This window comes from Massilia sp. 05N420, from assembly GCF_056397205.1.
This window is the reverse complement of sequence record NZ_JBFTMX010000040.1, coordinates 1-51,660: the sequence shown is the minus strand read 5'-3', so window position 1 is coordinate 51,660 and position 51,660 is coordinate 1. Positions and strand designations below refer to the sequence as shown.

Genomic DNA, 51,660 nt, shown 5'->3' with positions numbered 1-51,660 from the left:
ATTGGGGAGGTCGACCAGCGGAACCCATCAGGGACAGGGCTCAAGCCAACACAAAGTCCGAATGTACGGTTGTAACCTTACCTGTTACCTACAGCGATTGAAGAAGTCCTTGCAAACAGGGGGCGTCCATGTACGCGAACAGCGCCAATTGATTGGCCGGCCTGGGGGCGACAAAGCCTTGCTGTATCATTCGGCTTCTGAAAACGAAGCCTTCATATGCTCATCATCACCATCAAACAAGGCAAGGAAACAGGCCTGCTGTCCGGCGATCCGTGGATTTACCTTTCGGCCATCGACAAGGTCGAGGGGCGGCCCCAGGAACGCAACAAGGCCGGCGCCACGGCGCTCGTGCAGTCGTCGTCGCGCCGGTTTCTGGCGCGCGCGGCGTACAACGCCAGGTCGCAGATCGCAGCCCGTGTCTGGACCCTGCGCGAGGACGAGCCGGTCGACCACGCAATGATCAAGCGTCGGGTGCAGGCCGCGGTCGCGCGGCGCGCCGCTGCCGTGCAGGGCGCCGATCCACAAGCCTTGGCGCTGGTGATCGATGGCGAAAAAGACGGCTTGCCGGGCCTGCTGGTGCACAGCTATGGCGGGACCGGCGGTTACCTGGTATGCCAGTTCAATGCTGCCGGTGTCGACTTGTGGAAGGTGACCATCGTGCAGGCGCTGCTGGCCGCCACGGGTTGTCTCAACGTATTCGAACGCAGCGACGAGCTGTTGCGCAAGGGCGAAGGGCTGCCCGTGATATGGCGTGCGCTGGCCGGCGACGAGCCGCCCCAGCGCCTGATGGTACGCGATGGCAAGCGCCTGCTGCCGACCGATATCCGCACCGGCTTCGTGTATCCGCGCTGAGATTCGTGCGTGAATTCATAAGGCGCGTAAAATCGTCCTGCGTGTGAAACTACTTCATTGTTTTTCTGATGATCCACGGCAGGTAAGCCGGCCGCCTCGACGACCGGCGCAAGATTCGAAACAAGTCGCCTGAGACAGCCTGCCACGACCCGACTGCGATGAAGCATGGAAAAGTGGGAGTCATATGATGGAATATGTGGAAGTGGTCGAGCCCTTGCTGCTCTCCAAAATGCCGGCCGGAAAATCGAATATCCGTCTCCATGCGGGTCGGGCTGGTGAAACACGATGTGCGTCGTCGAACCGGTTTCACGAAGTCGATGAAACAAGTCCGAAGCACAAGAATGAATTGCTGGATGAAGGACTGGAAGAATCGTTTCCGGCAAGCGATCCGCCTGCCATCAGCATCACACGGATCGTCAAGGACATGGAAGGCTGCTGAGTAAGAAGAGCGCCGGAGTACGTGGCAGGCCGGGTTTCAGGCGACGTAAAAGAAAACGGCGATGTAGTGGCAAATGCTGCCGCCGAGGACGAACAAGTGCCAGATGCCGTGGCCATGGCGCACTTTGTGGTCGGTAGCGTAAAAGACGATGCCGATTGTGTAAAACAAGCCTCCACCTGCCAGCCAGGCAAAGCCCTGCCAGCCCAGGACTCTAATCAGGGGCATGATGCCAAACGCAGCAAGCCAGCCCATCATCAAATAGATGACTAGCGACAGAATACGCGCGCCCTTGGCATACCAGATTTCCTGGACAATACCGAATACAGCCAATCCCCAGACCACGCCGAACATCGACCAACCGTAGATTCCACGCAGCGTGACTAAAGTGAATGGCGTATAGCTGCCTGCGATTAAGAGATAGATGGCGCAATGGTCCATCTTTCGCAGTACGTTCTTGGCTGCGCCCCGAGTGCTGTGATACAGGGTGGACGTCAGGTACAGGATCAGCAGCATCGCCGCGTAGATGCTGAAGCTGGCGATTTTCCAGGGATCGCCGCCACGCGCCGCCACGACGATCAACAGCGCGCCGCTGGCCGCAGCCAGGACCGCGCCAATGGTATGCGTGACACTGTTGAGGCGTTCGCCGTAATACATAAGTCAGCACTCGCGAAATTCCTGCCGGCCAGCAGCGAAATAGTGATGATCCGACCAGGCGGTCGCTGATTCGTCACTGTGCCGAAGTTCAGCTCTTCGCACAGTATCGCATGCAGTAAAACTGAAACGCCTGGATTGTCGCGCGTGGCTAGGTTTGTTCTACAACAGTGGTTTTTGAAGCCGGCAGCGCGTTCCAAAAGATAAACCTTGCCAAAACCTGAAGAGAATAGTACTGTATAAACATACAGTATTTCTTCGCATCACCCTATGATCAACTGCTCAGATTCCACCTCAGCAGCGCCGGAATCCTTGCATCCGTCGCTCTGGCGCGCCTCGCAGCTGGCGCGTTCTTCAAGCCGCTGCGTGGATACCGGCCACGCGGCCCTGTCGGCGCAGCTGCCGGGCGGCGGCTGGCCGGCCGGCGCCCTGGTCGACCTGCTGCTGCAGCAGCCCGGCATCGGCGAGATGCGCCTGCTGCGTCCGGCCCTGGCGGAGGTGGCGGCGCGCCGCATCGTGCTGCTGCAGCCGCCCCATCCGCCGCAGGCACTGGCCCTGGCCGCGCTGGGCGTGCCGCCTTCGCAGCTGATCTGGCTGCGCACCAGCCGCATGGCCGATGCGCTATGGGCGGCCGAACAGGTGCTGCGCAGCGGCAGTTGCGGCGCGCTGCTGTTCTGGCCGGGCTTCGAGCGGCAGAGCCAGGTGCGCGGCGACAGCCTGCGCCGCCTGCACCTGGCGGCGCAGGGCGGCGAGACCCTGTTCTTCATGATGCGCCCGCTGGCCTCCCGGCAGGATGCCTCGCCCGCGCCGCTGCGCCTGGCGCTGCGGCCCCAGGCCGGCGGCCTCGAGATCGACTTCGTCAAGCGCCGGGGACCGCAGCGCGATGCGCCGCTGTTCCTGCCGCTTTCCTCCCATCTGGTACAAACTCAACCGCAACGTCATGCGCCTGTGGATCGGCCTGTCCCTGCCCCGGCTGCCGCTCGAGGTCTTCAGCCCCAGCTGGTGCACTGACGCCGGCAGCGTCGTGCTCGAGCAGGAGCGCGTGCTGGCGCTGTCCGCCACGGCGCGCGCCGCCGGCGTCCAGCCCGGCATGCGCCGTGGCGGCGTGCTGATGCTGATGCCCGATGCCAGGGTCCACGAGCGCTCGCCGCCGCGTGAAGCCGAGGCCCTGTATGCGGTGGCGCTGGCGATGCTGCAGTACACGCCGCAGGTGGCCGAGGCCGAGGAGGGGACCTTGCTGATGGACGTCGGCGCCAGCCTGCGCCTGTTCGGCGGCGTGCGCGCACTGTGCCGGCGCGTGCGCGCGGACGTGCGCGCGCTGGGCTTCACGGCCTCGCTCGCCTGCGCCCCGACCGCGCGCGGCGCCTGGCTGCTGGCGCGCGCCGGCGGTCACAGGAGCATGCGGCGCACGCTCAAGATGCCGACCCTGGTGCGCCRCCTCGACCTGCTGGACCTGCTGCTGGCGCCGCCGGCGCGGCCCTTCGCGGCCTGGTTCGAAGGCATCGGCTGCGCCAGCCTGGGCGAGCTGCGGCGCCTGCCGCGTCCCGGCCTGCAGCGGCGCTGCGGGCGCGCATTGCTCGACCTGCTGGACGCCGCCTACGGCCTGAGTCCGGAACTGTACGAGTGGATCGCCGCCCCCGAAACCTTTGCCGCGCGTATCGAACTGTTCGACCGCATCGACGATGCCGAGCTGCTGCTGGCGGGCGCCCGCCGCCTGCTGCTGCAGCTGACCGGCTGGCTGTGCGCGCGCCAGCTGGCGGTCGAGCGCATCGTGCTCAGGCTCGAACACGAGCGCGGCAGGGAAGCGCGGCCGCCGACCTGCGTCGAGGTGGCGCTGGCCGAGCCGGCCTGGCGCGACGAGCATCTGGTGCGCCTGCTGAAGGAACGCCTGGCCAAGCTGGTGCTGGAGGCGCCGGTGATCGGCCTCGGCCTGGAGGCGAAGCAGCTGCAGCCGATGGCGCCCTTGAGCGACTCCCTGTTCCCGGAGCCGGGCGGCAGCGAGGAAGACCGCATGCGCATGCTGGAGCTGCTGGTGGCGCGCCTGGGCGCGGACAACGTGCTGCAGGCGCGGCCGATGGCCGATTACCGTCCGGAGCAGGCGAATGTCTGGGTGCCGGTGCAGCAGAAGGTCAGCGACCGCGCGCGCAATGCGCAGATGCCGCCCGACGTGATGAGCCTGCCGCGTCCGACCTGGCTGCTGGCCAAGCCGATCGCGCTGCTGATGCGCGAACACCGGCCCTTCTATGGATCGCCGCTGCGCATGGCCTCGAACCCGGAGCGGATCGAGGCAGGCTGGTGGAATGGACCCGAGACCCGCGACTACTTCATCGCCGAGGGGCAGGATCACGCTCTGTACTGGGTGTACCGGGAAAGGATCGGGGCAGACGAGTCCGAGCCGCGCTGGTTCCTGCACGGCCTGTTCGGATAAGTCCGCGGTGGCAGTCCAAAAATGCTAGGTGAAGCAAGGGCCGCGGGTGTATTGTTATTTTCCCCGCCAGCTTCGTGCGCGACGACTTCCTGTGAGGACATCGTGGACTCATCATCTGTTCTGCCACCGGCCGCGGCCGCTGTCGGCATCTGCTTCGACGGACGGACGTACCACTACCGGGAGTACAGCTACGACCGGCTCGAGGACGCGTTCGGCTACGCAAAGCTGGACCGGGCCAGGCCCGGTTTCCGCGAAGACCAGACGCCGCGCCACTGGAAGCAATGGGTCGGACCGACGCCGCAAGATCGGCTGCAAATGGCGGCGCATGGCATCGTGTACGAGCGCGGCCACTACTTGTACGGTCCTTACCGCTACGATCTGCTGTCTGCCGCACTCGAGTATGCAAAGCACGAACCGGGACTCGTACGGACGGAAGGCAGGCAGGAAAGCTAGAAGCGCCGCTGCCTGACCGTGGCCGGAAGGCGCGCCCGGAGCCTGCTTTTTCCGGCAACCAATACACAAAAATACTCCTGCACGTTTTCGGCACACGCGTCGAAAAGAGCGCATAGTGTGTCTTCTGCACGCGGTCTTCAGGATCGCGATCCTTCCAGGCAGTCTGTGCTGCCCTGTCCACGAATCTCCCAGGCGCATCGGCCCATCCCATCCGGGATGTTCCGTACTCCATGTATGTTTTTCTAAAGGTACTCCATGTATCCATTCCCGCAATCCGTCAATCCCGCCCTCCGCTTGCACATCGATGCCCAGGTCGCATTCTTCAACGAGCTGTCCCAGGCCATGTCGCGCTCTTTCCAGCAGATCGGCCAACTGAACATGCAGCTGACCCAGTCTCTGTTCGAGCAAGCCACCAAGGCCGGCCAGCATTTGCTGACGACCGAGCATCCGACCGAAGCGATGTCGTTGGCGGCAGCGCGCGCCCAGCCGGCCACCGAAACGCTGCGCGTCTACCAGCAGCATCTTTCCCAGATCGCTTCCGCCACCCAGGTCGACCTGACCCAAGTCTCCGAACGGCATGTGCCGGAGACGTCGCGTACCGCCCGCGCGCTGGCGGACGACGTGACGCGTGCCGCCGTCGAAGAAACGAGCAAGAGCATGCGCCAGCAAGAAGAAGCCGCGAAAGACTTTCGCGACCTCTTCAAGCAGGAAGGCAAGCGCGGTGAAAGGGCTGGCGCTCAGTTCCAGGGCAATCTGCAAAGCGGCGGGCGCGATGCCGGTGTCCGCGTAGAGGCCGAGGGACCGGCCGGCAAAGTCAGCGCTCAGGGCAATATGCAGGGCAACCAGGCGCACGAATCCGTCAACAAGAATCCCGCCAAGCCGCGCTGACCTCCTTTTCCGGCCCTGCTTTTGCAGGGCCATCCCTCGCGGCGTCGATGACCACGCAGTCTCGCCGCCGCTTTTCATTTCTACAGGAGACTCGTATCAGCTCACCCAGGAATCAGCCCATGTTCAATACAGTATTCGACGCTTGGCCACCGTTCGCCATTTTCTCGGGGAACGGTCATGCGGCCCCGTCCCCGCCGGCCGGAGAATTCGCGTCCGGATACCACGAGGAGGAAGGGCAAACCCTCCGCTACCGACTGTTTATTCCCAGCGACGCGCGCAGCGAGCCGATGCCGCTGGTCGTGATGCTGCACGGCTGTGGGCAGGACGCCGTCGACTTCGCCCGCGGCACGGGCATGAACACGCTGGCCGAGGAATACGGTTGCCTGGTCCTGTATCCCGAGCAGTCCTGCAGCGCGCACTGGAACAGGTGCTGGAACTGGTACGATCAGGACCACCAGCGGCGCGGCGAAGGCGAGCCGGCGCTGATCGCAGGACTCACCCGGCGCATCATGGTCGAGCATGCGGTCGATGCCAGGCGCGTCGCGGTCGCCGGACTGTCATCGGGGGGCGCGATGGCTGTGATCCTGGGACGCACTTATCCCGATCTGTTCAGCGCGGTCGGCTGCCACTCCGGCCTGGCGCACGGCAGCGCGACCAGCGGCATCGGCGCGATGCTGGCCATGCGCGACGGTCACGATCCGGCCGCGCTGGCGCCGACCGTCCCGCACGCCAATCCGCCGGTGATCGTCTTTCACGGCGATGCCGACGCCACGGTGAATCGAAAGAACAGCAACGGCGTGGTGCGACAATCCGTCGACAGCGATCCGGCGCACAGGCGGGGCAAGCATGCCGACATCGCGATCGTGGAAGAAACCGGCTGCAGCGGCGGACGCAAGTTCACTCGCCAGATTCACCGCAAAAAAAACGGTAGCGTGCTGGCTGAGCAATGGACCGTGCACGGTACCGGTCACGTCTGGTCGGGCGGCAACCCGCATGGCAGCTACACCGATATCCAGGGCCCCAACGCCAGCGAGGAAATGCTGCGCTTCTTCATGAATCATCCGGCGGCTGCCTAGCGCAGCGAGGCGGACCGCAGCAGCCCGGCGAAGCGCTCGCCGATGAGCCGGTGGCTGGCCGCATCCGGATGCAGTYCGTCCGGCAGCGGCAGCCGCAGGTTGTCGTTCGGGCCGTACAGCTCGAGGCCATCGACGTAATGAAGATTCGGATCGCCGGCGCGGCGCTGCCCGACGATCGCGCGCAGCTGCTCGCGGATGACGCCGAGGGTCAGCTTGCCCTGCCGGCCCTCGTCGGCGCTGCCGCCCGCCTTGAACAGCAGGCGGCCTTCGGCCAGCGCATCCATGTCGTACACCGATGGCCCTGGCAGGGTTTCGTGGATGGGGCAGAAGATCGGCGAAACTACCAGCAGCGGCGTGTCCGGATGGCCTTCGCGTATCGTGTCGAGGAAGCCGTGCATGGCCGGGCCGAAGGCGCGCAGGCGCATCAGGTCCTTGTTGACCAGGTTGATGCCGATCTTGAGGCTGATGACGTCGGCCGGCAGCTCGCGGATGGCGCGGGCAACGAAAGGATCCAGCAGGGCATTGCCGCTGTAGCCGAGATTCAGCAGGTCGAAGCCGGTGCGCACGGCGGCGACCGCAGGCCAGGTGCCGGAAGGGTGGGTGGTATTCGAACCCTGGCTGATCGAGCTGCCGTGATGCACCCAGCGGCGCCTGCCCACGGCCGGCACCGGATCCAGCGGCGCATCGGAACGCAGCGATACCAGCTCGGTCATCTCGTCGTGCGGCAGCCAGATCTCGATCGTCTTCTGCCCGGGAGGCAGGCCGCCGAAAAGCAGGGTCCGCGCCTCGCCGCCGGTGACGGTCGTCGCGCCGGTGCTCATGTCGATGTGCAGGATCCGGCCGCCCTGCACGCTGCCCTGGCGCGCCAGCTGGCCGCCGATGAACAGGTCGAAGATGCCGTCCGGGCGCGGGCCCAGGCCGCTGTAGACGCGCTTGGTCGCGAGCACGTCCAGCTCCACCGCGGTGGCCGCGGTCTGGAACACCAGGCGCACGCCGGACGGCTGCGATTCCGCCATCGCCAGCTGCGCGTCCGGGCATTGCGCGCGCGCCCAGGCGGGCAGGCGGTGCGGCAGGATGCCGGCTTCGGTCTGCTCGATGTCGAGCGCGCCGTGGATGAAGTCGCGGGTCAGCGGGGTGCGGATCGGAAGAGTGGTTTCATGCATGAGCTGCATTCTACGCCGTATTCGGCGCCGCACTTCGCACGCTTACATGAGCGTGATGCCGAAGCGCCTGACGAACATCGCAAACAGCGCGAAGCAGACGATCGTGAGCACCACGCAGACCGCGAGCGTGGGCCAGAACCCCAGCCTGGCGAGCAGCGCGGGAAACGCCAGGAACATGGGCAGGGTCGGCACCACGTACCAGAAGGTGTACCAGGCATGGTTGGCGACCTTCGATGCCGGCTGCTTTTCCACGTGCAGCCAGATCAGGGTCAGCACCGTCACCATCGGCAGGGCGGCAATCAGGGCGCCCAGCTTGTCGCTGCGCTTTGCGAATTCCGATACCGCGACGACCACGGCGGCCGTGACCAGGTATTTCGTGACGATCCAGATCATGCGGGCATCTTCTCCCCGGCGCGCAAGGTCAGCACCCGCACGCCTTGCCGCGTCACGGCCACCGTATGCTCGAACTGCGCGGACAGCTTGCCGTCGCGCGTGACGACGGTCCAGCCATCGTCCTCGGTGAACACGTCGTCGCGGCCCTGGTTCAGCATCGGCTCGATGGTGAACACCATGCCTTCGCGCAGCATCAGGCCGGTTTGCGGCTTCCCCCAATGCAGCACCTGGGGCGGCTCATGCATTTCGCGGCCGATCCCGTGGCCGCAATATTCCCTGACCACCGAGTAGCCGTTGCGGCGCGCGTGGCGCTCGATCGCATGGCCGACGTCGCCGAGGCGGGCGCCCGGACGCACGGCCCTGATCCCCTTCCACATCGCCTCGTATGTCACCTGCACCAGCCGCCTGGCCGCCGGCGCCACCTCGCCGACCAGGTAGGTCTTGCTGGAATCGGCGATGTAGCCGTCCTTCTCCAGCGTGATATCGAAATTCACGATATCCCCGCTTTGCAGGATCTCGGCGGGCGAGGGCACGCCGTGGCACACCACGTTGTTGCGCGAGGAGTTCAGGGCGTAGGCATAGCCGTACTGGCCCTTGCTGGCCGGGCGCGCCGCGAGCGTCTCGACGATGAAGCGCTCGGCCAGGTCGTTGACTTCCATCGTCGACATGCCGATCAGGTCCAGCTTGTCCAGGTGGCCGAACACTTCCGCCAGCAGCTTGCCCGCCGCCGCCATCAGGACGATTTCTTCGGGGCGCTTGGTCATGACACGGCCATTCTGGGCGCCATGGCCTCGACTCCCGCTTCGCGCAACTCCCGCACCACGATCTCGTTGAAGCTCTGGGTCGGGTGCATTTCGCACAGCATGCCGATCTTGATCCAGAATGCTGCCTGCGCATTGATCGAGCGGCACGAGACCGAGGTGGCCTTGCGTATCTGGTCGTGCAGCTCGTCGTCGATGTTTACGATGCCCATTGTATGTTCCATATATAGTTCATATACGAAGTATATACAAATACTCAGGCGYGTTGCAAGCATGGCCAATCCCGTGCACAGTGGCGCCATCTTCAGCAAGGACAGGAAGGTATGCTTACCGAACGTATGGATTTTCAGGGGCCGCACGGCAAGATCTCGGCCAAGCTCGATGCGCCCGACGGCACGCCGCGCGCCTACGGGCTGTTCGCCCACTGCTTCACCTGCAGCAAGGACGTGCTGGCGGCGACCCGCATCTCGCAGGGGCTGGCCGACCTCGGCGTGGCCGTGCTGCGCTTCGACTTCGCCGGCCTGGGCAACAGTCATGGCAAATTCGCCGACACCAATTTTTCGTCCAACGTGGAAGACCTGGTGGCCGCGGCGGATTTCCTGCGCCAGAAATTCGCCGCACCCAAACTACTGATCGGCCACAGCCTGGGCGGCACCGCGGTGCTGGCGGCCGCCCACCGCATTCCCGAATCGACCGCCGTGGTGACGATCGCGTCGCCCAGCGATCCGCACTACGTGGTCGACAAGCTGCTGTCCGAGCACGTCGACACCATCGAGCAGCTCGGTGAGGCGCGCGTGAAGCTGGCGGGGCGCGATTTCGATATCCGCCGCCACTTCGTCGAGGATGCGAGCCAGCACCAGCTGAACGAAAAAATCGCCAACCTGGGCCGCGCGCTGATGGTGATGCATGCGCCGCAGGATTCCACCGTCGACGTCGACAATGCCGGCCGCATCTTCGGCATCGCCCAGCATCCGAAAAGCTTCATCTCGCTCGACGGCATCGACCACCTGGTGACGGGCAGGGAGGACGCGGCCTATGTGGCGGGCATCATCGCGGCCTGGAGCGCGCGCTACATCTGATCACTCATCATCATCATCACGATAGCTATGCAAGAGTTTGAACGGCGGCGCGACCGCTTCGAGTTTTTCGACCGCATGGAGAGCCCGGCGGTCAACATCTGCTTCCGCATGGACCTGCCGGATTTCCGGCCCTGGTGCAAGGAGCAGGGCCTGGCGCCCTTCCACGTGCTGCTGTGCGCCGTGCTGCGCGCCATCCTGAAGGTCGAGAACTTCCGCTACCGCGTGCATGAGGGCGAGGTGATCCGCATCGAGCGCCTGCATCCCTCGTTCACGGTGGTCAACCAGCACTTCGACCTGAATTTCGCCCAGTTCGACTGGTCCGACGACGTGCGCGAATTCGTCGCCAACGGCCTGGCGGCGCGCGAGGAAGCGGGCAATATGCTGGAGCTGAACCGGAAGTACCGCGGCATGTCGCCGCGCGACGCCAAGGACCAGGTCTTCGTGACCTGCATGCCCTGGCTGGACTTCACCTCGATCCAGCATCCGATGGCCGCCCTGGCCACGCCGGACATTCCGTCGCTGGCCTGGGGCAGGTTCCGCGACGGCCAGGACGGCCGCCTGGAGCTGCCGTTCTCGGTGCAGGCCCACCACGGTTTCGTCGACGGCTACCACATCCACCTGCTGGCCCGGCAGATCGCCGCCGAGCTGCGGGAGATCATGGGCGCCTAGACGGTGTCGCCTTCGCAGCCGCTGACCGATCGACGGCCCGGATCGGCCCGGTACAGGTCCGTCAGCGCGCAGAACTCCTCGGCCAGGTCCTCGGCTTCGACGACGCGGGCCGCGAACCCGGCGAGGGTATAGCGGACCTCGTCCTGCTCCGGGTTGCAGGGCAGGGTGGAGGCATGGACGATCTCCTGCTGCATGTTGCGGAAGCCCCAGCAGCCTTCCGCGAAAGCCTTCCTCAGCTTGCGCAGGCCATGCGCCGCCGCGAACCAGCGCTGCCAGCGCGCCAGCAGCGCGGCATCGCCGGCATGGCGGCGCGCGACCTCGGCCTCGCATTCGCGCAGCTTCTCGTCGAAGGACAGACGCTCGATCCTGGCGGACGCTCGCCCGACTTCATCCGCCGGTCCCGTATGCACCAGGGCCAGCCCCAGGTTCAACTCCAGGCGGCCGAACACGAACAGCAGGCGCCCCAGGTGCAGGGCGGCCGTCGCTTCGACCTCGGTTTCCGGCAGAATCGGCATCATGTCCATCTCTGTCTCCTTTTTAACTTTTACTTCAGTGCGGAATAGATTCCCTCCAGACGGTCCTTGGTGCCCGGGATGCGCTCCAGGCGCGGATAACGCAGGCCGCCGTGGTAGTCGAGCGAAATCGTGCGCAGCACGTTGCCCTTCTTGACCAGCAGCTGGATCGGCTCCTTGCCGTCCTTGGCTTCCTTGATCGCCTTCTTCAGCAGCTCCGGCTTGAACACGCGGTTGTTGACGGCGACGATGCTGGTGTTGGCGGCCAGGCCGGCGCGGAAGCCCGGGCCGTCCCAGATCACGTTGCGCACGCTGCCGTCCGAGGTCACGGTGAAGCCCACCGAGTAGCTCAGGTCCGCGCCTTTCAGGCGGTCGTCGTAGCTCTTGATGGTGTCGGTCGGGGTGTCGGTGTAGACCAGCTTCCAGCCGGCGCGCGCCAGGCCGTCCAGCGGGGCGCCCGGACCGTGGCCGTCCACGCGTGCGCGCAGGAAGGCGGCCCAGTCGTAGGGCACGACCTTGTTCAGGGCCGCCACCACGTCGTCGAAGGTATAGAAGGCCGGCAGGAAGCTGCCGTCGTCGATGCCGTAGAAGAGGCGGGCGAAGTCGTCCAGCGATTTCTTGTCGCCCGATTTTTCGCGGATCAGGGTGTCGACGTCCAGCCAGATCAGCTGGCCTTCCGAATAGTAGTCCTCGCTGCGCTGCCAGTTGGCCCAGCCGAGCGGGCGGCGCGCGTTCAGGATCGGGTCGTTGACCGTGTCCTGCATGGCGCGCCAGGCGCGGCCGGCGACGTGGTCGTAGCGCGCGGCGGTGGCCGCCAGCGCATCGCGTGCGCCGGCCATCGACACCAGGGTGGAGCGGGCGCCCAGCACATTGCCCCAGTACTGGGTCTGGCCTTCGTAGACCCACAGCAGCTCGTTCTGCAGCGGGGTGTTGAAGTTGGGGACGTCCTGGCCGGCCGGGCGGCGGAACTTGCCGTCCCACGAGTGGGTGTACTCGTGCGGCAGCAGGTCGCGGCCGGCTTCGCCCTTGGCCCATTCCGTGAAGTAGCCCGGCTTGACGCCGTTCTCGCTCGACTGGTGGTGTTCGCGGCCGATGCCGCCGAATTCGTCCGACAGCGCGAACAGGAAATCGTAGTGCTTGTAGTGGTGCGAGCGGAACAGCTTATAGGCCTGCTGCACCAGCTTGCGGTGGGCTTCGATCTGTTCCGGCTTGGCTTCCAGGCTCTCCGGATTGTCGGCGAAGACGTTCAGGCGCACCGGCACCTTGGCGCCCGGATCGAGGTCGAACTGCTTGTAGTAGCGGCCGGCGAACAGCGGCGAGTCGATCAGGGTTTCGAGGTCGTGCGGCTCGAAGTGGACTTCGTCGCCCTGGCGGTTCGCGGTCTCCAGCGCGGTGGCGTACTGCCAGCCGGCGGGCAGCTTCAGGTTCGGCTGCACGGTGATGCGGCGCGCCACGTAGCCGGCCGGGTACAGGGTCATCGACACCCATTGCACGCCGAGGATCTCGTCGGTCATGGTGATGCGGCCCTGCGAGGTGTCGAGCGGCGACAGGTACTGGTACTCGGCTTCCAGCACGCTGGCGCCCTCGGGCACGTTCAGGTGGAAGGCGAACACCTGCACCGGATCGCGGGTCCATTCGACCGGCTTGCCGTTGGCCGTGAACTTCAGGCCGGCCAGCTGGGTGATCGGGCCGTTGGGGCCGTGGTTGGCCGGCAGCCATTGCGGGTACAGCAGGGTCAGCGGACCCGGCTTGACCGGGATGCTCATGCGCATGCGGAAGATCTGTTGCGACAGATTGGTCGCATCGACGTTCAGGACGATGGTGCCGGGATAGGGCTGGTCGACGGGCGCGGGGACGTCGGCGCGGGCCGGGCCGGCGAGTGTGAGCGCCAGGGCAGCAGTAGAGAGAAGCGCGGTGGCGGAGCGGCTGGCCAGCGTCTTGAAACGGCGATGCGGATGGTGTGCGGTCATGGCTGAGAAAACGGTCGTGGGTGAATCAAAAATGCAACAAATGGCCGAGTGTAGCATCGCTCGCCAGGGGTAGATGCTCAGCCGCATCGATGCAAATAAAATTCGAAAAACAATATTAAAAACGATATTTTGTATGCCTTGAAAACGCATGCAGTGGGCATTAGATTGGTCCCAACGGATGCTCACGATGAGGTCCGGAAACTTATCGCTTACTTGAAAAGGATACTTGCCATGCGTACTTTTGACCTGACCCCCCTGTATCGTTCCGCCATCGGTTTCGACCGCCTGGTCAATATGCTCGAGCAGCGCGCCGAAGCCGCGCCGAGCTACCCGCCGTACAACGTCGAATTGGTCAGCGAAGACAAATACCGCATCGTGATGGCGCTCGCYGGCTTCAGCCGCAGCGAGATCGAGATCGTCTCCGAACGCGACACCCTGCACGTGACCGGCCGCAAGCAGAAGGACGAGGTCCAGCGCCACTACCTGCACCGCGGTATCGCCCAGCGCGATTTCGAGCAGCGCTTCCAGCTGGCCAACCACGTGAAGGTCGTCAGCGCCGCCTTCGACAACGGCATCCTCACCATCGAACTGGTGCGTGAAGTGCCCGAGGCCCTGAAGCCGCGCAAGATCGCGATCGCCGATGCGAACGGCAACACCGACAACGTGCAAGTGCTGGAGCAGCCGCAACAGCAAGCCGCATAAGCGTAAGGTGGGCACGGTGTGCCCACCATGAAAAATCGAGGCGCCACGAGCGCCTCTTTTTACGTCCGTCGATTTAAGCCCGTCCTAAGCTCAAGCTTAAGAGTGATTTAAGGGTATTGCGAGAAACTACTCGCATCAAAACAGCAGTCTCCACAAACCTCTTTTCCAATCCAGGAGTACGTAATGGCTAACGAAGGTGCAGTCACCGCCATCACCGCAAAACGTCTCACCCTGGCCCTGTGCGCGGCCGGTGTCATTGGCGGAGCGGTGGGCGCGGTCGCAGTCAACCATAACAATGCCACCGCCGCCGCGGAAGCCGCGGCCCTGGCGCAAAACCAGGCAGCCCCGGTGGCGGCCGCACCGGCGCCTGTCGCAGGCAATTCGTCGGCAGTGGGCCTGCCCGACTTTACCAGGATCGTCGCCCACAACGGCCCGGCCGTCGTGAACGTGCGCGTCGTCGGCACCACCAAGGTGGCCCAGCGCCAGATGCCGCAGTTCGACGAGGACGATCCTTTCTTCGAATTCTTCCGCCGCTTCCAGCCTACGCCTCCTCGCGGCGGCAACGGAGGCGGACGCGAACTCGTTTACGGCGCCGGATCGGGCTTCATCGTGAGCCCGGACGGCGTCATCCTGACCAATGCGCACGTGGTGCGCGATGCCGACGAGGTCACGGTCAAGCTGCAGGACCGCCGCGAATACCGCGCCAAGGTCCTGGGCTCGGACCCGAAGACCGACGTCGCCGTGCTGAAGATCGATGCGAAGAACCTGCCGGTGGTCCCGCTCGGCAATACCCGTAACCTGCAGGTCGGCGAGTGGGTGCTGGCGATCGGCTCGCCCTACGGCCTGGAAAGCAGCGTGACCGCCGGCGTGGTCAGCGCGAAGGGCCGCAACATCGATACCAACGGCGTGCAGTTCATCCAGACCGACGTCGCGGTCAACCCGGGTAACTCGGGTGGCCCGCTGTTCAACACGCGCGGCGAGGTGGTCGGTATCAACTCGCAGATCTACAGCCAGACCGGCGGCTACCAGGGCCTGTCGTTTGCGATCCCGATCGACGTCGCGGTCCGCATCAAGGACCAGATCGTCGCCACCGGCAAGGTGCAGCATGCGAAGCTGGGCATCGGCCTGCAGGACGTCGGCCAGGACTTCGCCGATTCCTTCAAGCTGGATTCGCCGGACGGCGCGCTGGTGCGGAACGTCGAGCGCGGCAGCGCGGCCGACAAGGCCGGGCTCAAGTCGGGCGACGTGATCCGCAAGGTCAACGGCCAGCCTATCGTCGGCGGCGGCGACCTGAGCTCCATCGTGGCGGTCGCCAAGCCGGGCGACAAGCTGGCGCTGGACGTCTGGCGCGACGGCCACGCCGTCCAGCTGAACGCGACCCTGGCGAACGCCAACGACAAGCCGGACCCGGCCAACCGCGACAACCTGGCCGGTACCGACAAGGGCGCCAAGCTGGGCCTGGCCCTGCGTCCGCTGGACCCGACCGAGCGCCGCCAGGCCGGCATTCCTTCCGGCCTGCTGGTCGAGGATGCGGGCGGTCCGGCCCAGGTGGCCGGCGTGCAGCCGGGCGACGTGCTGCTGTCGGTGAACGGCAAGCCGGTCAACAGCGTCGAGCAGGTGCGCGACGTGGTCGGCAAGTCCAGCAAGTCGGTTGCCTTGCTGATCCAGCGTGGAGATGACAAAATCTTTATTCCCGTGCGGATTGGCTAAGGATGGTTTAAGGGGAGTTTAAGCTCCCCTCGGTAAACTGAAAGCTCGAAAGATTCTTCTATCCGCATGGTTTTCTGAGAATCGGGGGATTTGATGCGGCTGTTGCTGGTGGAAGACGATACGATGATCGGCGAAGTGGTGCTCGACCTGTTGCGGGCCGAGCACTACGCCGTCGACTGGGTCAAGGACGGCGAGATGGCCGACACGGCCCTGATGCAGAACCAGAACTACGACCTGGTGCTGCTCGACCTGGGCCTGCCGCGCAAGGACGGGCTCGAAGTGCTGCGCTCCATGCGTTCCCGCAAGGACCGCACCCCGGTACTGGTCGCCACCGCGCGCGACTCGGTCGCCCAGCGCATCGCCGGGCTCGACGCCGGCGCCGACGACTACGTCCTCAAACCCTACGACCTCGACGAAATGCTGGCGCGCATCCGTGCGCTGCTGCGGCGTGCCGCCGGGCGCGCCGAACCCGTCTTCGAATACAAGAACATCTCCGTCAATCCCGCCACCCGCGAGACCCTGGTCGACGGCCAGCCGGTCGTGCTGTCGGCGCGCGAGTGGGCCGTGCTGGAAGCCCTGGTCGCCCGTCCGGGCGCGGTGCTGTCGCGCGCCCAGCTCGAGGAAAAGCTGTACAGCTGGCGCGATGAAGTCAGCAGCAACGCGGTGGAGGTCTACATCCACGGCCTGCGCAAGAAACTCGGCAGTGACCTGATCCAGAACGTGCGCGGCGTGGGTTACATGGTGCCGAAGGTATGAGTCCGAAAAAAGCGCGGCGCCGGCTCACGCACTCCCTGCGCGGCCGCCTGCTGTGGTACGTGCTGGCGGCCATTACCATCGCCGCCGTGGCCCAGGCCTCGATCGCCTACCGCACCGCGCTGGCCGACGCCGACCAGATCTTCGACTACCACATGCAGCAGATGGCGCTGTCGCTGCGTTCGCGCGTCCCGCTGGCCAACAGCGAGGAACCCGGCAACGTCGATACTCCGCTGAGCGGCAGCGACGACCTGGTGGTGCAGGTGTGGTCGCCGGACGGCGTGCAGGTGTTCCGCAGCGCCTCGCACGCGCGCCTGCCGCAGCGCGCGGTGCTCGGCTTTTCCAACGTGCGCGCCAACGGCACCACCTACCGCATCTTCTCGATCCAGACCAGCGCCCAGACCGTGCAGGTGGCCCAGGACCTGGCCGTGCGCAGGAGCATGGCCAGCAACCTGGCGCTGCGCACGCTGGGACCGATCGCGGTGATGATGCCGATCCTGATGCTGGTCGTGTGGTGGGTCATCAGCGGCTCGCTGGAGCCGGTGGCGCGGGTGCGCAAGCAGCTGGCTTCGCGCCAGGCCGACGACCTGTCGCCGGTGTCGGACGCCGGTCTGCCGGACGAGGTGAGGCCGCTGGTGCAGGAACTGAACCTGCTGTTCGGCCGCGTGCGCCAGGCCTTCGACACCCAGCAGACTTTTGTGGCCGACGCCGCCCACGAGCTGCGCACGCCGCTGGCCGCGCTCAAGCTGCAGGTGCAGAGCCTGGAGCGTTCCGACCAGCGCGCCGACAGTGCCGAAGCACGCAAGCTGGCGATCTCGCGCCTGTCGGCCGGCATCGAACGCGCCACCCGCCTGGTCGAGCAGCTGCTGGTGCTGGCGCGCCAGGAAGCCAGCGCCGCCCCGCACCAGCCGGTCATGCTGGCCGAGCTGGCGAAGCGCGCGGTGGCCGACCTGATCGGCGTCGCGCAGAACAAGCACATCGACCTCGGCCTGCAGCGCGCCGACGCCGGCGCCGTCGAAGGCCAGCCGGAATCCCTGATGATCCTGCTGCGTAACCTGGTCGACAATGCGATCAAGTACACCCCGAGCGGCGGCACGGTCGACGTGTCGGTGACGGCGGAGCAGGGAGCGGCCGGCAAGCAGCTCTGCGTCCGGGTCGAGGACAGCGGCCCCGGCATCCCGGCGGAAGAACGCGAGCGCGTGTTCGACCGCTTCTACCGCGTGCCCGGCAGCGAGGCCGCCGGCAGCGGCCTGGGCCTGGCCATCATCAAGGCGATCGCCGAGCGCCACGGCGCTACCCTGTCGCTGGGCGAGTCGGCCCGCCTGGGCGGACTCGAGGCCGTGGTACGCTTCCCGGCATGAACGACCTTTCCTCCCTTGACGCCATCGCGGCGGCGCAGGCCGGCTCGCTGCGCCGTGCCGACGGCGCCTACCGCAACGTGGTCCCGCGCCAGGCGATGGGCTTGCGTAAAACCCTGGGCCTGGTCTGGCGCATGCTGACCGCCAAGCCGGCGGCGACAGTGCCGGACCGGCCGATCCCGGTGCGCACGCTCGATGCGGCCACGCTCGAACGGGCGCCGGACGCGACCCTGTTCCGTCTTGGCCACTCGACCGTGCTGATCAAGCTGGACGGCGGCTGGTGGCTGACCGACCCGGTGTTCGCCGAGCGCGCCTCGCCGTTTTCCTTCGCCGGGCCGAAGCGCTTCCACGCGCCGCCGCTAGCGATCGACGACCTGCCGCCGCTGCGCGCCGTGATCCTCTCGCACGACCACTACGACCACCTCGACCACGACGCCATCCTGCGCCTGGCGCCGAAGGCCGGACTGTTCCTGGCGCCGCTGGGCGTCGGCGACCGCCTGGTCCGCTGGGGCGTCGATGCGGGCAAGGTGCGCCAGCTCGACTGGTGGCAGGAAACCCAGCTGGGCGGCGTGCGCCTGGCGGCCGTGCCGGCCCAGCATTTCTCGGGCCGCGGCCTGGGCGACAGCGACCGCAGCCTGTGGGTGTCCTGGGTCATCGACGCCGGCGACCTGCGCCTGTTCTTCAGCGGCGACACCGGCTATCACGCCGGCTTCAGGGAGATCGGCGAACGCTACGGTCCCTTCGATCTCACCATGCTGGAAACCGGCGGCTACGACCTGCAATGGGCCGACGTCCACATGCATCCCGAGCAGACCCTGCAGGCCCACCTCGAGCTGCGGGGAAAATGGCTGATGCCCATCCATAACGGCACCTTCGACCTGGCCTTCCACCCCTGGTATGAGCCGCTGGAGCGCATCGCGGCGCTGGCCGGGGTTGCCGGCGTGCCGCTGGCGACGCCGGAGATCGGCGCCGCCCTGGCGGTCGCGCGCCCGGAGGCCGGCCCGGCCTGGTGGCGCAATCGATAGGCATCGGTGCCACACCACGCATGGGGGAAAGCCCGGCGCCGCCGTCCGCGCCGCCCTTCCCGACCGTAGAATCAGCGCTCCCTATCCCACCTGTGTGAGCGCCATGCAAATCCATCATTACCGCCGCGAACTCGGCCCATCCCTCGAGGAGCCGGTCTCCGTCTACCCGTATACGATGCGCAGCTTCCGGTCCGCCGCCGACGTGCCGACCCTGCACGCGCTGCTGCAGGAGGCTTACGCAAGCAATGGCAGCGCCCCGGCGCCGCGCGAGGAATGGTGGCGCGTGCTGTCGACCGACCCGGAATTCGACGCCCGCCTGGTGCTGCTGGTCGAGACGCCGGTCGGCACCCTGGCCGCCGCATGCATCGCCTGGAGCTCCGGCTTCATCAAGGATCTCGTCGTGCTGCCGGCCCACCGCCGCCTGGGCCTAGGCTCGGCCCTGATGGGCCACGCCTGCCAGGCCTTCCGCAAGCGCGGCGCGCATGCGGTGGCCCTGAAGGTCGAGGCGGACAACCACGCCGCGATCGCGCTGTACGAGGCGCTGGGGATGCGGCGGGTGGAGAGCGTGGCGGCCTAACTACCCGCCTGCCGGCGGGGCCGCCGAGGCCAGTGCGATGTACTCGCCTTCGATGGGGCGCGCGGCCATCTCCGCGCCGTCCAGCAGGTCGCCGCTGTCGTTCAGCTTTTCCAGCACGAAGCCGGCATCGGCCAGGAAGTCCGCCAGGCCGCCGCGCGCCTGGCTCGACAGGAAGGGCTCGCCCCGCCATCGCAGCCAGGCGTCGACCAGGCGGCTGCGGCGGCGGAATCCAGGACGCCCGTCCGGCAAGGGATCGAGCCAGGTGAAGGCCACCCGGCTGCGCGGCGCGGCCGCCGCCATCTGCGCGAACAGCCCGCGCACCGCCTCGAACGGCATGTACATCAGCAGTCCTTCCGCGACGAACAGGGTAGAGGCATCCGCGCGAAATCCCGGATGGCTTGCCAGCAGCGCACCCAGCTCTTCCCGCGCCAGGTCGGCCGCGATGTAGCCGATGCCGCTGCCGGCCGCGGCCCGCTTTGCCGATTGCGTGGCGGCCTGGTCGATCTCGATACAGCACAGGTCCGGCCGGATCGCCTTCAATTCCATGCACAGGGTGTCGAAGCCTGCGCCGAGCACGATCACTTGCGTGCAGCCGGCGGCCAGAAGGTCCTGCGCGTGCCGGCGCAGCAGTTGCTTGCGCAGCGCGAAATGCAGGCAGATGCCGGGCAGGGTGGCGGCTTCGAGCAAGCCGCACAGGCCGCGGAACCATGCCTGGCGCAGCAGGCCGGCCAGGCGCGGACAGGCGCCGCGCAGCATGCGTTCGCCGTGGCGCAGCGCAGCGGGCGGCAGCGCGGCGGCGGGCAGCCCCGGGCGCGCGCCGGCCAGTTGCAGTCCGCCGGCGACGACCACCGCGGTCCTGCTGGGGCGGCCCGGCTTCATGCCGCCAGCTCCGCCGGCAGGCTGCCGAACAGCGCCGCATAATGACGATACCAGTTGCTCTGGAAGCGCAATTGCGGGTCGAAGCGGCGTTTCGCTTCCAGGAACTGCGCGAAGCGCGGATGGCAGGCGCTGACCTGGGCCGCGCTCGCGGCTCTCGCGTAAGTCAGGTAGAAGCTGCCATCGCGCGCGATCGCCATGTCGATCAGGCGGCGGAAGGCCTGGTGCGTCGCCTCGATGCCGTCCGCGGTGTGCGGCGTGTGCAGGTTGAAGATGACGCAGGCGTAGTCCCGGCGCGCCCATGGCAGGAAGCTTTCCGTGTCGCGCTCGATCAGGCGGACGGTCCCGTAAATCAGATCGACGCCATGGTGCCTGAAATCGGCCGCCGCGGTGCGCATGAAGTCCGCCAGGCGTTCGCGCGGCACGTAGATCTCGCCGATCACCTCCGAGCCGCAATGGCCGAGCGCATGGTCGATCCCGGCATGGTAGCCGTCCAGATAGGTACTCTGCTGCAGCCGGTCGCTCCAGTCGCGACGGCCGTCCGTCGCAAGGTAATGGCGTGCGTAGTGCTCGAAGGCCGCGCTCTTGTCGGTGTGCGCCAGCCGCAGCAGCGCGCGCCAGTCCCGTTCGGACAGCTCCTTCGTCGCGGCGCCGGACGGCGTGTCGTCGTCGACCGGCAGGTAACAGGAAAACACGCCGCGCTGCATGAAGTCGCGGCTGTCCGGATCGATGGCGAACTGGAAGTCGCCGAAGACATAGCCGGCGGCGATGCGTTCCGCAAAGGCCGGCATCAGTTCGTCCAGCTGGAGCAGCCTGACGTCGCGCCGCATCTTCCGGCGCGGCGCGAGGCGCAGCGTCACGCTGGCGATGATGCCGAACAGGCCGTAGCCGCCGATCGCCAGCGAGAACAGTTCGGGGTTGGCGGTACGGCTGCAGTGCTGCACGCTGCCGTTCGCATCGACCAGCGTGAACGCCTCCACGTCGCCGATGAAGGGGCGCATGCGCAGGCCGCGTCCGTGTATGTTCGCGGACAGGCAGCCGCCCAGCGACAGCCGGTCGGCGCCGGTCTGCTTCTGGCGAATGCCCCAGCGTGGGCCGTCGGGCTTCGATGCGCTGTCGAGATAATCGATCAGTTCCGGCCACTCGATGCCGGCTTCGGCCTCGATCAGGCCGGCGTCGGCGTCGAAGGCCAGCACGCGGCGCATGTGCCGCATGTCGAGCAGGACGCCATCGGCGGCGAACTGCTGGCCGCCCATCGCATGCCGCCCGCCACAGACCGCCACCGGCAAGCCGCGCCGCGCCGCATCCGCAACGATGGCGCGGATGCCGGCAATGCTGTCCGGCTGGTGGATGCCCGCGACCCGTGTCGGGTTCAGGGCGGAATGGATATCGTTGACGAGCGAGGGGCTGTAACGTGGGGGCATGGCGCGCTTCCGGAGTTGGAAATGCAGCCAATATTGGCAGGCTTGCGCACCGGCGTCAGCGCTTTCCCTTGGGGGCTGCGTGCCGCCACCTTGGGTATCGCGCGATGCGCCGGGGTGCCGGGAGTGTCAGGCGGACAGGCCTTTTTGCAGCAGCTCCGCCACCAGTTGGTTCAACTCGACCCCGCGTTCCTTGCTCAGCGTCTGCAACTGCTGTACCAGGCCGCTGTTCAGCTTGACGGCAAATGGTACCAGTCCCAGGGCGCGCTCACGCTCGCGCTGTTCGCGGCGGTCGGGCGCAGGTCCGGATGCGGCTGCGCCGAAAGTAGCGCCCTTGGCAGCCATCTGGTTCATCAATTTCTTTGCATCGCTCTTTGCCAGGTCTGTCTTTTTCATCGCTTGCCTTTGTAGTTCGTGAATTGAAAACGGATTCTACTCGCGAAAGGCAGCCGCGCCGGAATGGCGCGGCCTTTTGAGCTTGGGCCCCCGCCTGCGCGGGGGCGACGGATAGATTTAGAACTTGTGCGCCACGCGCGCAAAGTAAGCCGCGCCGTTCAGGCCGAACTGCACGCTCTCGTACTTGAAGCCGTTGTCGGTCTCGTCCGGATTCTGCACGGTCGGATGCACGTTGAAGATATTCGTGCCGCCGACGGTCAGCTTGGTCTTGTCCGTGAACGACCAGGTGAAGGACAGGTCGGCCGAGGTCTTGGCTTCGTAGTGCTGGTTCGGCACCGGCGGGCCCGAGAAGGTGYCCAGGGTCTGCGGACCATAGTGGACGATGCGGAAGTCGGTTTCCAGCTTGCCCTTGGTGTAGTCGAAGTCCAGCGTGGCCTTGCGGCGCGGGCCGCCCTGTTCGATGAACAGGCGCTCGCGCTCGGACAGCAGCACGTCTTCGAAGCCGGCCAGCGCGCTCGGTGCGTGCACGCCGGTGACTTCGGTGCGGCTGAAGTTCATCGCCAGGTAGGTGGCCAGCTTGCCGCCGCCGATGTCCATGCGGTGCGAGGCGGTCAGGTCCAGGCCCTGGGTGCGGGTGTCGATCGAGTTCACGAAGAACTGCGCCTGGCCCACGCCCAGCGCCTGGAGGGTCGTGCCCAGCGCCGGGTAGTTGTCGGCGTCGAAGCGGCCCGACAGCACGATGCGGCCGTCGATGTCGATGTGGTACAGGTCGGCCGTCACCGAGACCGATTTGCTCGGGGTCCAGGTCAGGCCCAGGGTGTAGCTCTTCGATTTCTCTTCCTTCAGCTGCGGGATGCCGGCCGCGTTGGCGACCTTGCCGCCGTTCGGCGCCAGCACCACGTCCATCGGCACGCCGCTGATGAAGTCGGTGAAGGTCGACGAGAAGTAGACCTGCTGCAGCGACGGCGCGCGGAAGCCGGTGCTGGCCGAGGCGCGCAGCAGGACATCGTTGGTGGCCTTGAAGGAGCCGGCCAGCTTGCCGGTGGTGGTCGAGCCGAAGTCCGAATAGCGCTCGTGGCGGACGGCGGCCTGCAGCTTGGTGCGGGCGTTCAGGTCGGCCTCGAAGTCGAGGTAGGCGGCGCTGCTGTGGCGGTCGCGGTTGGTGGCGTCGCCGGGCTGGAAGCCCGGGAAGCCCTGGCTGCCGGCATTGCCGCCCACGCCCACGCCGTCGGCGTCGACGTAGGAGCCCGGCTCGCCGGCGAAGATCTGGTAGTTCTCGGCGCGGTATTCGAAGCCGAAGGCAGCGTTCAGGCCACCCAGGACTTCAGGATAGAAGCGGCTGAAGTCGGCGTTGGTGGTCAGCTGGCGGAAGGAGAAGCCGCCGGCGTCGAACTGCGAGGGGCTGATGCCCTTGCCGCCCTTGCTGAGGTCGAGATTCGCGATCGAGGCGTTCAGCGTGTGCGCGATGTTGTAGCGCATGCGGTTGTAGCCATAGGTCTGCGAGAAGTCGCCGGCCCATTCGCCGATGCGGGTGCGGTAGCCGAGGATGCCGTAGCGGTCGTCGATATCGCCGTTGATGTAGGGGACGAAGCCGTTCGGGTACATGGCGGCCGAGTTACGCGAGGGGATGTCGTCGGAACCGATGCCGCCGCGCGCCCAGGCGGCCGAGGAGGCGTCGCGGGTCTGGGCGCCGGCCGTCAGGTAGAGCTTGCCCGGTCCCATCGGGAATTCGCCGTTCACGTAGACGGTCTGGTTCTTGACCTTGGTGTCGCCGATGGTGCGCGGGTTGTCCGGTTCGGCGCGGTTGGAGCGGCCGCGGTCATAGTATTCGCCGGTGATGCCGAGCACGCCATCGGCGACCGCGATGCCGCAGTAGGCCGAGGCCAGCCAGTTCTTGCCGTCGTGCTTGGAGTATTCGCCGAAGCCGGCGATCGATTCGCAACCCAGGTTCTTCTTGAGTTCGACGTTGATCACGCCGGCGATGGCGTCGGATCCGTACTGCGCGGCGGCGCCGTCGCGCAGCACCTGCACGTCCTTGATCGCCAGCAGCGGCAGCGCGTTCATGTCGGTGCCGGTATTGCCGCGGTTGCGCGCGCCGAACAGGTTGACCAGGGCGGTGGTGTGGCGGCGCTTGCCGTTCACCAGCACCAGGGTCTGGTCCGAGCCGAGGCCGCGCAGGGCCGCCGAGTCGACCAGGTCGGCGCCGTCGGCACCGGTCTGGCGGGTCGAGTTGAACGAGGGCGAGATATTCGCCAGGGTCTGGGCCAGGTCGAACTGGCCACCTTGCTCGGCACTCTTGGTCAGCGGGATGTAGTCGACCGGGACCGTGGTATCGGTGGCCGAGGTGTTGCCGACGCGGCGCGAGCCGACGATGTTCACGCTCTGGATATTGGTGGCGTCGGCAGCGGCCGGCGCCGTGCTCTGGGCCAGTGCGGCGGACGGCAGGGCGGCGAGGGCGGCGCTGCCGTAAAAGGCGAGCAGAAGGGATTGACGAATCGCGTTGGGTTTCAAGTGCTGGCTCCTTGGAAAATATTGCATTTCCATGAATTTACCAGTTGGCAACCTGAGGCAATAAGTTAAACGTCTCATAACTACAACAATGATGCTTATAAGTTGAACTCATATTGTAGGGCAGCCTCATATTGACGTTATTTTGGTGCATTGGTAACATGGTTAGAATTTTTGGAGGCAGCCATGACCGATCAGGAATTCATTGCCGCGTTCGCCGCCGGGCGTCTCGCGCCGGCGGGATTCGACCACCGCGCCCACCTGCGCGCCGCCTTCCTGCTGCTGCGTTCACGTCCCTTCCTCGAAGCCTGTATCGCGATGCGCGACGGCCTGCAGGCGCTGGCCGGCAAGCTGGGCAAGCCGGACCTCTACCACGAGACCGTGACGGTGGCCTTCATGGCCTTGGTGGCGGAACGGTCGTCCGGTGCGGACGACTGGGAGGGCTTCATCGCCGCCCACCCGGAGCTGTGCCGGCGCGGGCTGCTGGACAGCTATTATTCGGCGGCGCTGCTGGCCTCCGGCGCCGCGCGCAAGACCTTCGCCATGCCGGACCTCGTCAACGCTGGAGGCAGGCATGGCTGAGAAAGTGACGGTGGAGCGGGTCCAGACCGGCCTGCGCATCGAGAAGYGGATGCTGAAGGTGTTGAAGGGGCTGGCCGAATACCACGACATGAGCCTCGGCGACCTGGTGGAGGGCATCGTCCTGCATGCCTTCGAGGGGAAGAGCGCGTTTGGCGAGGAGAGCCTGTCCCGCATCCAGGATTTGAAACGGATCTACGGGATGACGCTGGAGGCGAAGGATGCGCACCGTTTGCAGGAGGCGGCATCCGGCGCAACCTCGCAAGGCATCGCCAACAGGTGATCGAAGACCTCGTTCAACGCCTGCTGTCGACCGGAGCGATCACACCATCTGTTCGCCCTGGTCATGCGCCACGCCGGCGGCAATTTCGCGCTGCAGCTTTTTGGTCAGCCTGGCGAATACCAGCTCGTACGATCGGCGCAACAACGCCGCCGCTTCCTGGTCCGACAAGTCCGCCTCCCTGTTGACATGCACCCACCTGGCGCGCGCCAGGTAGGGCGCCGGAATGATCCCGGGACGATCAGTGAGTTCCAGGAAGCGATCGTCCTCGACCTTGAAGCTGATGCCCTCGGCGGGCGTCGCGCTGCCTGTCACCGCGAACATTTTTTCGCCGACCGAAAATACGAGGTCAGCGCCCCATTTGATGTCCTCCGTACAGCCCGCGAAACTGCGGCACAGCACCTTGGCGGCTTCGAAATCCATCTCCCGCACTCCCTGTCGTGTCAAGCAAACGCCAATGATATTACAGTGCAAGAGCGGCCCGCCAGCCGGGCCAGATTCGGGCGTAGCATACAAAGTTCCGGGAATAACATCGAAGCTCCGCAGTAGTAATGGCTTCCTGTAGGAAAACAAAGGCCTATCGCGGTACCTGATATACCAAAAAGCCTATCCAGATCCATCCGTGGAGTTAATGGTTGAATCTGGTCGACAGACAGCCAATGCGTACTGAAACAGTTCATCGACCAGCTTGTCGCGTGGGCCGCGTACCGTTCTCAGCAGCCCGATTCCCCGGGTGGGTGCCGTTCCTGGTAGGGTAATCCGGGTCATCGACAAGTTCGGCCCCCACATTGGCGCCCAGTCAGGAACCAGTGATATCCCGAGACCGCGGCTGACGAAGCTTGCAATGGTCATCAGGCCATCGATTTCGAGTCTCACCCGCGGCTGAATGTCGCGTTCCCGGAGATAGCGATCCGCAAGGCGTCCGCCCCAGATACGCCTGTCGTACTTGATGAAAGGTTCCGAACGCAGCAAGGCGTGCGCGTCTTCATCGCTCTTGAACGTGCCGGGGGCAATAAGGACGAGGGGTTCCTCGGCGAGGGCATGCCATGCGCATGCCTTGGGAATGGCGAACTGGTGTTCAACCACGATGGCAGCATCCAGCTCTCCAGCCATCACCTTGGTCGCCAATTCTGCGGAGTGCCCTACATCGACAAAAACCGACAGCTCTGGGTGGTCGGCGTACAGTTTTTCGAGGGCCGGCGAAACGATCGAAATGGCGGCGGAAAAGAAGCTGCCAATGCGCAGCTGTCCTAGTCCGACCTGATCAATCGCTGCCGCGCGGAGATCGGCCACATTGCGCACTACACCGCGCGATTGGTCCAGGATCTGCAAGCCGGCCTCCGTCGGCTTCACGGCTCGGCCGGATCTTGTGACCAGTTCCACCCCCAAGTCCTCTTCCAAGGTGCGGATCCGCGCTGCAACAGCGGCCGGCGTAAGGTCGAGCCGACGTGCTGCTTCCGCTATCGATCCGCATTCCACGACAGCGACGAAACTCTGCAAAAAGCGGGTGTCCATGTCGAAAGTCTAGCACGACGGGCACCAGAAGATAATTTTCTTATCGTTCAAAGGTAAGAATCGGCTCTGTATCCCTTAAAAATTTTAATCGACAATCAGCTCATGTCTGTTTATCTCGATAAGGGAGCATCATGAACCATCCAGTACAAAGCGTCCGCAACCTGGTATCCGAAGCCGAATGGGAGGCGCGGATCACCCTTGCCGCTGCATATAGGTTGATCGCCCATTTCGGCATGTCCGACCTCATCTACAACCACATCACTTGCAAGGTCCCAGATGCAGATGGCGAATTCCTGATCAACCCCTATGGCCTGCTATACGAGGAAATTACCGCATCCTCCCTCGTCAAAATTAACCTTGCGGGCGACGTCCTGTTCAATCCGAACCCGACCTATGGCATCAACCCGGCGGGCTACGTGATCCACAGTGCCATCCACGGCGCCCGCCATGAAGTGGATTGCGTCATCCACACGCACACGCGCGCCGGAATGGCCGTATCTGCACTGGAGTGCGGACTATTGCCGATCGCCCAGACCAATATGCGCTTCGGCAAGATCGCTTATCACGAATACGAAGGCGTTGCGGTAGATGTCGATGAGCGCGAACGCCTGGTCGCCGACCTCGGCGACTCGGACGTCATGATCCTGCGTAATCACGGACTGCTGACTTGCGGTCCGAGTGTGGCCGAAGCTTTCAACACGATGTACTGGTTGGAGAACGCCTGCAAGACCCAGCTCGACGCATTGGCCTGCAATACGGCCCTGCACCTGCCGCAACAGCACGTTATCGCCAAGACCGCTCATCAGTTTGAGCCTCAAGTACGCCGGCCCTACGGAATCATGGAGTGGCCAGCCATGATCCGACTTCTCGATCGTCGCGACACTTCATACCGCGACTGATTTCTCTTCATTCCCAACAATTCATAAGTCAGACGGACGGCCCCGCCTACTTGACCGGTAACTCTTCGGTCGAGCGACTGCAGTCGAAAGAAGCTGACATGCAACATTAGGAGACAACGATGGAAACCATCAATGAAAAGCAGGTGATGGGCAAGATCTTCTGGCGCCTTGTGCCCTTGCTCATGGCTTTATATGTGCTGTCTTACATCGACCGGATCAATGTCGGCTTCGCCGCACTGACCATGAACAAGGACTTGGGCCTGAGCGCTTATGTCTTCGGCTGGGGCGCTGGCATCTTTTTTCTTGGCTACTGCATGTTTGAAGTGCCCAGTAACCTGATGCTGGCCCGTGTCGGAGCACGCCGTTGGATCGCGCGTATCCTGTTCACTTGGGGCCTCCTGTCGGCCGGCATGGCTTTCGTCCAGGGGCYAACCAGCTTTATTGTCATGCGCTTCCTGCTTGGCGCTGCTGAAGCCGGCTTCTTTCCAGGCGTTGTGCTGTATCTGACTTATTGGTTCCCGGCGCGCTACCGCGCACGCATCATCGCCGCCTTCATGTTGTCGATCCCGCTGTCGATCGCACTCGGTGCGCCGCTGTCGACCTGGATCCTGCAGATGGATGGCCTCTATGGTCTGAAGGGATGGCAGTGGTTGTTCATCATCGAAGGGGTGCCGGCTGTGCTCGCTACATGGACCGTTTTGCGTTACCTGACCGAGCGACCGGAAGCAGCAAGTTGGCTGTCCAGCAAGGAGAAAGGCTGGCTTGAAGAGCAGCTGGCCGCTGACCGCGAAATGGCGGGAACGACCCAGCAATCCTCGTCGCTGCGCACGGTGTTCACAAATCCTGCTATCTTGGCTTTGAGCTTCGTGTACTTCTGCGGCACGGCGGCCAACGTCGGGCTGTCGTCCTTCCTGCCGCAAATGATCAAGCAGCATGGCTACTCGAACCYGCAGGTCGGCTTCCTGACCTCGCTGCCGTATATCGTCGGCTGCATTGGCATGCTGGTCATCGGCTACTGGTCGGACCGAACGAAGGAGCGTCGCCTGTTCCTCGTCGCCACCATGCTAATGGCTGCGACCGGCCTCTATCTTGCCGCCGCGTTTGGCGGCTCGATCTGGTCGATCTTGTCGCTGGCGCTCGCTGCGGTCGGTATCCTGGGGCTGAAAGGGCCATTCTGGCCGCTGCCAGCTGCCTACCTGAGCGGCACAGCAATGGCAGGCGGAATTGCCTTTATCAATTCGGTGGGCAACCTCGGGGGATTCGTCGGCCCCTACGCTGTCGGTTGGATCAAGGAGGCATCGGGAAGTTTTACTGGTGGACTGTACGCACTTGCTGGAATCTCGGTTACCGCAGCGATCGCAACCCTCATTTTTGTTCGGGGCCGGGGTCCGAAAATTAATGTTCCCGTCGCTGTACCACAAGGTAAGAGCAAGGTCGTCAGCTAATCATCCTCATATTAATCATCGAGACTGTCTCGCGCACGAAGCTTTAGTGCCTCGGCGCGAGAATGTCGTGTCGCTAAATGTGATGTCGTGATGGCGGGAATGTTATCTGGTTGTAGCCATGATGTCCGCTCCCACCGATAGCGGAGCCTTCGGAAGGTTCGGTGTATGGGCGGATGGCTCCAAGAATAAGCAAGAGGGTAGCCACGCGCCCTTATTCCTGATGAAATTCTTCCGCAGTCGAGAACAGGTCCCAGGCGGCGATGAACAGCGCCGCGATCACCGGTCCGATCACGAAACCGTTCAGGCCGAACAGGGCCATGCCGCCCACCGTGGACAGCAGCACCACGTAATCCGGCATCTTGGTGTCCTTGCCGACCAGGATGGGGCGCAGGAAATTGTCGACCAGGCCGATCACGAACACGCAGAAGAGGATCAGCACCACGCCCTGCCAGATCGCGCCGGTCACCAGGAAGTACACGGCCACCGGCGCCCACACGATGGCGGCGCCGACCGCCGGCAGCAGCGACAGGAAGGCCATCACCACGGCCCACAGCAATGGCGCCTGCACGTGCAGGATCCAGAAGATCAGGCCGCCCAGCGCGCCCTGCGCCATCGCGACCAGCACATTGCCCTTGACGGTGGCGCGGATCACGGTGGTGAAATGGGTGAACAGGCGCTGCTTGTACTTGCGGCTCAGCGGCACCGCGGTCCTGATGCGGCCCGCCAGCGAATGGCCGTCGCGCAGCAGGAAGAACAGCAGGTAGAGCATGATGGTCAGGCTGACCAGGAAGTCGAGGGTATTGCTGGCGAAGTTGAGCGTGTACTTGGCCGCGACCTGGCTGGCCTGGGCGGCGACGCTCGACAGCTTTTCCTGGATGGTGGCCAGGTTGGTGAGGTCGAAGCGTTCCAGCAGGCCGGTCAACCAGTCGGGCAGCACGCCGATGATCTGGCGGAAGTAGGTGCCGAAGTCGATGTGGCCGGTACTGATCATGTTGTACAGCCCGACCGCCTGCTGGACCAGCGAGGCGCTGATCAGGGCCACCGGGATGATCACCATCACCACGATCGAACCCAGCGTGAGCAGGGCGGCCAGGTTGGCTTTCTGGCCGGTGGCGCGCAACAGGCGGCGGTACAGGGGAATGAACAGGATCGCCAGCACCACGCCCCAGAACACCGCGCCCGAATAGGGCGTCAGGATCCAGACGAAGCCGATGGTGACGACGGCCAGGAGGGAAAGGAAGACTTTTTGCTGGAGGGTGTATTGGCTGGCAGGTGGGTTCATACTCTTATGATAACGCCATATGCCGTTCCAGGTAGTCTTCGAAGGCCTCGCGCGGCAGGGCTTTCGCATGGAACCAGCCCTGGATGTAGTCGCAGCCGAAGGCGGCCAGCAGGTCGCGCTGGACGCCGGTCTCGACGCCCTCGGCGATCACTTCGATGCCGAGGCGGTGGGCGAGGCCGACGATGGCCTCCGTCAGCGCCTTGTCGCCGTCGTCGTCGGCCAGCTGGTCGATGAAGGATTTGTCGATCTTCAGGTAGTCGACGTCGAAATGCTTCAGGTAGGCGAGCGAGGAAAAGCCGGTGCCGAAATCGTCGATCGAGACCCTGGCGCCGGCCTCGTGCAGGGCGCCCAGGCAGCGCGAGACCTGGCCGGTGTCGCTCACCAGCACCCCTTCGGTGATCTCCACGGTAATACAGGACGGCAGCTCGGACCGCAGGATGCGCTCCAGYCATGGCAGCGGACCCTGGCGCTCGAACTGCAGCGGCGAGATGTTCACGCTCAGCTCGATCGTGCAATCGTATTTCCGGCGCCAGCGCTCGATGTCGGCGATGGCTTCGCCCAGCACCCAGTCGCCGATCTCGCCAATCAGGCCGGTCTCCTCGGCCAGCGGGATGAAGGTGGCCGGGCTGACCGCGCCGAACTCCGGATGCTCCCAGCGCAGCAGGGCCTCGGCCTTGCGCACGCGCCCGGTGGTGGTCTCGACGATGGGCTGGTAGTGCACGTGCAGCTGGCGCCGCGCCAGCGCCATGCGCAGCTCGTTGGTCAGCCTGAGCTTGAAGGAGGCCTGCTGCTGCAGGGAGGCGGTGAAATACTGGAAGTGGCCGCGCCCGGCGCGCTTGGCCAGGTACATCGCATGCTCGGCATTCGCCAGCAGGGTGGAGGCGTCGCCGGCGTCGTCGGGATAGACGCTGATGCCGATGCTGGCCGACAGGTAGGCCAGTTCGTCGCTGCCGAGGCCGAGCGGCGCCGCCACCGCGTCGATCAGGGCGCCGGCGACGGTCTCGAGGTGCAGCTGCTGGTCGCCCTGGCCGAGCGCGATGGCGAACATGCCGCCGCCCAGGCGCGCGATGCCGGCGTCGGCCGGGACGCGGCGCACCATGCGCCGGGTCAGCTCGATCAGGGCCTCGTCGCCCCTGGCATAGCCGTAGGCGTCGTTGATGTCCTTGAAGCGGTCGATGTCGAGCAGCAGCACGCCCAGCCGGCGCCCTGGGCCTTGCGCATGTCCTGCTCCAGGCGGTCGAGGAACAGGCGGCGGTTCGGCAGGCCGGTCAGCGGATCGAAGTTGGTCTGGCGCCAGATGACTTCATCCTTCTGCTTCTGCTCGCCGATGTCCCGGAACTGGATCACATGGCGGTAGATGCGGCCGTCCGGATGGCGGATCACGCGGATGTTGACGAACTTCGGCGTGACGCTGCCGTCCTTGTTGCGGTCCTGGATCTCGCCCTGCCAGTGGTCCCTGGCGGCCAGGGTCTCGCGCAGGCAGGTATAGAAGCCCTGGTCGTGCATGCTTGAATCGAACAGCTGGGGTTCGCGGCCGGCCACCTCGTCCAGCGTGTAGCCGGTCTGCTGCGTGAAGGCCGGGTTGGCCTCGACGATGCGGTTGGCGTCGTCGGTGACCAGCACCGCTTCCGAACTGGTCTGGTAGATCAGGTTCGCCATCCGCATCGATTCTTCGAGGTCGCGCTGGTGGGTCACGTCCTGCACGGTGCCGCTCAGGATCGTGCGGCCGTCCGCCATGATCGGACTGCACAGCACGCGTATCCATTTGCGGGTGCCGGCGGGGGTGACGATCCGCAGCTCCAGGTCGAAAGGCTTGCCCTCGGACTCGGCCTCGGCGAGCGCGCGTTCGGCCTGGATCCGGTCGTCCACGAGGCAGCAGGCCAGGCAGGCCTCCAGCGTCACCGGCCGCCCGGCGGGCAGTTCGTAGACGCGGATCACCTCGTCGGTCCATTCCAGGTGGCCGGTCGCCGCTTCGAGCTCCCAGGCGCCGATCCGGGCCAGGGAACTCATCTCCGTGAGCAGGCGTTCCTGCCGGCGGATGGTGCGCTCGTGTTCGATGCGCATGGTCACGTCGCGCGCAAAGCCCAGCACGCCCAGCACCTTGCCGTCGGCTTCGGCGATCGGCGTCTTGATCGTTTCGTAGGTATGTTCTTTCGCATCCTCCGCCGAGGTCACGTGCGTGTCGTGGGCGAGCGGCTTGCCGTAATCGAGGGAGGCGAGGTCGGTGCTGCGCATGTATTCGGCCGAGGCCGGCGGGAACAGGTCCTCGTCGCGCTTGCCGATGACTTCCTGGCGCGGCTTGCCCACCAGTTCCTCGAAACGCGCATTGCATGCCAGGTAGACGCCGGCCTGGTTCTTCAGCCAGATCACGTCGGGACTGCTCTCGACCAGGGTGCGCAGCAGCGCCTTCTCGCGTTCGAGTTCGGCGGTGCGGACCCGCACCGCCTTGCGCACCGAGCGCAGCCAGAAGGCCAGCATCAGCACCAGCGCGCCCAGCGCCAGCAGGGCCACCAGCAGCCTCTCGGCGACGCGCATGAAGGGCAAGGGCCGGCCCATCCATTTGTCGTGCAGTGCGTCGAGTTCGGCCGGCGTGATCTTCGCCATGCCGTCTTCGACCATGGCGAGGGTGGCGTCGTCGCCCTTCCTGACGGCGCGCCGCAGGCCGTTGCGCGTGACCTCGAAGGCCCTTACGTACTGGCGCTGCAGGCCGAGCTGGTAGAGGCGGTAGTCGGCCGAGTATTCGTCCATGCACAGCAGCTTGATCGACTGGCGGGCGGCGGCGTCGACCAGGGCCTGGTAGGTCGGGTAGATCCGCACGCCGGTGACGCCCTGGCGCAGCAGCTCTTCGGCGCAGGCGTCGCCGGACTGCACCCCGATCTCGAAACCCTTGAGGCTGGCGATGTCGTGGATGCCGCCGATCGAGGCGTCGGCGTAGACGGCGGTGGCGACCGTCGTATAGGCCGCCGAAAAATCGAGGGTGGCGGTGCGCTCGTCGGTGCGGAAGATGGTGTCGATGACGTCGGCGCGGCCGGCCGCCAGCGTCGGCTGGGCCTGGGCCCAGTTGACGGCCACCAGCTCGGCCTTCCTGCCGGTCTTGCGCTCCCACAGGCGCCACAGGTCGACCGTGTAGCCTTCCAGCGAGCCGTCGGGATTGCGGTGGACGAAGGGAGGATAGTTTTCGTCCAGAACGACACGTAGCGGCACCGCGCAAACGAGGCCTGGAAGACAAAGCACGGCAAGCACGACGACGCGCACGACCAGCATGGACACGCTCCTGGAGAGGCCGGCCAGCTCCGGTGGATGGGCTAGCCAGGTGGTGTGAAGATATCATGAAGCCCGGTGCCTGCTCCAGAGGCGCGTGACGGCAATCCGCGGCCGGCTCTCAGCCCTCGGGGCCGGCCGGGGGCGGTGGCTGCACGGGCGTCGCGTCGCGGGCTTCGCGCCTGCGCAGGCTGCGGTTGGCGGCGACCACGCCGACCCCCACGATCGCCAGGCTCAGCATGGCCCCGAGCGAGGGCGTGGCCAGCCAGCGCAGCAACTGGTCGGGCAGTTCGGACGGCGCCTGCTGGGGCGGATCGGAATCGATGGGCGCGGCGGCGGGAACGGGCTCGGCCTCGCCGGCCAGGAAGGGCGCCAGCTCATGGGAGAAGGCGATGGCGTCCTGCGGCGTCCGGCTGGTGAGGAGGCGGCCGTCGCGCACGGCCTGCTGGTTGCGCCAGATGGCGCCGGCATTCACCAGGTCGTCGCGCACGCCCGGCCAGGAGGTCAGGGTGCGCCCGGCCGCCAGCCCGCAGGAGACCAGCAGCAGGGCCGCGTGCGACATCGCCGCGATCGGCTTGCCAGCGGCATCGAAGGCGCGCACGAACTCGCGCGCGGAGAGAGATTGGCGCAGCAGGTCGGGCGCGATATAGCCACCGGGAATCAACAGGCCGTCATAGTCGTCCGCGCGGACCGCGTCGATGGTCCGGTCGACCCGCACCAGCTCGGCGGGCTGGTGCCCGTTCATGCCGCGGATCCGGCCGGCGCGCAGGGCCACCAGTGCGGATTGCGCGCCCGCGTTCTTCAGCGCCATCAGCGCGGCATCGAGTTCCGCCTGTTCGACACCGTCCGCCGCCAGCACGGCAATCCGCTTGCCGGCGAGTTTTCCGGATCCGTTCATCGTGAGCTCCTCGTTGTCCATCGTCCCTTGTTAGCAGAGTTGGCAGACATGGCTTTAGTTCCGCTTGACCTATTCATAACCGCGTGGTTATACTTAATCCATAGCCACGCAGTTATGAATTCAGATGGAACAGACACCCGACACCCCCGACGCCATTTTCAGGACCCTCGCCGACCCCACCCGCCGGGCCCTGTTCGAACGCTTGTGCCGCGAAGGGGAGCAGACCGTCGGGGCCTTGACGGCCCAGGCCGGGGTCTCGCAGCCGGCCGTGTCGAAGCACCTCGGCATCCTCAAGCAGGCCGGACTCGTCAGCGACCGGCACGAGGGACGCCAGACCCATTATTCCGCCCGGTTGAAAGCGCTCGCCCCGCTGGTCGACTGGACGCAGCAGATGTCCCGGTTCTGGGAAGACCGGTTCGATGACCTCGATGACCTTTTGAAAAGGATGGATCAATGATGAATGCTTCGCCGCAGCTTGCTTCTGAACTTCGCACCGTCACCGTCGAACGCGAGTTCGCGCATGCGCCCGAGAAGATCTGGCGCGCGCTCACCCAGCCGCACCTGATCGAGGCCTGGCTGATGAAGAACGACTTCGTGCCGGCCGCGAACCACCGCTTCAGCCTGCACGGCGACTGGGGCTCGGTCGACTGCCAGGTGCTCGAGATCGAAGCGCAGCGCAGCCTGTCCTATACCTGGGCCGCGATGGGCCTGGACAGCGTGGTCACCTGGACCCTCACGCCCAGCGGCGCCGGCACCCGCCTGCGCATGGAACAGAGCGGCTTCCGTCCGGACCAGGACCAGGCCTACCATGGCGCCCAGTACGGCTGGAACAAGTTCTTCGCTTCGCTCGACCAGGTGCTGGCGGGGCTGGGAGCGGCGGCATGAGCGAGGCCTCCGTACTGATCGACGAGCGCATCGCCAGCCTGCGGGACTGGCGCGGCGCCACCCTGGCGCGGATGCGCGCGCTGATCCACGAAGCCATCCCCGATGTGGTGGAGAGCTGGAAGTGGATGGGCACGCCGGTCTGGGAACACGGCGGCATCCTCTGCACCGGCGAGTCCTACAAGTCCTGGGTGAAGCTGACCTTCCTGAAGGGGGCCTCGCTGGACGATCCCGCGAAGCTGTTCAATTCCAGCCTGGACGGCAATGCGCGGCGCGCGATCGACATCCGCGAAGGCGAGGAGGTCGATGCCGAGGCCTTCAAGGCGCTGATCCGCGCCGCGGCCGCGCTCAATGCGTCGGCACAGACGAAGACGAAGCCGAAGCCGAAGCGGGCGAAGGCGCCGGCCTGCGCATGAAGGCGCAGCGCTGCGAGGCGGCCAGGCCTTTCAGGTAGGCGCGGCGCACCGACCCTGCCGTGATGCAGGCGGACACGTGCTTCGAATGCCGCTCGGCGCCGCTGAGCTTGCGCACCCAGCTGCGGAAGGGGATCAGGCCTTCGGCGGTCCGCTGGACCGCGCCGACGGCCTGGTCCTCCGCCACGTCGGACGCCTTGTTCATGAAAGTGTCCTCGTCTTTTGCCGAGGGCGGCGCATCGTAGTCGGGACCGAGCGCCTCGTCGAGTTCGCGGATCTCGCGCGCGATGGCGGTGCAGCTGCGGTTCTCCGGCGGCCGGTAGGGATTTTCCTTGGCTTTCTCGAGCACGGCCGGCACATCCTGTTTCGTGATGCCGAGATCGTTGAGCGGGGAGGCGGCGGCGCTGCCCATCCGCGACACCGTCTTCGAGGCGCAGGCGCCCAGGGTGAGCAGGGCGGCAAGCGAGATGAACCTGATGGCCGGATGCATGCTAGCCCTCGGCCGCTCCGCCGACCAGGATGGCCCCATCCTCGACCCGCGCCTGGATCAGGCAATCCCGTCCCGTCGCCCGGCCCTGGCGCAGCACCAGGCCATGCCCCAGCGCCGCGGCCAGCGCGCCGGCCGCGACCCCGGTCGCGCTGTCTTCCAGCGCCGCATCGAGGTGGTTGAAATTGCGGCCTTCATAAACGCCTTCCGCCAAGCGGCAGTAGACATACAGGCCGTTCACGCCGTTCGCCTTGCCCCAGGCCGCGATGCCGGCCAGGTCGGGCGCCAGGCCGTACAGCGTGTCCGCATCCTCCACTTCGACCAGCAGCTTGGGGCTGCCGACCGAGGCCACCCGCGGCCGCGAGGCCAGGACCAGGCCGGGTGCGTTCAGCAGGGCCGCGATCCCGTCGCCGCCGATGGCGGCCTGCGGCACCGTCTGCGGCGCCAGCTTCACGAAATAGCGCCCGTCCTCGCGCGACAGTTCCAGTGCCTGGCCCTTCATGGCGGTGCGCACGGTGATCGCCTGCGCGTCCTGCTCGCGTTCGAGCAGGACGGCGGCCACCGCCAGCGTCGCATGCAGGCAGAGCGGACTGCGCATGTGCGGATAGAAGTAGTCGACCTCCCGGTCCCGGGACAGGAAGACGCAGGTGGTGTTGCGCGCGGCGGCAAAGGCCTGGCGTGCGGCCGGGTCCATGCCGTCGTCTTCGATCACCAACGCCGGGTTGCCGTCGCCGGGGTGGGCCCCGAAGCAAATCAATTCGTGTACGTGCATGTTCGCAAATGCTGAAGTCGTCAGTTATACTGTGTTTTTATACAGTATTGTCTTTTTCCAAGACAATTGTAGATCTATTTGCCCAGACACACGATGCCATCCGAGCCATCTTCCCAATTTGGCCTGCACCTTGGCCTGCCCCAGTATGCGGAGCTGTTCTGCCTGTCGAACTTCTCCTTCCTGCAGGGCGCATCGCACGCGGAAGAACTGGTGGCGCGCGCCGTGCAGCTGGGCTATGCGGCGCTGGCCATCACCGACGAGTGCTCGCTGGCCGGCGTGGTGCGCGCGCATGCGGAGGCGAAGAGCGCAAAACTGCCGCTCATCATCGGCGCCCATTTCCACCTGAAGCAGCCGGACGGCGCCGATGCGCTGTCCCTCATTTTGCTGGCCCGGAACCGCAACGGCTACGGCAACCTGTCGGAACTGATCACGCTCGGGCGCACCCGCAGCGGGAAAGGAACTTACCTGCTGCATCCCGCCGACCTGGAAAACGGCATGCCGGACTGCCTGGCGATCCTGCTGCCGGCCTATCCGGGCCACGACCAGCAAGGCGTCGACCGCCTGCACGCCCAGGCGGCCTGGATGGCGCTGACCTTTCCGGGCCGCGCCTGGATCGGCCTGAACCTGCTGCACCGCGCCTTCGACGACGCCCACCGCGCCACCGTCGAGGAGGTCGGCTGGCAGCACGGCCTGCCGATCGTCGCCGTCGGCCACGTGGTGATGCACCTACGTTCCCGCAAGCCCTTGCAGGATACCTTGAGCGCGACGCGGATCGGCAAGCCGGTCGCCGAATGCGGCTACCAGCTGGCCCAGAACGCCGAGCAGCACCTGCGTTCGCGGGTGCGCCTCGCCAACATCTATCCGCGCGCCGCGCTGCAGGAAACCCTGCGCATCGCCGGCCTGTGCACCTTCTCGCTGGAGGAGTTGCGCTACGAATACCCGGACGAAGTGGTCCCGCCCGGCCACACGGCCACCAGCTACCTGCGCAGCGAAACCTGGATCGGCGCGCACCGGCGCTTCCGCGACGGCATCCCGGCCAGGGTGCAGGCCCAGATCGAGCACGAGCTGCAGCTGATCTCCGAGATGCGCTACGAGCACTACTTCCTGACCGTGTACGACATCGTGCGCTTCGCCCGCTCCCGGCACATCCTCTGCCAGGGCCGCGGTTCGGCCGCCAATTCGGCGGTCTGCTACTGCCTCGGCATCACCGAGGTCGACCCGGCGCGGGCCAGCCTGCTGTTCGAACGCTTCATCTCGAAGGAGCGCAACGAGCCGCCCGACATCGACGTCGACTTCGAACACCAGCGCCGCGAAGAAGTCATCCAGTACATCTACCAGAAATACGGACGCACCCGCGCCGCGCTGGCGGCGGTGGTGATCAGCTACCGTCCGAAAAGCGCGCTGCGCGACAGTGGGCGGGCGCTCGGCATCGACCTCGCCATCATCGAGAAGGTCTGCAAGCAGCACCACTGGTTCGACGGCAAGGCGGACCTGCTGAACCGCCTGGCCGAGAGCGGCCTCGATCCGGAAGCGCCGCTGTCGCAGCAGTGGGCTTCGCTGGCCCAGCGCCTGCTCGGATTTCCGCGGCATCTCTCGCAGCACCCGGGCGGCTTCGTGATGGCGCGCGGGAAGCTCTCGCGCCTGGTGCCGATCGAGAATGCGACGATGGCGGAGCGCAGCGTGATCCAGTGGGACAAGGACGACCTCGAGGAGCTGGGCCTGATGAAAGTCGACGTGCTGGCGCTGGGCATGCTGTCGATGCTGAGACGCTGCCTGGAGCTGGTCGGCCGGCGCCACGGCATGGTGTTCGAACTGCAGGACATCCCGCACGACGACCCGGCCACCTACCGCATGATCCGCGCGGCCGATACCGTGGGCGTTTTCCAGATCGAGTCGCGTGCCCAGATGAGCATGCTGCCGCGGATGAAGCCGCGGCAGTTCTACGACCTGGTGATCCAGGTGGCCATCGTGCGTCCGGGGCCGATCCAGGGCGGCATGGTGCACCCCTACCTGAAGCGGCGCGAGGATCCGTCGCTGGTGACTTACCCGAGTCCGCAAATGAAGGTGGCGCTGGAGCGCACGCTGGGCGTGCCGATCTTCCAGGAGCAGGTGATGCAGGTGGCGATCCTGGCGGCCGGCTTCACGCCCGGCGAAGCCGACCAGCTGCGCCGCGCGATGGCGGCCTGGAAGCGCAAGGGAGGGCTCGAGAAGTATTACGAGCGCATCGTCGGCGGCATGCTGAAGCGCGGCTACGACCTGACGTTCGCCGAGCAGATCTTCAGCCAGATCCAGGGCTTCGGCGAATACGGCTTCCCGGAATCGCATGCGGCCAGCTTCGCGCTGCTGGCCTATGCCAGCTCCTGGCTGAAGTGCCACGAGCCGGCGGCCTTCCTGTGCGCCTTGTTGAATAGCCAGCCGATGGGCTTCTACAGTCCCTCGCAGCTGGTGCAGGATGCGCGCCGCCACGGCATCGAGGTGCGCCCGGTGGACGTCGCCGTCAGCGGCTGGGAGTCGGCGCTGGAAGAAAGGGGCGAGCCCTCGTCCACCCAGCCGGCGGTGCGCCTCGGCCTGCACCTGCTGAGGGGAATGGGCAAGGAGGCGGCCGAGCGCATCGAGCTGGCGCGCGCGATCCGCCCCTTCCTTGACACGGCCGACCTGGCGCGGCGCGCGAACCTGGACCGCGGCGACCTGCAGGTGCTGGCCGGCGGGAATGCGCTGCAGGCGCTGGCCGGACACCGGCGCCAGGCCCTGTGGCAGGCGGTGGGGTCGGTGCCGGACAAGGACCTGCTGCGACCCGCCTCGCTGGAAGAAGACGTGCCGGTGCTGGCGGCGCCCAGCGAGGGACAGGAGATCGTCGGCGACTACCGCGCCCAGGGACTCACGCTGGGCCGCCATCCGCTCGCGCTGCTGCGGCCGCAATTACTGGCGAAGCGCTTCCTGCCGGCCGAGGTGCTGATGGACTTCGCCAACGGCCAACTGGCGCGCGCCTGCGGCATCGTCACCGTGCGCCAGCGCCCGGGCACGGCCAAGGGCGTGCTCTTCCTCACCATCGAGGACGAGACCGGAAACGTGAACGTGATCGTGTGGGCCAGCCTGGTCGAACGGCAGCGCCGCGAGGTGCTGAATGCGCACCTGCTGGGCGTGTACGGGATCTGGCAGAGGGAAGGGGAGGTACGCCACCTGGTAGCCAAGCGGCTGGTGGATATGTCGCACCTGCTGGGGAATCTGGATACGCGCAGCCGGGATTTTTGTTAGCGTGTAGCCGTCATTCCCGCGAAACTCCACCGTCGTCCCCGCGAAGGCGGGGACCCAAGTTTGTTCGCGTTTCGACTGCGCCGGCAGAACCTGGACCCCCGCCTTCGCGGGGGCGACGTTTACAAGCTAAGGCTTAAAACTCTTCCCAATCCGCCTCAACCGCCTGCTTCGACGTCCTCGCCGGTCTGGCGGACGCAGCCTTCACCACCTGGGTGCTTGCGCGCGGCAGGGCCGGCCGCGCCGGCACGGCCTTGACCGGCGCCGCAGCCACCGCGCCGAAGTCGTGCGAGCGATCCAGCTTGAACACGCTGACCACTTCGGCCAGCTTGGCGGCCTGGTCCTGCATCGAGGCGGCGGCGGCCGCCGCTTCTTCGACCAGGGCCGCGTTTTGCTGGGTCACCTGGTCCATCTGGCCGATGGCCTGGTTGACCTGTTCGATACCGCCGGTCTGTTCCTGGCTGGCGCTGGTGATCTCGCCCATGATGTCGGTCACGCGGCGGATGCTGGTCACCACCTGTTCCATGGTGGCGCCGGCCTGGTCAACCAGCTTGGCGCCGGTGTCGACCTTGGCCACCGAGGCCGTGATCAGTTCCTTGATTTCCTTGGCGGCCGCRGCCGAGCGCTGGGCCAGGGTGCGCACTTCGCCCGCCACGACCGCGAAGCCGCGGCCCTGTTCGCCGGCGCGGGCCGCTTCGACAGCGGCGTTCAGCGCCAGGATATTGGTCTGGAAGGCGATGYCGTCGATGACGCTGATGATGTCGACGATCTTGTTGGCCGAATCGTTGATCTCGCCCATGGTGGTAACGACTTCGCCGACCACGGCGCCGCCCTGGGTCGCCACCTGGGAGGCGGCGATGGCGAGCTGGTTGGCCTGGCGTGCGTTGTCGGCGTTCTGGCGCACGGTGGTGGTCAGCTCTTCCATCGAGGCCGCCGTCTCTTCCAGCGCGCCCGCCTGCTGCTCGGTGCGCGAGGAGAGATCGAGGTTGCCGGCGCTGATCTCGCTCGAAGCGGTGGCGATGGTGTCGGTGCCGCCGCGGACCTGGCTGACGATGCCCACCAGGCTGTCGTTCATGTGGCGCAGGGCGCGCAGCAGGGCGCCAGTTTCGTCCTTGGTGTTGGCCACGATGTCGTGGGTCAGGTCGCCGCTTGCCACGGTTTCGGCCACGCCGACCGCCTGGCGGATCGGCAGCACGATGCCGCGGGTGAGCACCCAGGAGATCACGCCGCCCAGCAGCACCGCGCAGCCGCACAGGATCATGATCAGCCAGGTGGCCTTGTCGGCATTGCCGTCGATGCCGCTGGCGGTGGCGTCCATGCTGTTACGCTGCATGGTGACCAGTTGCAGCAGCAGGTCCTGGTACTTCTGCGCCGCCGGGGTGAATTCCTTGTCGAGGATGCGCGCCGCTTCTTCCGCATTGCCGTCGGCCTTGGCCTTGACGGTGCCGTCGCGCGAGGCGCTGTACACCTTGCGCTGTTCCAGGATCTTCGCGAACAGCTCCTTTTCCGGACCGCTGGCGGCGATCAGCGGCTCGATCTGCTTGAGCAGTTCGGCGGCTTTCTTCACCGAGGCGGCCGAATCTTCCTTGAAGTAGGCGCCCAGCGACGGATCGGAGCTCTTGGCGATGGCCGCGGTGCGGCGGATCGACGCGAAGTTCAGCGTGTACCAGTCGGTAATCAAACGTTCCTTGGCCAGCGGCACGGCCATCATGTTCCTGGTCGCGTCAGCCACCTGGGCCATGCGCCAGGCGCCGACGGCGGAAATGACCACCGTCATCGCGAGAATGACGGCAAAGCCGAGTCCAAGGCGTTTGCCGATCTTGATGTTTGCAACGAATCCCATCGATATTCCTTTGTACGAATTGCGGCCGGCCACGCGTGAAGGAAGCAGCTCGAACTGGAGCGTGGACACGTGTCTTGGGGGCTGGGCCGGAGAAGACTGAATTGTACTGACGGAAATTTCTTTCAGGAATGAAAAAATTCTTTATGGAAAAATTTTTGCAACATTTTGTAGGGAATATCCGACACTTTACCCGTGGGATTGTTAAATTGAACATTGTTACATCCTGAATGATCTGTTAGCGTAAAAAAGAAGGCCGGGCTCGCCCGCCGCTTTTTTTGTCTCATCACGCAAAGAGTAAATACGCAATGAAGTCATCCAGCATCCTCCGTAACACCCTGTTCCTGGCCGGACTCATCGGCGGCAGCGCCGGCGCCGCAACGCTGCCCGCACCGTTCGCGGAACAGCTGAACGCCAACTACCCGGCAATCGAAAGCCTGTACCAGGACCTGCACCGCAACCCGGAAATCGGCTTCGCCGAACACCAGACCGCCGCCAAGCTGGCCAAGCTGGCCAAGGACCTGGGCTTCGAGGTCACCACCGGCGTCGGCGGCACCGGCGTGGTGGCGATCCTGAAGAACGGCCCCGGCCCGACCGTGATGCTGCGCACCGAAATGGACGCGCTGCCGGTCCAGGAAAAGACCGGCCTGCCGTTCGCCAGCAAGGCGACCACCAGGAACGCCGCCGGCGAGACCGTCGCCCTGGCCCACGCCTGCGGCCACGACCTGCACATGTCGGCCTGGTACGGCACCGCCAAGCTGATGGCGGAAAACCGCAAGGCCTGGAGCGGCACCCTGATGCTGATCGGCCAGCCGTCGGAAGAAACCGTGCACGGCGCCGAAGCGATGCTGAAGGACGGCCTGTTCAAGCGCTTCCCGAAGCCTGACTACGCACTGTCCTTCCACGACGACGCCACCATGCCGTCGGGTACGATCATGTACCACGCCGGCCCGTTCCGTGCTTCGTCGGACGTGGTCACCATCACCGTAAATGGCCAGGGCGGCCATGGCGCCGTGCCGCACGAGGCGCGCGACCCGATCGTGATCGCCGCGCGCATCGTGATGGCGCTGCAGACCCTGGTCTCGCGCGAGAACAACCCGATCGATCCGGCCGTCATCACCGTGGGCAGCATCCACGGCGGCACCGTGGCCAACATCATTCCGGACCAGGTCAAGCTGCAGCTGTCGGTGCGTACCTTCAAGCCGGAAGTGCGCAAGCGCATCCTGGCGAGCATCGCGCGCGAAGCCAAGGGTGAAGCCATGGCCGCCGGCGCGCCGAAGGAGCCGCTGGTGGTCGTCGAGCCGGGCACCGATTCGGTCTACAACGATCCGGAGCTGATCGGCCGCATGGTGAAGGTGGTGCAGGGCGCCGTCGGCCCTGAGTTCGTGAAGGAGATGCCGGCCAAGATGACCTCGGAAGACTTTTCGCAGTACGGCCTGCAGCCGGGCGTGAAGGCGATCCTGCTGCACGTCGGCGCGGTCGATGGCAAGCGCCTGGAAGCCGCCAGGAAGGCCGGCGAACCGCTGCCGGGCACCCACTCGCCGCAATGGGCGCCGGACTTCAAGCCGACCGTGGTGAATACCATCAAGGCCGAGACTGCGATCCTGCTGGATCTGATGGCGCCGAAGAAGTAATCGTCAGCACCGTTAGCGTTTGATCCGTCGTCCCCGCGCAGGCGGGGACCCAAGTTCTGTTTGCGTCGTCGAGATGCTGGCAAACTTGGGTCCCCGCCTTCGCGGGGACGACGTGCATGCAGCGCGCACCACGTTCATGCCGTGCGCGTCCCGAAATAGTCATGCACCGCGCCGACCCATTCGAGGTCGGCCATGTCCGGCCAGTGGTCGGTATCGAATCCGGGCGCGTTCTCGATGCGCTCTTTTGGAATGTCCATCGTGAAGCGCTTGTGCCGCGTATCCAGCGTGAGGGCCTGCCAGGGCACCGCGAACAGTTTTTCGCCCAGGCCCAGGAAGCGGCCGGTGGACATCACCGCGTAGGCGATGGCGCCGCTGCGCATGTCGACCATGAACTCCTTGATGACGCCCAGGTGCTCGTTCTGCAGGTTATGGACATGGTCGCCGATCAGGGTATTCGCGCCCATCATTTCCGGGCCCGGTCCCTTGCCGTGCTTGTTCTTGTACATGCCGTAGTCGTCTCTTTCCTCGTAGGACATCTCCACCTCCTTGATCTGGAAGCGCAAGGATAACCCGAGTCGGGACAAACTCCGTTCGGAGGCGCACGGTCCAGAGATCGAAGTAGGGTGGACACCCTGTGTCCACCCTAGGAATCAGAACTCTTCCCAGCCGTCGCCGACGGTGGCGCTGGCGGCAGGGCGTTTGGAGGCCGCGGCGCGCGCCGGCTTCGGCGCCGGCTGCGGGCGCACGGCGGGCAGGCTGGCTGCCGGTTCGATTCGCGACGGCACGGCCGGGGCCGGGGCGGCCTGGCGCTCGACCTTGAACACGTCAACGGCGTGGGCCAGCTTGGCCGCCTGGTCCTGCAGCGAGCCGGCGGCCGCCGCGGATTCCTCGACCAGGGCCGCGTTCTGCTGGGTGGTTTCGTCCATCTGGGTGATGGCCTGGTTCACCTGCTCGATGCCGTCGGTCTGTTCCTGGCTGGCGGATGCGATTTCGGCCATGATGTCGGTGACGCGCTGGATCGCGTCCACCACCTGGCCCATCGTGTCGCCGGCCTGGTCGACCAGCCTTGCGCCGGCATCGACCTTGCCGACCGAGTCGTCGATCAGGGCCTTGATTTCCTTGGCCGCCGCCGCCGAACGCTGGGCCAGGGTGCGCACTTCGCTCGCCACCACGGCAAAGCCGCGGCCCTGCTCGCCGGCGCGCGCCGCTTCCACGGCCGCGTTCAGGGCCAGGATATTGGTCTGGAAGGCGATGCCGTCGATGACGCCGATGATGTCGACGACCTTCTTCGACGATTCGTTGATCGAACCCATGGTCAGGATCACCTGGCCGACCACTTCGCCGCCCTTGGTGGCGACGCTGGAGGCGGTGATCGCCAGCTGGTTGGCCTGGCGCGCGTTGTCCGCGTTCTGGCGCACGGTGTCGGTCAGGTGCGCCATCGAGGCCGCGGTTTCTTCCAGCGCGGCGGCCTGCTGCTCGGTGCGCGAGGAGAGGTCGAGGTTGCCGGCCGAGATTTCGCCGGCCGCGCCGTGGATCGCCGAGGTGCCGCCGCGGACTTCGCTGACGATGCCGACCAGGCTGTCGTTCATGTGGCGCAGTGCGCGCAGCAGGGCGCCGGTTTCGTCCTTCGCGCTCGATTCGATGTGGCGGGTGAGGTCGCCGGAAGCCACCGTCTCGGCCACTTCCACCGCTTCGCGGATCGGGCCGACGATGCCGCGGGTGAGCAGGATCGAGCTGATCGCGCCGAGTGCGACGGCGCACACGGACAGCACGGTGATCAGGCGTTCGCTGGCGCCGGCGCCGGCCTGGATGTCGACCTTGGCGGCATCGATGCGCGCGTTCTGCATCGCCACCAGCTGCTGCACGGCTTCCTGGTAAGCCTTGGCGGTCGGGGTGAATTTCTCGTCGAGGATCCGGGCTGCCAGTTCGGTGTCGCCGTCGGCCTTGGCCTTGACCGCGGCATCGCGCGCCGCCGAATAGCCCTTGCGCAGTTCGCCGATGCGGTCCCACAGCGCCTTTTCTTCGCCGGCGGCGATCAGCGGTTCGATCTGCTTGACCAGGTCGGCCGCGCGCTTGCCGGTGGCGGCCGCGTCTTCCTTGAAGTAGTCGCCCAGCGAGGGATCGCTGCTCTTGACGATGGCGGCGGTGCGGCGCACGGCGGCGAAGATCTGCACATACCACTCGCCCACCAGGCGCTCCTTGGTCAGGGGGACGGTGAGTACCTCGGCGGACTCGTTGGCCACCTTGCTCAGGCGCGACATGCCGACGCCCGCGATCAGCACGGCCATCGCCAGGGTCAGCGAGAAGCCGATGGCGAGCCGTTTACCGATATTGAATTGACTGAAAAAACCCATGACTGTCCTCGAAAGCGAAACCATTAGTGAATATTCACAAAAGATTGTACTTTCGATGCAGTAATCTCTGTTGCTTTCGGGAACATTTTGGCAATATTCTGCGGCATCGGCCCAACATCCCTTAGCCGTTCGCTATCAATTCATGCCTTTCGCATGGAACAGCTCTTCAATCTCCTTTCCGACAAGTCGCGCTTCCTCTTTCTCGTCGCCGGTCGCGTCCTGCAGGTCCAGGATCCGCCTGGCCGTCTTCGGGTGGCTCGACATGTAGTCCATGCCCTCGCGCAGCCATTGCGGCGTGGTGCCGCGCGCGTGGTGCTGGTCTTCCAGCTTGCCGAGCACCTCGATGAAGGACATCACCGGAATCCGGTTATGGCGCAGCACGGCCAGGGCGTAGCGGTCGGCGTCGCTTTCCATCGCGCGCGAATATTCCGCCTGCGACAGCACGGCCGGCAGGCCGGCCGCCACTGCGCTGAAGTCGCCGAACAGCGTTGCCGACAGGGCGGCGGTCAGCGAAGACCTGGCCAGCATGCGCGCGCTGTGCCTCAGCTCCAGGTGGCCGACCTCGTGTCCGAGCACGGCAACCAGCTGTTCCCGGCCGGTCTCCGTCAGCTCGTTGCGGCGGTTCTGGGTCAGGCGCACCATCATGTCGGTGACGACGATGGTGCCGTCCGGAAGGGCCATCGCGTTCGCGCCCCACTTCGGCGCGTCGCGCACGATGAGGCGCACCGGGATGCGCGGATGGCGCGGCAGCACACGCGGCAGCAGGGCCTGGACCTCGGCGATGCGCTCGTCGCTCAGGCGCGAAGGCGCCAGCAGGCCGCGGGCCTCGAGGGTGGCCAGCGCGGTCTTGCCGAGGGAGGCGTCGACCGAGAGCGGCAGATTGGCGGCGATGCGTTCGGCGGCTGCCGGCAGCACGCGGAAATAGACGAAGGCGAGCAGCGACAGCAACAGGAGCAGGGCCAGCAGGGCGAGCGGCCAGCGCTCCTGCCAGTGCATCACGCGGCTCTTGCGGTAGCCGATTGCCGCCAGCAGTTCGCGCTGGGCGTCGCCGGCCGGCACTTCGCAACTGGCGCCGTCCTCGAAGCGCAGTACGGCGGGCGCGGCGGCGAAGGGTTCGGCCAGGTGCACGCCGTCGAGCGGGTAGCTGCGCACGAAGGAGGGCGTCGACACGTGGAGTTGCCCGGCCTGCACGTCGAGTTGGGCGGGATGCAGGCGCGCGCTGCGCCCGTCGAAGAAATGAGCGGTCATCATGCGCTTTACCAGGACAGGTCGACGCCGAGGAAATCGGCCACGCCGTCGCCGGCCGCCGTGCTGCGCGGCACCGCCATCCGCGCGGCCTGCTCGAGGCCGGCCGGGGCCGCCACGCTCAGGTGGGCCACCCGGTAGCGCCAGGTGCGCACCGCGGCGAAGGGACGGAACAGCCCCAGGGTCAGCAGGGTCAGGACCACGTTGACGGTCTGCAGGCGCAAGTAGGTTCGGGCGCGCATCGTGCAGGCGATCTCGACGCCGGGGAAGGCGGTGGCCGACCACGCCAGGTTGTTCATGCGTACCACGATGAGCGGTCCGGTCAGCACGATCATCAGGTAGGCCAGCACGATGACGATAAGGACGTACACGAAGCGGTTCATGCCCTGCGGCTTGCCGAGGCTCATGCCTACGATGACCGTGACGGCGAACAGGAACAGCAATGCCATGGCGGCGAACACGGCTTGCAGATAGGGTGTCGCCAGTTCGGTGGTGGTCAGCGAAAAGCCGGCGCGCTGGTTGCCGTACATGAGGTGCTCCTGCTGGTAGCAGCGGGTGGCGCCGTGGATCAGCGGCCAGGCCAGGTAGAGCAGGAAGGCCGCGCCGGAGAGTTTACTATTGGGTATAAGCGCGACCATGGCGCCGGGCAGCACGAACACGGCAACCGGCAGCAGGTAGACGCGGTAGGCATCGCGCACGCTGCCGCAAAAGCCGAAGGGCAGGCCGCGGTACCAGACGTTCGACAGCCGGAAGCGCAGCGCCGACAGCATCATGAAGGGCAGGCCGGCCAGCAGCACGGCGACCACGACCACCCCGGCCTCGAGCGAGAAACCGAAGGCGTAGTGGTAGGCGGCCAGCAGCACGACGGCCAGGATGCGGCCGCGCAGGATGGCCTTCGGATCGCCGCGGAAGTCGAAGCTCGCGCCGGCCAGCTGGGTGTTCCGGTAAAAATACTGGAGCCGACGGGTTTTGGCCCAGGCCGAGTAGATGCCGAGCGTGGCCACGGTCAGCAGCAGGTTGACGATCCAGATGCGGAAATATTCGGCGCCGCTACCGCTGAAACCGAAGGCCGGCGGCGCCTCGTCATCCGGCTGCAGGGTGGTGTCCGTTTCGAGGGCTTGCTCGATCATGGTCCGGGCTCGATGTTGGCATGGAAGAAAGATGCAAGTGTAAGGCCCGTCTTCACATTTTGGCAATTTTTGCAAGAGCTGTCGATGCAGGCTGAGTCGGATATGCCACGTCTTGGTGCGAAAGCGACGCCGTAGTGCGCTTTACGACCTGTTGCCAAGTTGTACTGAAGAAGTATTTGCAGGATTAAGGTATAATTTCAATTTCCCGCGCGTGCCGTTCGGCACCTTCTGCACAATGACCAAATTCGTATTCGTCACTGGCGGCGTCGTGTCTTCCCTGGGTAAAGGGATCGCGGCCGCTTCCCTCGCCGCGATCCTCGAATCGCGCGGTCTCAAAGTCACCCTCCTGAAGCTCGACCCGTACATCAACGTGGACCCGGGCACGATGAGCCCGACCCAGCACGGCGAAGTGTTCGTCACCGACGATGGCGCCGAGACCGACCTCGACCTCGGCCACTACGAGCGCTTCATCAGCACCCGCATGCGCAAGGTGAACAACTTCACCACCGGCCAGATCTATGAATCGGTGATCCGCAAGGAACGCCGCGGCGAGTATCTCGGCAAGACCGTGCAGGTGATCCCGCACATCACCAACGAGATCCAGGACTTCATCCGCCGCGGCGCCGAAGGCGTGGACGTGGCGCTGGTCGAGATCGGCGGCACCGTCGGCGACATCGAGTCGCTGCCCTTCCTGGAAGCCGCGCGCCAGCTGTCGCTGCGCTCGGGCCGCAAGGGCGCGGCCTTCGTCCACCTGACCCTGGTGCCCTGGATCGCCTCCGCCGGCGAACTCAAGACCAAGCCGACCCAGCACTCGGTACAGAAACTGCGCGAGATCGGCATTTCGCCGAACGCGCTGCTGTGCCGCGCCGACCGCCGCATCCCGGACGACGAGCGTGCGAAGATCTCGCTGTTCGCCAACGTCGAAGAGCAGGCCGTCATTTCCGTGTGGGACGTCGACACCATCTACAAGGTGCCGCAGGTGCTGTGCGACCAGGGCCTGGACGACATCATCCTGGAAGCGCTGGGCATCGATGCGCCGCCGGCCGACCTGTCGATGTGGACCAAGCTGATCCACACGCTGGAAAACCCGAAGCACGAAGTGACCATCGGCATGGTCGGCAAGTACGTCGACCTGATCGAGTCCTATAAATCGCTGACCGAGGCGCTGCGCCACGCCGGCATCCACACCGAGAGCCGCGTCAACATCGAGTACATCGACTCGGAAGAGATCGAGAGCACCGGCTGCGCCCACCTGGCCAAGTACGACGCCATCCTGGTGCCGGGCGGCTTCGGCAAGCGCGGCGTGGAAGGCAAGATCATGGCCGCGCGCTATGCCCGCGAGAACAAGATCCCTTACCTCGGCATCTGCCTGGGCATGCAGGTTGCGTTGATCGAATACGCGCGCCATGTGGCCGGCCTGCCGAACGCCAACTCGACCGAGTTCGATCCGGAAACCGACCAGCCGGTCGTCGCCTTGATTACCGAGTGGCAGAACCACGACGGCAAGGTCGAGAAGCGCGACGTGAATTCGGACCTGGGCGGCACCATGCGCCTGGGCGCCCAGACCTGCGCGGTGAATCCGGGCACGCTGGCCGCCGAGATCTACGGCAACGTCGTGACCGAGCGCCACCGTCACCGCTACGAAGGCAACAACTACTACCTGCCGAAGATCGAAGCGGCCGGCCTGGTGGTGTCGGCCCGTACGCCGAACGAAGACCTGCTGGAGATCATGGAACTCTCGCGCGAAAACCACCCGTGGTACATCGGCGTGCAGTTCCACCCGGAGTTCAAGTCGACGCCGCGTAACGGCCACCCGCTGTTCACCTCGTTCATCAAGGCGGCCCTGGTCCACCAGGCCGACAACAAACAGGCCGCGAACACCCCGGCCGTGCAAGGAGAAGTGGCATGAAGCTTTGCGGATTCGAAGTCGGCCTCGACCAGCCGATCTTCCTGATTGCCGGTACCTGCGTGATCGAATCGCGCCAGATGGCGATGGACGTCGCCGGCCAGCTCAAGGAAATCACCAGCGCGCTGGGTATCCCGTACATCTATAAATCGTCGTTCGACAAGGCCAACCGCTCGTCCGGTAAATCGTTCCGCGGTCCGGGCATGGAGAAGGGCCTGGAGATCCTGGCCGACGTGCGCAAGGAAATCGGCGTGCCGGTCCTGACCGACGTCCACACCGAGGAAGAGATTCCGATGGTCGCCAGCGTGGTCGACGTCCTGCAGACCCCGGCCTTCCTGTGCCGCCAGACCGACTTCATCAACGCCGTCGCGCGTTCGGGCAAGCCGGTCAACATCAAGAAGGGCCAGTTCCTGGCGCCGGGCGACATGAAGAACGTGATCGACAAGGCGCGCGCGGCGGCTGCGGAAGTGGGCCTGCCGGACCAGTTCATGGCCTGCGAACGCGGCGTCTCGTTCGGCTACAACAACCTGGTGTCGGACATGCGCTCGCTCGCCATCATGCGCGAATCGAACTGCCCGATCGTGTTCGACGCGACCCACTCGGTGCAGCTGCCGGGCGGCCAGGGCACCTCGTCCGGCGGCCAGCGCGAGCACGTGCCGGTGCTGGCGCGCGCCGCGGTGGCCGCCGGCGTGTCGGGCCTGTTCATGGAGACCCACCCGAACCCGGCCTGCGCGCTGTCGGACGGTCCGAATGCGGTGCCGCTGGGACGCATGAAGGAATTGCTGACGACTTTGGTCGAGATCGATCGTATCGTCAAGAAGGCTGGGTTCATCGAGTCCAACTTCGAATAATTAGCTCGTCGTTCCCGCGGAGGCGGGAATCCAAGTTTGCTCGCGCTATCGAAACGCCGGCGAACTTGGACCCCC

Annotated in this window: 50 protein-coding genes; 26 read left to right on the top strand and 24 right to left on the bottom strand. The window is 65.7% G+C overall.

Translation table 11 applies throughout. From position 1 onward, the window contains the following. The first annotated feature begins 216 nt into the window (after window positions 1–216). Both AC1DIX_RS21665 and AC1DIX_RS21660 read left to right on the top strand, forming a co-directional pair. Window positions 217–852 (top strand): class I SAM-dependent rRNA methyltransferase, encoded by a 636-nt coding sequence (locus AC1DIX_RS21665; RefSeq protein WP_477327301.1) that lies wholly within the window; start codon window positions 217–219, stop codon window positions 850–852. Window positions 853–1,039: 187 nt separating this feature from the next. Further along, on the top strand, window positions 1,040–1,291 hold the full coding sequence (locus AC1DIX_RS21660; protein ID WP_477327299.1) for a hypothetical protein: 252 nt from the start codon (window positions 1,040–1,042) through the stop codon (window positions 1,289–1,291). Between the two features lie 36 nt (window positions 1,292–1,327). Here AC1DIX_RS21660 and trhA read toward each other — a convergent pair whose 3' ends face one another. After that, entirely contained in the window at window positions 1,328–1,945 is a 618-nt protein-coding gene (gene trhA, locus AC1DIX_RS21655; protein ID WP_442123446.1) for a PAQR family membrane homeostasis protein TrhA, read from the bottom strand. Between the two features lie 267 nt (window positions 1,946–2,212). Here trhA and imuA point away from each other — a divergent pair, with 267 nt between their 5' ends. From imuA to AC1DIX_RS21630, 5 genes are all read left to right on the top strand, one after another. Then, window positions 2,213–2,953: a translesion DNA synthesis-associated protein ImuA gene (gene imuA, locus AC1DIX_RS21650; protein WP_442123447.1), complete on the top strand. Its 741-nt coding sequence runs from the start codon at window positions 2,213–2,215 to the stop codon at window positions 2,951–2,953. After that, window positions 2,883–4,370: a Y-family DNA polymerase gene (locus tag AC1DIX_RS21645; RefSeq protein ID WP_477327297.1), complete on the top strand. Its 1,488-nt coding sequence runs from the start codon at window positions 2,883–2,885 to the stop codon at window positions 4,368–4,370. The genes imuA and AC1DIX_RS21645 overlap by 71 nt, the downstream gene beginning before the upstream one ends. Window positions 4,371–4,472: 102 nt before the next feature. Beyond that, window positions 4,473–4,823, top strand: a complete 351-nt coding sequence (locus tag AC1DIX_RS21640; protein WP_477327295.1) for a hypothetical protein — start codon at window positions 4,473–4,475, stop codon at window positions 4,821–4,823. 294 nt (window positions 4,824–5,117) lie between these two features. Next, the gene (locus AC1DIX_RS21635; RefSeq protein WP_477327293.1) at window positions 5,118–5,711 is read left to right on the top strand and encodes a phasin family protein; all 594 of its coding nucleotides are present in this window, start codon (window positions 5,118–5,120) and stop codon (window positions 5,709–5,711) included. A 119-nt stretch (window positions 5,712–5,830) separates the two neighbouring features. Then, a complete protein-coding gene (locus AC1DIX_RS21630; RefSeq protein ID WP_477327291.1) occupies window positions 5,831–6,787 on the top strand; it encodes an extracellular catalytic domain type 1 short-chain-length polyhydroxyalkanoate depolymerase in 957 nt (318 codons plus the stop codon). Here AC1DIX_RS21630 and AC1DIX_RS21625 read toward each other — a convergent pair. Genes AC1DIX_RS21625 through AC1DIX_RS21610 form a run of 4 tightly spaced genes read right to left on the bottom strand, consistent with a single transcriptional unit; the run spans window position 6,784 to window position 9,316 of the window. Further along, on the bottom strand, window positions 6,784–7,950 hold the full coding sequence (locus AC1DIX_RS21625) for an SGNH/GDSL hydrolase family protein (RefSeq protein ID WP_477327289.1): 1,167 nt from the start codon (window positions 7,948–7,950) through the stop codon (window positions 6,784–6,786). The genes AC1DIX_RS21630 and AC1DIX_RS21625 overlap by 4 nt on opposite strands. Before the next feature lie 42 nt (window positions 7,951–7,992). Beyond that, window positions 7,993–8,343 carry a DUF3147 family protein gene (locus AC1DIX_RS21620; RefSeq protein WP_442123453.1) on the bottom strand — a complete coding sequence of 117 codons (351 nt, stop codon included), beginning with the start codon at window positions 8,341–8,343 and terminating at the stop codon, window positions 7,993–7,995. After that, window positions 8,340–9,107 carry a type I methionyl aminopeptidase gene (gene map, locus AC1DIX_RS21615; RefSeq protein ID WP_477327287.1) on the bottom strand — a complete coding sequence of 256 codons (768 nt, stop codon included), beginning with the start codon at window positions 9,105–9,107 and terminating at the stop codon, window positions 8,340–8,342. The genes AC1DIX_RS21620 and map overlap by 4 nt, the downstream gene beginning before the upstream one ends. Then, window positions 9,104–9,316, bottom strand: a complete 213-nt coding sequence (locus AC1DIX_RS21610; protein WP_442123455.1) for a ParD-like family protein — start codon at window positions 9,314–9,316, stop codon at window positions 9,104–9,106. Before AC1DIX_RS21610 ends, map begins: the two co-directional genes overlap by 4 nt. 111 nt (window positions 9,317–9,427) lie before the next feature. Here AC1DIX_RS21610 and AC1DIX_RS21605 point away from each other — a divergent pair, with 111 nt between their 5' ends. After that, a complete protein-coding gene (locus AC1DIX_RS21605; protein ID WP_477327285.1) occupies window positions 9,428–10,183 on the top strand; it encodes an alpha/beta hydrolase family protein in 756 nt (251 codons plus the stop codon). A 27-nt stretch (window positions 10,184–10,210) separates the two neighbouring features. Then, on the top strand, window positions 10,211–10,852 hold the full coding sequence (locus tag AC1DIX_RS21600) for a CatA-like O-acetyltransferase (RefSeq protein WP_477327283.1): 642 nt from the start codon (window positions 10,211–10,213) through the stop codon (window positions 10,850–10,852). Here the strand turns inward: AC1DIX_RS21600 and AC1DIX_RS21595 are convergent. Further along, window positions 10,849–11,370: a hypothetical protein gene (locus AC1DIX_RS21595; RefSeq protein WP_477327281.1), complete on the bottom strand. Its 522-nt coding sequence runs from the start codon at window positions 11,368–11,370 to the stop codon at window positions 10,849–10,851. The genes AC1DIX_RS21600 and AC1DIX_RS21595 overlap by 4 nt on opposite strands. 26 nt (window positions 11,371–11,396) lie before the next feature. Then, window positions 11,397–13,334, bottom strand: a complete 1,938-nt coding sequence (locus tag AC1DIX_RS21590; RefSeq protein WP_442123459.1) for a M61 family metallopeptidase — start codon at window positions 13,332–13,334, stop codon at window positions 11,397–11,399. Between the two features lie 231 nt (window positions 13,335–13,565). Here AC1DIX_RS21590 and AC1DIX_RS21585 point away from each other — a divergent pair, with 231 nt between their 5' ends. From AC1DIX_RS21585 to AC1DIX_RS21560, 6 genes are all read left to right on the top strand, one after another. After that, the gene (locus AC1DIX_RS21585) at window positions 13,566–14,036 is read left to right on the top strand and encodes an Hsp20 family protein (protein ID WP_442123460.1); all 471 of its coding nucleotides are present in this window, start codon (window positions 13,566–13,568) and stop codon (window positions 14,034–14,036) included. A 183-nt stretch (window positions 14,037–14,219) separates the two neighbouring features. Further along, window positions 14,220–15,746: a Do family serine endopeptidase gene (locus AC1DIX_RS21580; RefSeq protein WP_477327279.1), complete on the top strand. Its 1,527-nt coding sequence runs from the start codon at window positions 14,220–14,222 to the stop codon at window positions 15,744–15,746. Window positions 15,747–15,839: 93 nt separating this feature from the next. Further along, the gene (locus AC1DIX_RS21575) at window positions 15,840–16,502 is read left to right on the top strand and encodes a response regulator (RefSeq protein WP_442123462.1); all 663 of its coding nucleotides are present in this window, start codon (window positions 15,840–15,842) and stop codon (window positions 16,500–16,502) included. After that, on the top strand, window positions 16,499–17,860 hold the full coding sequence (locus AC1DIX_RS21570; RefSeq protein WP_477327277.1) for an ATP-binding protein: 1,362 nt from the start codon (window positions 16,499–16,501) through the stop codon (window positions 17,858–17,860). The genes AC1DIX_RS21575 and AC1DIX_RS21570 overlap by 4 nt, the downstream gene beginning before the upstream one ends. Continuing rightward, the gene (locus AC1DIX_RS21565) at window positions 17,857–18,882 is read left to right on the top strand and encodes an MBL fold metallo-hydrolase (protein ID WP_477327275.1); all 1,026 of its coding nucleotides are present in this window, start codon (window positions 17,857–17,859) and stop codon (window positions 18,880–18,882) included. Before AC1DIX_RS21570 ends, AC1DIX_RS21565 begins: the two co-directional genes overlap by 4 nt. A 103-nt stretch (window positions 18,883–18,985) precedes the next feature. Beyond that, the gene (locus AC1DIX_RS21560; RefSeq protein ID WP_477327273.1) at window positions 18,986–19,459 is read left to right on the top strand and encodes a GNAT family N-acetyltransferase; all 474 of its coding nucleotides are present in this window, start codon (window positions 18,986–18,988) and stop codon (window positions 19,457–19,459) included. Here AC1DIX_RS21560 and AC1DIX_RS21555 read toward each other — a convergent pair whose 3' ends face one another. The 4 genes from AC1DIX_RS21555 to AC1DIX_RS21540 form a co-directional block, all read right to left on the bottom strand. Continuing rightward, window positions 19,460–20,338: a class I SAM-dependent methyltransferase gene (locus AC1DIX_RS21555; protein WP_477327271.1), complete on the bottom strand. Its 879-nt coding sequence runs from the start codon at window positions 20,336–20,338 to the stop codon at window positions 19,460–19,462. Then, complete coding sequence (locus AC1DIX_RS21550; protein ID WP_477327269.1) at window positions 20,335–21,759, bottom strand: FAD-binding oxidoreductase; 1,425 nt, start codon at window positions 21,757–21,759, stop codon at window positions 20,335–20,337. Before AC1DIX_RS21550 ends, AC1DIX_RS21555 begins: the two co-directional genes overlap by 4 nt. Before the next feature lie 126 nt (window positions 21,760–21,885). Further along, on the bottom strand, window positions 21,886–22,152 hold the full coding sequence (locus AC1DIX_RS21545) for a hypothetical protein (RefSeq protein ID WP_442123468.1): 267 nt from the start codon (window positions 22,150–22,152) through the stop codon (window positions 21,886–21,888). A 117-nt stretch (window positions 22,153–22,269) separates the two neighbouring features. Continuing rightward, window positions 22,270–24,663 carry a TonB-dependent receptor plug domain-containing protein gene (locus tag AC1DIX_RS21540; RefSeq protein WP_477327267.1) on the bottom strand — a complete coding sequence of 798 codons (2,394 nt, stop codon included), beginning with the start codon at window positions 24,661–24,663 and terminating at the stop codon, window positions 22,270–22,272. Window positions 24,664–24,846: 183 nt separating this feature from the next. On the opposite strand from AC1DIX_RS21540, the gene AC1DIX_RS21535 reads away from it, so the two are divergent. Both AC1DIX_RS21535 and AC1DIX_RS21530 read left to right on the top strand, forming a co-directional pair. Further along, on the top strand, window positions 24,847–25,242 hold the full coding sequence (locus tag AC1DIX_RS21535; protein WP_477327265.1) for a hypothetical protein: 396 nt from the start codon (window positions 24,847–24,849) through the stop codon (window positions 25,240–25,242). After that, window positions 25,235–25,522 carry a hypothetical protein gene (locus tag AC1DIX_RS21530; RefSeq protein WP_477327263.1) on the top strand — a complete coding sequence of 96 codons (288 nt, stop codon included), beginning with the start codon at window positions 25,235–25,237 and terminating at the stop codon, window positions 25,520–25,522. Before AC1DIX_RS21535 ends, AC1DIX_RS21530 begins: the two co-directional genes overlap by 8 nt. A gap of 39 nt (window positions 25,523–25,561) precedes the next feature. On the opposite strand, the gene AC1DIX_RS21525 is transcribed toward AC1DIX_RS21530, so the two are convergent. Continuing rightward, the gene (locus tag AC1DIX_RS21525; RefSeq protein ID WP_477327261.1) at window positions 25,562–25,942 is read right to left on the bottom strand and encodes an MmcQ/YjbR family DNA-binding protein; all 381 of its coding nucleotides are present in this window, start codon (window positions 25,940–25,942) and stop codon (window positions 25,562–25,564) included. Between the two features lie 183 nt (window positions 25,943–26,125). Then, window positions 26,126–27,034 (bottom strand): LysR family transcriptional regulator, encoded by a 909-nt coding sequence (locus AC1DIX_RS21520; RefSeq protein WP_477327259.1) that lies wholly within the window; start codon window positions 27,032–27,034, stop codon window positions 26,126–26,128. Between the two features lie 131 nt (window positions 27,035–27,165). Here AC1DIX_RS21520 and AC1DIX_RS21515 point away from each other — a divergent pair, with 131 nt between their 5' ends. After that, a complete protein-coding gene (locus AC1DIX_RS21515; protein ID WP_477327257.1) occupies window positions 27,166–27,933 on the top strand; it encodes a class II aldolase/adducin family protein in 768 nt (255 codons plus the stop codon). Between the two features lie 119 nt (window positions 27,934–28,052). Continuing rightward, a complete protein-coding gene (locus AC1DIX_RS21510; RefSeq protein WP_477327255.1) occupies window positions 28,053–29,378 on the top strand; it encodes an MFS transporter in 1,326 nt (441 codons plus the stop codon). A gap of 211 nt (window positions 29,379–29,589) precedes the next feature. Here AC1DIX_RS21510 and AC1DIX_RS21505 read toward each other — a convergent pair whose 3' ends face one another. The 4 genes from AC1DIX_RS21505 to AC1DIX_RS21490 form a co-directional block, all read right to left on the bottom strand. Further along, window positions 29,590–30,660, bottom strand: coding sequence for an AI-2E family transporter (locus AC1DIX_RS21505; RefSeq protein ID WP_477327253.1), 1,071 nt, complete (start codon window positions 30,658–30,660; stop codon window positions 29,590–29,592). 4 nt (window positions 30,661–30,664) lie between these two features. Beyond that, window positions 30,665–31,852: a putative bifunctional diguanylate cyclase/phosphodiesterase gene (locus tag AC1DIX_RS21500; protein ID WP_477327251.1), complete on the bottom strand. Its 1,188-nt coding sequence runs from the start codon at window positions 31,850–31,852 to the stop codon at window positions 30,665–30,667. Beyond that, entirely contained in the window at window positions 31,777–33,924 is a 2,148-nt protein-coding gene (locus AC1DIX_RS21495; protein WP_477327249.1) for a PAS domain S-box protein, read from the bottom strand. The genes AC1DIX_RS21500 and AC1DIX_RS21495 overlap by 76 nt, the downstream gene beginning before the upstream one ends. 118 nt (window positions 33,925–34,042) lie before the next feature. Further along, window positions 34,043–34,819, bottom strand: a complete 777-nt coding sequence (locus tag AC1DIX_RS21490) for a type 1 glutamine amidotransferase domain-containing protein (RefSeq protein ID WP_477327247.1) — start codon at window positions 34,817–34,819, stop codon at window positions 34,043–34,045. Between the two features lie 124 nt (window positions 34,820–34,943). Between AC1DIX_RS21490 and AC1DIX_RS21485 the strand changes: the two genes are divergently transcribed. The 3 genes from AC1DIX_RS21485 to AC1DIX_RS21475 are packed head-to-tail and all read left to right on the top strand — an operon-like array spanning window position 34,944 to window position 36,117. Then, the gene (locus AC1DIX_RS21485; protein ID WP_477327245.1) at window positions 34,944–35,276 is read left to right on the top strand and encodes an ArsR/SmtB family transcription factor; all 333 of its coding nucleotides are present in this window, start codon (window positions 34,944–34,946) and stop codon (window positions 35,274–35,276) included. Then, a complete protein-coding gene (locus AC1DIX_RS21480; RefSeq protein WP_477327303.1) occupies window positions 35,276–35,704 on the top strand; it encodes an SRPBCC family protein in 429 nt (142 codons plus the stop codon). The genes AC1DIX_RS21485 and AC1DIX_RS21480 overlap by 1 nt, the downstream gene beginning before the upstream one ends. Then, entirely contained in the window at window positions 35,701–36,117 is a 417-nt protein-coding gene (locus AC1DIX_RS21475; protein WP_477327243.1) for a DUF1801 domain-containing protein, read from the top strand. The genes AC1DIX_RS21480 and AC1DIX_RS21475 overlap by 4 nt, the downstream gene beginning before the upstream one ends. Here AC1DIX_RS21475 and AC1DIX_RS21470 read toward each other — a convergent pair. Both AC1DIX_RS21470 and AC1DIX_RS21465 read right to left on the bottom strand, forming a co-directional pair. Beyond that, entirely contained in the window at window positions 36,050–36,604 is a 555-nt protein-coding gene (locus AC1DIX_RS21470; protein ID WP_477327241.1) for a hypothetical protein, read from the bottom strand. The two genes, AC1DIX_RS21475 and AC1DIX_RS21470, sit on opposite strands and share 68 nt — an antisense overlap. Before the next feature lies 1 nt (window position 36,605). Continuing rightward, the gene (locus AC1DIX_RS21465) at window positions 36,606–37,373 is read right to left on the bottom strand and encodes a PhzF family phenazine biosynthesis protein (RefSeq protein WP_477327239.1); all 768 of its coding nucleotides are present in this window, start codon (window positions 37,371–37,373) and stop codon (window positions 36,606–36,608) included. Window positions 37,374–37,466: 93 nt separating this feature from the next. Between AC1DIX_RS21465 and AC1DIX_RS21460 the strand changes: the two genes are divergently transcribed. Next, a complete protein-coding gene (locus tag AC1DIX_RS21460) occupies window positions 37,467–40,628 on the top strand; it encodes an error-prone DNA polymerase (protein WP_477327237.1) in 3,162 nt (1,053 codons plus the stop codon). Between the two features lie 133 nt (window positions 40,629–40,761). Here the strand turns inward: AC1DIX_RS21460 and AC1DIX_RS21455 are convergent, their stop codons facing one another. Further along, window positions 40,762–42,468 (bottom strand): methyl-accepting chemotaxis protein, encoded by a 1,707-nt coding sequence (locus tag AC1DIX_RS21455; protein WP_477327235.1) that lies wholly within the window; start codon window positions 42,466–42,468, stop codon window positions 40,762–40,764. Window positions 42,469–42,773: 305 nt separating this feature from the next. On the opposite strand from AC1DIX_RS21455, the gene AC1DIX_RS21450 reads away from it, so the two are divergent. Continuing rightward, window positions 42,774–44,099, top strand: a complete 1,326-nt coding sequence (locus AC1DIX_RS21450; RefSeq protein WP_477327233.1) for an amidohydrolase — start codon at window positions 42,774–42,776, stop codon at window positions 44,097–44,099. A 134-nt stretch (window positions 44,100–44,233) separates the two neighbouring features. Here AC1DIX_RS21450 and AC1DIX_RS21445 read toward each other — a convergent pair whose 3' ends face one another. From AC1DIX_RS21445 to AC1DIX_RS21430, 4 genes are all read right to left on the bottom strand, one after another. Next, window positions 44,234–44,635, bottom strand: coding sequence for a PRC-barrel domain-containing protein (locus tag AC1DIX_RS21445; RefSeq protein WP_477327231.1), 402 nt, complete (start codon window positions 44,633–44,635; stop codon window positions 44,234–44,236). A gap of 114 nt (window positions 44,636–44,749) precedes the next feature. Next, a complete protein-coding gene (locus AC1DIX_RS21440; RefSeq protein ID WP_477327229.1) occupies window positions 44,750–46,453 on the bottom strand; it encodes a methyl-accepting chemotaxis protein in 1,704 nt (567 codons plus the stop codon). A 135-nt stretch (window positions 46,454–46,588) separates the two neighbouring features. Continuing rightward, entirely contained in the window at window positions 46,589–47,704 is a 1,116-nt protein-coding gene (locus AC1DIX_RS21435; protein WP_477327227.1) for a M48 family metallopeptidase, read from the bottom strand. A gap of 5 nt (window positions 47,705–47,709) precedes the next feature. Then, window positions 47,710–48,828 carry a YjgN family protein gene (locus AC1DIX_RS21430; RefSeq protein ID WP_477327225.1) on the bottom strand — a complete coding sequence of 373 codons (1,119 nt, stop codon included), beginning with the start codon at window positions 48,826–48,828 and terminating at the stop codon, window positions 47,710–47,712. Window positions 48,829–49,063: 235 nt separating this feature from the next. On the opposite strand from AC1DIX_RS21430, the gene AC1DIX_RS21425 reads away from it, so the two are divergent. Beyond that, a complete protein-coding gene (locus AC1DIX_RS21425; protein WP_442123485.1) occupies window positions 49,064–50,737 on the top strand; it encodes a CTP synthase in 1,674 nt (557 codons plus the stop codon). Beyond that, window positions 50,734–51,585, top strand: a complete 852-nt coding sequence (gene kdsA, locus AC1DIX_RS21420; protein WP_442123486.1) for a 3-deoxy-8-phosphooctulonate synthase — start codon at window positions 50,734–50,736, stop codon at window positions 51,583–51,585. The genes AC1DIX_RS21425 and kdsA overlap by 4 nt, the downstream gene beginning before the upstream one ends. The last annotated feature ends 75 nt before the right edge of the window (window positions 51,586–51,660 follow it).

Bases quoted from the DNA above. Each gene is read 5' to 3' on its own strand.
- AC1DIX_RS21665 (WP_477327301.1), top strand. From the start codon at position 217: ATGCTCATCATCACCATCAAACAAGGCAAGGAAACAGGCCTGCTGTCC.
- AC1DIX_RS21660 (WP_477327299.1), top strand. From the start codon at position 1,040: ATGGAATATGTGGAAGTGGTCGAGCCCTTGCTGCTCTCCAAAATGCCG.
- trhA (WP_442123446.1), bottom strand. From the start codon at position 1,945: ATGTATTACGGCGAACGCCTCAACAGTGTCACGCATACCATTGGCGCG.
- imuA (WP_442123447.1), top strand. From the start codon at position 2,213: ATGATCAACTGCTCAGATTCCACCTCAGCAGCGCCGGAATCCTTGCAT.
- AC1DIX_RS21630 (WP_477327291.1), top strand. From the start codon at position 5,831: ATGTTCAATACAGTATTCGACGCTTGGCCACCGTTCGCCATTTTCTCG.
- AC1DIX_RS21620 (WP_442123453.1), bottom strand. From the start codon at position 8,343: ATGATCTGGATCGTCACGAAATACCTGGTCACGGCCGCCGTGGTCGTC.
- map (WP_477327287.1), bottom strand. From the start codon at position 9,107: ATGACCAAGCGCCCCGAAGAAATCGTCCTGATGGCGGCGGCGGGCAAG.
- AC1DIX_RS21610 (WP_442123455.1), bottom strand. From the start codon at position 9,316: ATGGGCATCGTAAACATCGACGACGAGCTGCACGACCAGATACGCAAG.
- AC1DIX_RS21605 (WP_477327285.1), top strand. From the start codon at position 9,428: ATGCTTACCGAACGTATGGATTTTCAGGGGCCGCACGGCAAGATCTCG.
- AC1DIX_RS21600 (WP_477327283.1), top strand. From the start codon at position 10,211: ATGCAAGAGTTTGAACGGCGGCGCGACCGCTTCGAGTTTTTCGACCGC.
- AC1DIX_RS21595 (WP_477327281.1), bottom strand. From the start codon at position 11,370: ATGATGCCGATTCTGCCGGAAACCGAGGTCGAAGCGACGGCCGCCCTG.
- AC1DIX_RS21590 (WP_442123459.1), bottom strand. From the start codon at position 13,334: ATGACCGCACACCATCCGCATCGCCGTTTCAAGACGCTGGCCAGCCGC.
- AC1DIX_RS21580 (WP_477327279.1), top strand. From the start codon at position 14,220: ATGGCTAACGAAGGTGCAGTCACCGCCATCACCGCAAAACGTCTCACC.
- AC1DIX_RS21575 (WP_442123462.1), top strand. From the start codon at position 15,840: ATGCGGCTGTTGCTGGTGGAAGACGATACGATGATCGGCGAAGTGGTG.
- AC1DIX_RS21570 (WP_477327277.1), top strand. From the start codon at position 16,499: ATGAGTCCGAAAAAAGCGCGGCGCCGGCTCACGCACTCCCTGCGCGGC.
- AC1DIX_RS21565 (WP_477327275.1), top strand. From the start codon at position 17,857: ATGAACGACCTTTCCTCCCTTGACGCCATCGCGGCGGCGCAGGCCGGC.
- AC1DIX_RS21560 (WP_477327273.1), top strand. From the start codon at position 18,986: ATGCAAATCCATCATTACCGCCGCGAACTCGGCCCATCCCTCGAGGAG.
- AC1DIX_RS21555 (WP_477327271.1), bottom strand. From the start codon at position 20,338: ATGAAGCCGGGCCGCCCCAGCAGGACCGCGGTGGTCGTCGCCGGCGGA.
- AC1DIX_RS21550 (WP_477327269.1), bottom strand. From the start codon at position 21,759: ATGCCCCCACGTTACAGCCCCTCGCTCGTCAACGATATCCATTCCGCC.
- AC1DIX_RS21545 (WP_442123468.1), bottom strand. From the start codon at position 22,152: ATGAAAAAGACAGACCTGGCAAAGAGCGATGCAAAGAAATTGATGAAC.
- AC1DIX_RS21535 (WP_477327265.1), top strand. From the start codon at position 24,847: ATGACCGATCAGGAATTCATTGCCGCGTTCGCCGCCGGGCGTCTCGCG.
- AC1DIX_RS21525 (WP_477327261.1), bottom strand. From the start codon at position 25,942: ATGGATTTCGAAGCCGCCAAGGTGCTGTGCCGCAGTTTCGCGGGCTGT.
- AC1DIX_RS21520 (WP_477327259.1), bottom strand. From the start codon at position 27,034: ATGGACACCCGCTTTTTGCAGAGTTTCGTCGCTGTCGTGGAATGCGGA.
- AC1DIX_RS21515 (WP_477327257.1), top strand. From the start codon at position 27,166: ATGAACCATCCAGTACAAAGCGTCCGCAACCTGGTATCCGAAGCCGAA.
- AC1DIX_RS21505 (WP_477327253.1), bottom strand. From the start codon at position 30,660: ATGAACCCACCTGCCAGCCAATACACCCTCCAGCAAAAAGTCTTCCTT.
- AC1DIX_RS21495 (WP_477327249.1), bottom strand. From the start codon at position 33,924: ATGCTGGTCGTGCGCGTCGTCGTGCTTGCCGTGCTTTGTCTTCCAGGC.
- AC1DIX_RS21490 (WP_477327247.1), bottom strand. From the start codon at position 34,819: ATGAACGGATCCGGAAAACTCGCCGGCAAGCGGATTGCCGTGCTGGCG.
- AC1DIX_RS21485 (WP_477327245.1), top strand. From the start codon at position 34,944: ATGGAACAGACACCCGACACCCCCGACGCCATTTTCAGGACCCTCGCC.
- AC1DIX_RS21480 (WP_477327303.1), top strand. From the start codon at position 35,276: ATGAATGCTTCGCCGCAGCTTGCTTCTGAACTTCGCACCGTCACCGTC.
- AC1DIX_RS21475 (WP_477327243.1), top strand. From the start codon at position 35,701: ATGAGCGAGGCCTCCGTACTGATCGACGAGCGCATCGCCAGCCTGCGG.
- AC1DIX_RS21470 (WP_477327241.1), bottom strand. From the start codon at position 36,604: ATGCATCCGGCCATCAGGTTCATCTCGCTTGCCGCCCTGCTCACCCTG.
- AC1DIX_RS21465 (WP_477327239.1), bottom strand. From the start codon at position 37,373: ATGCACGTACACGAATTGATTTGCTTCGGGGCCCACCCCGGCGACGGC.
- AC1DIX_RS21460 (WP_477327237.1), top strand. From the start codon at position 37,467: ATGCCATCCGAGCCATCTTCCCAATTTGGCCTGCACCTTGGCCTGCCC.
- AC1DIX_RS21450 (WP_477327233.1), top strand. From the start codon at position 42,774: ATGAAGTCATCCAGCATCCTCCGTAACACCCTGTTCCTGGCCGGACTC.
- AC1DIX_RS21445 (WP_477327231.1), bottom strand. From the start codon at position 44,635: ATGTCCTACGAGGAAAGAGACGACTACGGCATGTACAAGAACAAGCAC.
- AC1DIX_RS21440 (WP_477327229.1), bottom strand. From the start codon at position 46,453: ATGGGTTTTTTCAGTCAATTCAATATCGGTAAACGGCTCGCCATCGGC.
- AC1DIX_RS21435 (WP_477327227.1), bottom strand. From the start codon at position 47,704: ATGATGACCGCTCATTTCTTCGACGGGCGCAGCGCGCGCCTGCATCCC.
- AC1DIX_RS21430 (WP_477327225.1), bottom strand. From the start codon at position 48,828: ATGATCGAGCAAGCCCTCGAAACGGACACCACCCTGCAGCCGGATGAC.
- AC1DIX_RS21425 (WP_442123485.1), top strand. From the start codon at position 49,064: ATGACCAAATTCGTATTCGTCACTGGCGGCGTCGTGTCTTCCCTGGGT.
- kdsA (WP_442123486.1), top strand. From the start codon at position 50,734: ATGAAGCTTTGCGGATTCGAAGTCGGCCTCGACCAGCCGATCTTCCTG.